We start from the raw sequence: 57,671 nt of genomic DNA, 5'->3' as shown, positions 1-57,671 counted from the left end.
CGCCGAACTACCCATAGGCGTCGTCACCAGCCTGGTCGGCGCGCCGTTCTTTTTGTGGCTACTAGCCCGGAAGGTGCGCTGATGCTGCGTGTAGACCAGGTTGAATGCGCACGCGAAGGCCGCACCGTGCTGCGCAATGTCAGCTTTGAAGTGATGCCGGGCCAGATCCTCGGCGTACTGGGCGCAAATGGCGCGGGCAAGTCCACTTTGCTGGCGACCCTGGCGGGTGAGCTGCGCGCAAGCTCCGGCCGCATCGAGTGGTGCGGACATGATCTGCAACAGCTGAAACCTGGCGCCCTGGCGCGGTGCCGCGCAGTGCTACCCCAGGCGTCGACGCTGGCCTTCGATCTGGAGGTGCGCGAAGTGGTGGCGGCAGGCGCTTACCCTTATGCCGAGATGACCCCGGCGGACGTGGCTGCGCTGGTTGAGCATGGCCTGGCGCTAGCCGATGCCAGCACTTATGCCGGACGCAGCTATTTGCAGCTTTCTGGCGGTGAACAGCAGCGGGTGCAGTTGGCGCGCGTATTGGCGCAAGTGCTGGCGCAGCGCCCCAGCACTGAACCACGTTTGTTATTACTGGACGAGCCCACCGCCAATCTTGATCCGCGCCACCAGCTCTTGCTGTTGCGCACGCTGCGACAAGTGGCAGCGGACCACAGCCTGGCCATCGTGATCGTATTACATGACGTCAACCTCGCCGCCAGCGCCTGCGACCAACTACTGCTGTTGGCGCAAGGCCGCGTCGCCGCTTATGGCGCGCCGCGCGCCACGCTAACACCCGACCACCTGCACGCCGTATACGACACGCCCGCCCGCGTCATGGAGCATCCAGACGGGGACGGGCGTTTATTGGTGCTGTTCAATCTGTAACTGCCGCAGTGCAGCCGCCTAACGCGGCTGAAAGCCTGCCTTGCCGGTACGCCAGAAGATAAAGGCGTATTGGTCGGCCAGCTCCTCATCGATCTGCATGCGGGTAGAGCCGATGCCATGACCCGCATCGATATTCACCTTGAGCAACACCGGATTATGCGAGGCCGTGGCGCGTTGCAAGGCCGCGGTCATTTTGGCCACTTCCCACGGCGACACGCGCGGGTCGTGCAGCCCCGTGGTCAGCAGCACCGACGGGTATTTGACGCCCATTTTGACGGCCTGAATGGAATCCATTTCCTTGAGCGCCAGAAATCCGTCATGGTCCTTGATGGTGCCGAATTCCGAAATATTTGGCGGGCCGTTGGGCGAGAACTCTGCACGCAAGGTATTGGAAGCCCCCACGTCCGACAGCACCACCGCAAACAGATCGGGCCGCTCGGTCAAGGCTCGCCCCACCGTAATCCCGCCTGCAGAGCCGCCCTCGATGGCCAGATGCTGGCGATCGGTCCAGCCATCCTTGATCAGCTTTTCGCAGCAATCGATCAGATCGCGCCAGGTGTTGTGCTTGGTCAGCCCTTTGCCCGCTTGCCACCAGCGCTTGCCGTATTCACCTCCACCGCGCACACCCGCGGTTGCCATCACGCCGCCCTGCTCCAGAAACGCAATAAACCGCGTCGAGAAATACGGCTGACTAACCACCTGATACGAGCCGTAGGCATCGACCAGGGTCGGGTTCTTGCCCTCTTTTTTCAGGCCTTTGCGCGCGATGATGGATAGCGGCACCTGAGTGCCATCACGCGCGGTGGCGAAGGTGTGGATTTCTTCGTACACACTCAGATCAATATTCGGCCGCGCGCAAATGCCGGTGTCGCTGGCCTTGTTGCTGGCCGGATCAAAATGGAACACGGCAAACGGCGTCAGCCAGCCCGACCCGAGCAACCACACGCCGTCCTCCGAGGTGGAAACGCCCAGAGAACTGATCGAGCCTTCAAACGGCAGCGGCACAGCGGCACGGCCCCCGCTGGCGTCGATTTTTTGCAAGCTGTTATAGCCGCCATCCATCAAGGTCACATACAAGCCATCACGCGCGGCGGCGATGCTCTGGATGATGCTGGCGCTGGCTGCCTGTACCACGCGGGCCTGCGCCAGATCCGGCGTGGCAGCAGAAACCTTCAGAATCTGGCCATTGTCCGCGCCATGCGTACTGAGCAAATACAAATCGTCGCCCGCCTGCGCGATATTGGTAACGTCATCGGCCACGTCACAAATCTTGCGCCATTGCGGCTTGCCCGCCAGTACATCAGCCAGCCGGGCGGAGAACCAGGGGTTATTCGGGCGCACGCCACCGAGCGGACTGGCGATCACATACTCCGAGGTCACATCGGCCGCGACCGCAGGAAAATCTGCCGCTTCAAACTGGATTTCGGCGTACTGACCCTGGCTGAGGATGAGCTGATCTTTATCCGGATCGGTGCCGAGCTTGTGCAACCACGCCGCGCTATTCAGAAAGAAATCCTGATCGCCAGGTTTGGGCCCTTTAGCGAGGCGGTTATAAAAAAAACCTGAGCTATCTGGCAGCCACGACGGACTGGCGTATTCGGTGCGATCGATTTTTTCCGGCAACAATTTGCCGGTGTCCACCTGCAGAATTTGTGCCACCGAGTTTTCCGAACCCGCAGGCGACATGCCATACACCACCAGCTTGCCGTCGGGCGATGGCACCCACCAATCCAGCGAGACGTGCGAGCCTTCCAGTTTGATGACGGTCGGATCAAGCAACAATTTTTCCGGTCCGCCAGCGGCATCGCGCACATACAGCTTGAAATTGTCGCCATTGCGCGGACGCTTGCTATAAAACACCCGGCCACCGCTGGGGTTGAGCGCCGAGATCGACTCTGCGCCCGACGACAAAGCATTCAAGCGCCGCCCGAGCGCCGCCCGACCGGGGATGGCATCGAGCACTTTGCGCGTGTACGCACCCTGCCCGCGCATAAACGGCTCCCACTCGGGATCGGCTGCGTTTTCCATCCAGCGGTAGTTGTCGGTGATCTGTTCGCCCCAGAGCGTTTCAGTCACTGGCTGCACGCGCGCGACCGGCGGCCGCCGTGGACCCGTAGCGGCCTCGGCCAGCCATGGATAAGCAGCGAGAACGGGGGCTGCGCCCAACATTTTAAGAACATCGCGCCGTTGCCAGCCTGATCGGGACATGCAGTGACTCCAGAGTAAATAAACGGATGCGGTCGGAATAAAGCAGCGCGCTATGGCTGCAAGGTGCAGCCGGTGCCAGTGACCAGATCTTTGGCAATTGCCAGCGGCGCCAGCAAACCCATGTCGCTATGCGCGCTTCCACACGAGGCGCGTTGCGCCTTGGCCATTTCTCTCGCCAGCGCACTGGGCTGCGCCGGTTTGGGCAAGGACAAATCGGGAAGCGTCGGCGCGCTGGCATCGGCACGGCGCAGGGTTTTACGCACACTGTCACGCAAGGCATCGATATTCAAAACCGGCGCTACTGGCTCGGCCGCGGGCACAGCGCCGACCACATCCGGCGCAGCGTCAGGTGCAACATGCGCGGCCGACTGCGGCGCAATGAGTGCGTGCAGCGCACGCCGGGCATGCGTGGTCGGATGAGGGGGCACCAGTGGCGCGGGCGCCAGCGCTTTCGACAAGGGTTGGGCGGGCGCAGGTCGGTCTGCGGGCAGCAAACGCACCAACACATCGTGTGCCGATTGCGCCAGCGGCGCGCGCTGCCGAATCGACAACAGCAAAGCAATCACCGCAGCATTAAATGCCAATGCCACCAGCGCGCCCACCCAACGTGAGCGTTGCAGCGGACGATAAAACACGTGACCTGCCCAGACCAAAGCCATCCACCCCTCCCGCCACGTGACCCACTGGCATCGGGCTGAATTTATGCTTTCAAATAGCAGAATTTGCAAGCGGCCGATTGTGCGAAGGCGGCCACAGACAAAGCCGATCATGGCGCTGGTTGATGCCGCGCCAGAATGCCCCTACAATGGCGCTCCTTTGCGGGTGTAGTTCAATGGTAGAACGGCAGCTTCCCAAGCTGCATACGAGGGTTCGATTCCCTTCACCCGCTCCAGAATCAATGCAAAAAGCCGATGCCCGCGCGCATCGGCTTTTTGCATTTGCGGCGTCCGCCCGGCGGAGACTGAGGATTTCCTCATAAAACTCAGGCGCTTAACTGAGCGCCGCGCGCATTTGCCATTTGCCGCAACGCAGTCCAGGCTTACCAGCGTGGAATGATCGTGATTGCAGGTGTAAGATGCCAAAGTTTTACATCGCCAGCGGCTCGTCCGCCCGCATGTATCGTATGTCGGGTTGGTGCGCTGGCCAGCATCGCGTCAGGGCATTTCAAATGACGACATTCGTGCAAAACATCCCGGAAAACATGAAAAAGCGGCCACTGCGTGCTTGTACAGGCGCAATCAGACCCTCATATCCGGTGCAACTGGACTCCAGTTGCGCATAGCAAGTTCAGCCCCAGAGGCTGGTTCCATAGTGAGTACAAGGCGCGTCGCAACGACTTCGCGCATCCGACAGGAGCAGAAGAAATGTCCAAGCAACAGATCGGTGTAATTGGTATGGCGGTAATGGGCCGCAACCTGGCACTGAACATTGAAAGCCGTGGCCATACGGTTTCGATCTACAACCGCTCGGCAGAAAAGACTGACGAAGTGATTGCAGAAAACCCGGGCAAGAAGCTGGTGCCGTACCACACACTGGAAGAGTTCGTTGCTTCGCTCGAAACCCCGCGTCGTATTCTGCTGATGGTGAAGGCCGGTACCGCTACCGACGCAACCATCGACCAACTGAAGCCCCTGCTGGCCAAGGGCGACATCATTATCGACGGCGGCAACACCCTGTATACCGACACCATCCGTCGTAACAAGGAATTGTCCGACCTGGGCTTCAACTTCATCGGTACCGGCGTGTCCGGCGGTGAAGAAGGCGCGCTGAAAGGCCCGTCCATCATGCCGGGCGGCCAGAAAGAAGCTTATGCCCTGGTTGCACCGATCCTGACCCAGATCGCCGCCAAAGCCCCGGCAGATGGCGAACCGTGCGTGGCCTACATCGGCCCGGATGGCGCTGGTCACTACGTCAAGATGGTGCACAACGGTATTGAATACGGCGACATGCAACTGATCGCCGAAGCCTACGCCATCCTCAAGGATGTGGTTGGCCTCAGCAACGCCGAACTGGCTGATGTGTTTGCCGACTGGAACAAGGGCGAACTGGACAGCTTCCTGATCGAGATCACTGCCAACATCTTCAAGAAGAAAGACGAAGAAACCGGCAAGGAACTGGTCGACGTGATTCTGGACAAGGCTGGCCAGAAAGGCACCGGCAAGTGGACTTCCAAGTCCGCGCTGGACCTGGGCGTGCCGCTGCCCCTGATCACCGAATCGGTGTTCGCACGCTTTATCTCCGCACTGAAGACCGAACGCGAAGAAGCTGCCAAGGTGCTGAATGGCCCGGCCAGCAAGCCTGCCATCGCTGACAAGGCTGCCTTTGTTGAATCGGTACGCCGCGCGTTGTACCTGTCGAAGATTGCTTCGTACGCGCAGGGCTTTGCCCAGATGCGTGCGCAATCTGAAGAAAGCAAATGGGATCTGCAATACGGCGAAATCGCCAAGATCTTCCGCGCCGGTTGCATCATCCGCTCGGGCTTCCTGCAGAACATCACCGACGCGTACACCAAGAACCCGCAGCTGAGCAACCTGCTGCTGGATCCGTACTTCGCCAAGATCGCCAATGAATACCAGGCTGCGCTGCGTGATGTGGTGGCTGCGGCTGTGCAAGCTGGCGTTGCTGTTCCGACCTTCGGTTCGGCCATCAGCTACTTCGACAGCTACCGCTCGGCTCGCCTGCCCGCTAACCTGATCCAGGCTCAGCGCGACTACTTCGGCGCTCATACGTTCGAGCGTACCGACAAGCCCGGCATCTTCCACGCCGAATGGTTCTAATTGTGGCGTGGGGCGCACGCTAGCGTGTGCCCGATGCGGCGTTAAAACCTCAAAAGCCGACCCAAAAGGTCGGCTTTTTTACGCCCATAGGGTGGGTCTAGACCCACCAGCCAAAGGCACGAAGAGATTCAGCGGTGCATGCTTCTCGATGGCCTTGAGTGGTGGGTCTCGACCCACCCTATGCACCAGAACACCCCACAAGCCAGATCATTCCGGACACAACGACCCAAAATTGTGCGTGCGGCCGCGTCGCGCGCGCATTCTTGTGCTATCAAACAGGCAGCCGTGCTGACGCCAAGACTTACACCTGTTGGATATGCGCATCACTTTGCCGGGTATGCTTACAGTGGCATGGATGTTGCTCTCTAACTGCTCTTTGAAATCGGCTTCGAACGCGATCCCCAAGCATTCATTGCGTTATATCAAGTTACCCGAGCATAAGCAGGTGTTCGGCGTGGCGCGATTGCCGGCCTGACGCATGCAAACAGTATTAACGCTTGCCGACGGCAGCCAACTCAACGATGTCGGATCGCGCGAATTGATCTAAGCTATGCCCCCAGCCGATCTCAGCCCACCCGCTGCGGCTGTATCCAGACCCGAAGCAGCGATAGCCACCTGGTTTACCCGCATACCAGGCGTTATCGCACCAGAACGCCAACACGATTGGCAGGAGTAGCCTTAATGACACGCAAGATCATCGCCGCCGCACTGGCCGCATCATTTGGCCTGGCCGCTCTGGTAGCCAGCGCCGCCAACGTTCCCGCTGGTGTGCAACTGGCCGCCAAACAGGAACTGGTGCGCCACAACGGCACCGAGCCGGATTCGCTGGACCCCAGCCTGGCCGAGACCAAGCAATCCAACTACATCCTGTGCGACCTGTTTGAAGGCCTGACCCGCAATGGCGCCGATGGTGCGATCCTGCCTGGCGTGGCCGAAAGCTGGAAGCAGACCGACGCCCACACCTGGGTGTTCAAGCTGCGCAAAGATGCCAAATGGTCGGATGGTTCGCCGGTGACGGCCGATGATTTTGTCTACTCGTGGCAACGTGCGGTCGACCCCAAGACGGGTTCGAAGTACACCATCCTGCTCGAGTTCATTACCAATGCCAAAGACATCGTCGACGGCAAAAAGCCGCCGAAAGAACTGGGCGTAAAAGCCACTGACAAGTACACGCTCGAAGTCAAAACCAACGACGTAGTGCCGTTCTTCCCTGGCCTGGCCACCATGAGCACCATGGTCCCGCTAAAGAAAGACAACGTTGAGAAAGGCGGCAAAGACTGGAACAAGCCGGGCAAGATGATTTCGAACGGCGCCTACACCATGGCCGAATGGGTGCCTAACAACCGCGTGGTGCTGGCCAAGAATCCGCAATACTGGAACGCCAAAAACGTCCAGATCACCAAAGTGACCTACAACCCGACCGAGAGCGATGACACCGCACTCAAGATGTACAAGTCGGGCGAAATTGACTGGACCGACCAACTTCCCACCGGCATCTACGGTTCGCTGCAAAAAGACTTTGGCAAAGAACTGCGTAACACCCCGTGGCTGGGTGTGTATTACCTCAACATGAACAACAAGCTGCCCGAGTTCAAAGACAAGCGCGTGCGCCAGGCGCTGACCATGGTCATCGACCGCGACATCCTTACCCAGAAGGTTACCGGCAACGGCGAAACGCCGGCCTACAGCCTGTTTGTCAAAGGCACCGATGGCGGCACGCCGACCGTTTACGCATGGCAGAAAGAGCCGATGGCACAGCGCGTGGCCGAGGCCAAAAAGCTGCTGTCTGATGCCGGCTATGGCCCGGGCAAAAAGCCGCTGAGCCTGAAGCTGAGCTACAACACCAACGAAATGCACAAAAAGGTGTTGTTGTTTGTGGGCTCGGAATGGAAGAACAAGCTGGGCGTACAAACCAGCATGGAAAACCAGGAATTCAAGGTGTTTGTGAAGACGCGTCACGACGGCAATTATCAGATTGCGCGTAACGCCTGGATCGCCGATTACAACGACGCCACCACCTTCCTCGACCTGGTACGTTGCGGCAGCGCGCAGAACGACACGTTCTATTGCAACCCCGCCGTCGACAACCTGATCAAGGAAGGCGGCCAGCAAACCGACGCTGGCAAGCGCAACGCGGCGTTCTCCAAAGCCATGGGCATTGCGATGGACGATTACGCGGTCATCCCGATGTTCCAGTACGCCAAAGCCCGTCTGGTGAAGTCCTATGTTGGGGGGTACACCACCACCAACTTTCTGGATGATTACCTGAGCCAGGATTTCTACATCATCAAACATTAAGCGTTTGAAATTCGGGGCTTTTTATAAGCGGAACACCGTACTCGTCCCGTCAGTAGAAGCCCCCAATTGCGCTTTATTTCTGGAATAATGGCGCGTCCCGAGAGGGCGCGCCTTTCTTCGTTCCGTCCAGGAAGATAAATACACATGTGGTCTTATATTTTTCGACGGCTGCTGTGGGCGATCCCCACTGCGCTGGCCGTCATTACGCTGTGCTATCTGATGTTGCACCTCACCCCGGGTGGACCTTTTGATAGTGAACGCCAGGTCTCTGCGGCCGTATTGGCCAATCTGCAAGCCAAGTACCATCTGGATCAGCCGCTGTGGCGCCAGTATTTGTACTATCTGAATGACCTTCTGCACGGCGATCTGGGCGCGTCCTTCCGCTACGCCGACTGGAGCGTCAACTCGCTGGTGGCACAAGCGTTGCCGGTATCGGCGACTGTGGGCGGCCTGTCGGTGTTGTTCTCGCTGGTGATCGGCGTGGTGCTGGGTATCGCGGCCGCCTTGCGCCAGAACAGCATCGTCGATTACGTGGTGATGTTCCTCGGCAACATCGGCAATACCGTGCCCTCGTTTGTAATGGGCCCGGTGCTGATCCTGATCTTTGCCATCTGGCTGAAGCACCCGGACGGCAATGGCTGGCTGCCCGCTGGCGGCTGGGATGGCCACACCATCTATATGATTCTGCCGGTTGCCCTGCTCACGCTGATCAACGTCGCCACCATCGGCCGCATCATGCGCGCTGGCCTGATCGAAACCATGTCGAGCAACTTCATCCGCACCGCACGCGCCAAAGGCTTGCCGATGCGCACCATCGTGTTTCGGCACGCGCTCAAGCCAGCGCTGATTCCGGTGGCTTCGGTGCTGGGCCCGGTGGCCATCAGCGCAATTACCTCGGCTGTGGTGACTGAGACCGTGTTCTCGCTGCCCGGTCTGGGCAAGCTGATCGTCAACGGCGCCTCCAACCGCGATTACACGCTGGTACTGGGTCTGGTAGTGCTGATTACGGTGATCGCCGTGGTGTTTAACCTGCTTGTCGATCTGGCGTACGCGCTGCTCGATCCGCGCATCCGTTACTGAGGGTAGCCATGTTCTCCAAACGCAAACAGCTTGCGCTGGCTGGCACCGTCGCGGACCTGCCACTCGAATCCGTCAAGGGCCGCAGCCCGTGGCGCGATGCCATGAACCGTTTTACCCGCAACAAAGCCGCTGTGTTCAGCGTGGTGTTGCTGGCACTGATTACCATCGCCTGTATCGTCGGGCCGTGGCTGGTGCCGCATACCTTTGATGACACAGATTGGGGCGCCATCAGCCTGCCGCCCACCTGGGCTGGCGCGCATTGGTTCGGCACTGACGAACTGGGCCGCGACATCCTGGTGCGTACCCTCATCGGCGGCCGCATTTCTTTGCTGGTGGGTCTGTTGGGCACCATCGCTTCGGTGGCGCTGGGCATTGCCTGGGGCGCTGTCGCGGGTTTTCTGGGCGGCAAAACCGACTCGGTGATGATGCGTATCGTCGACATGATGTACGCGGTGCCGTATCTGCTGATCGCCATCCTGATGATGACTTTGTTCGGGCGCGAGTTTTATCTGGTGATCATCACGATTGCCGTGTTCTCGTGGCTGGACACCGCCCGCGTGGTACGTGGCCAGACGCTGACGCTTAAATCGCGCGAATTTGTCGAAGCCGCGCACGCCATCGGTGTGCCAACGCATCGCATCATCTTTAGCCATATCGTGCCTAATCTGCTGGGCATCGTGGCCATCTACACCACCGTCACCGTACCTGGCGTCATCCTCACCGAATCAGTGCTGTCCTTCCTCGGCCTCGGCGTGCAAGAGCCGATGACCAGCTGGGGCGCGCTGATTGGTGATTCTGTGGGCAAGATGGACCAGCAACCGTGGATGCTGCTGTTTCCTTCCTTGTTCCTGTGCGCCACGCTGAGCTGTGCCAACTATATTGGCGACGGCCTGCGCGATGCATTTGACCCGAAAGACCGGTGAGGACGCCATGAGTCTGCTTGAAGTTAAAAATCTGGGCGTGAAGTTCAGTACGCCCGATGGCGTAATCAGTGCCGTCAATGGCGTCAATTTCAACCTGGAACGCGGCCAGACCATCGGCATCGTGGGCGAATCGGGTTCGGGCAAAAGCCAGACCGTACTGGCGATGATGGGTCTGCTGGCCAAGAACGGCATCGCCAGTGGCGAAGCGCTGTTCGAAGGCAAAAACCTGCTGACCATGCCCGCCAAAGACCTAAACCGTGTGCGCGGCGATCGTATCTCGATGATCTTTCAGGATCCGATGACGTCGCTGAACCCGTATCTGACGGTCGAACGTCAGATGACCGAGGTACTGGAACTGCACAAGGGCCTGAGCCGCAAGGCCGCCCGCGTGCGCGCCATCCAGTTGCTCGACGCCGTTAAAATCCCCGAAGCCGCCCGCCGCGTGGATATGTATCCGCATGAGTTCTCCGGCGGCATGCGTCAGCGCGTGATGATTGCGATGGCCCTGTTGTGCGAACCGGAAATCCTGATCGCCGATGAGCCCACCACCGCGCTGGACGTGACCGTACAAGCGCAGATCATCACGCTGCTGAAAGAACTGCAGCGCGACTTTGGCACCGCCATCATCATGATCACGCACGATCTGGGCGTGGTGGCTGGCATCTGCGACCAGGTGATGGTGATGTACGGCGGCCGCACCATGGAATACGGCGGCGCGCGCGATATTTTCTACGACGCCACCCACCCCTACACCATTGGTTTGCTGAACGCCCTGCCGCGTCTGGACCACGATGGCGCTGAGCTGATTTCTATTCCGGGTAACCCACCCAATATGGCGCATATGCCAGCTGGCTGTCCGTTCTGCGAACGCTGCAGCCTGGCTGACGAACACTGCCACCAGGTGCTGCCGGCGCTACTGCCGGCCGAAGGCAAGCCGCAAGTACTGCGCGCCTGCCACAAGACCGGTGAGCCTATCCTGCGCTTGAAAGAGGTGGCCCATGGCTGAGCAAAACAAAGAACTGATCCTGTCGGTGCGCGACGTTAAAGTGCACTTTCAGGTACGCCAGGGCAATACATGGCCGTGGCAACCGTCGCGCACGCTGAAGGCGGTGGACGGGGTGTCGTTTGACTTGTACGCCGGCGAGACGCTGGGCGTGGTGGGCGAATCGGGCTGCGGCAAATCCACGCTGTCACGCGCAATGCTGAATCTGATTCCGGCCACGGCGGGCAGCATCGTCTGGCTGGGTAAAGAAATGCGTGGTGCCAGCCATGGCGACTGGCAGAGCGCGCGCAAAGATATCCAGATGATCTTCCAGGATCCGCTGGCGTCGCTCAACCCGCGCATGACCGTGGCACAAATCATCGCCGAGCCGCTGCGCACGCATAAGCCCGAGCTGTCCAACGACGAAGTGATGCAACGCGTGCGTGCCATCATGGTGCGCGTGGGCTTGCGTGAGCAGCAGATCAACCGCTACCCGCACGAGTTTTCCGGCGGCCAGGCCCAGCGTATCGGCATCGCCCGCGCGCTGATCCTGGAACCCAAGCTGGTGATTTGCGATGAGCCGGTGTCGGCGCTGGACGTGTCGATTCAGGCGCAGATCATCAACTTGCTGAAGGAACTGCAGCGCGAGATGGGCCTGGCGCTGATCTTTATCGCGCACGATCTGGCGGTGGTGAAGCACATCAGTGATCGCGTGCTGGTGATGTATCTGGGCCACGTGATGGAGCTGGCCACCAAGGAAGCGCTGTACGCGCGACCGACGCATCCGTATACCCAGGCGCTGATGTCGGCCATTCCGCTGCCGGACCCGGAACTGGAAAAGGCCAAGGTCATCCAGATTCTGCAGGGCGATCTGCCCTCGCCGATCAATCCGCCGTCTGGCTGCGTGTTCCGCACGCGCTGCCCGCGCGCGATTGAGGATTGCGCCAAAACCGTCCCGCCGCTGCACGAATCGCAGCCCGGCACGCTGGTCGCCTGCATCCGCGCGTAAACACTGCGTCCGCAAAGGCGCCGTAGGGTGCGTTACCCCGCAGGGGCAACGCACAGTTCGGCTATGCCATAGACGGCGCACGACCCCGGTGGGGCCGAGGCTATCGCCTCAAAATGTGCGTTGCCCCTGCGGGGTAACGCACCCTACCACCGGCCTGTTTAGTCTGGATCGCGTCAAACCATGCGGCACGCTGGTCGCGTGCATCCGCGCGTAAACGCATAGGGTGGGTCTGGACCCACCATTCAAAGCCAGCGAGAGATTTGCTGTTGCATGCTTCTCTGCGGCATTGGGTGGTGGGTCTGGACCCACCCTATACAAGCTACCCGCCAGCCGGTTCGGTCTGGATCGCGTCAAACCATCCGGCACGCTGGTAGCGTGCATCCGCGCGTAAACGCATAGGGTGGGTCTGGACCCACCACTCAAAGCCAGCGAGAGATTTGCTGTTGCATGCTTCTCTACGGCATTGGGTGGTGGGTCTGGACCCACCCTATACAAGCTACCCGCCAGCTTGTTTGGTCCGGATCGCCAGAATGGCCTGGTTGCGCAGTGTCTTCAGCATATTCAGTTCGTTTGGCCCGAACTTGAGTGAACCTGCTTCCAGCTTGTCGCCGTAGAAAAACCCGATCATGCGGTCGCCGACCTTGAGCGGAAAGATGATGAAACTGGCGGCCGGAATGTTCTCGCGATACCAGGCGGGCACACGGTCCGCGATTGCGGGCGCGTCGATGTCGTCGATCAGGATATCCAGATTGCGTTCCAGCGCCACCTGAAACACATCCCCCGTCTGCGTGGTATCGAGCTTGAACTGCGGAATGATTTCGGCCGTATCGCTGCCAAAGCCAAAGCGCGCCAGCATCAGCGGCTTTTTGGCGTCACGCGTACAGAACAGCACGCGTTCAAAGCCCACGCCGCGATACATCGTTTCCAGAATCATGCGCAGCACGTCGTTCAGATTAAAGCTGCTGACCAGGGTATTGGTAATGTCCTGCACGCCCGCCGACAGCACGCTCGCAATATCTGCGCGTTGCTCGGTATCGTTATGCAGCACCGATTCTTCCAGCGAGTCGCCGTGGGCCGTTTCTTTACCGTCCGGTAAATCGCGCGCGTTCTGCTTGGCCAACTGGCGCAAGAACACCGAGCTGCGCGCATCCACACCAATCGCCGATAAATGCGAATACAAAATATCGGCTGCGCTGCGCAGCACGTCTTGCAACTCGCGGGCACCCAGTTTGGTGGCGCTGCCGTATTGGCGCAGCAGCGTGGTCATTTCTTTTTGCTGCTCGTTCGCCCCCATCCCTACCAGCGGCACCAGCCGTGCGCTGAGATTGGCAAACACCCGCAAACGCTCATTCTGACTATTTGGCTCGCGCGGCATGCCATCGGGCAGTGGCCGCATGGCGTTAACGATGCGATCCGGAAACAGCCAGTGTTTGGCAATGCCGATGCCCAACTCGTCATACGACAAGCCCAGCACCGCCACCACGGCCACGTCTTCTTTTGTGCCGCCTTCCACTTTGCGGCTGATTTCCTGCTGTTCTTCCGGAAAGTAATAGATGGTCAGCAGCTTGCCCAGATGATGGAACATGCCGCAAATCATCACTTCTTCCATATCGCGCGCACCGGCTTTGCGGCCTATCTCGCGCGCCAGCACGCCGCCAAAAAACGCGCGCAGTACGGATTCTTTTAACTTGTTGGCCTGCGCCTTGTTGTGCATGTGCTCAAACAGCAACAAGGTGATGGCCAGGTTGCGAATCGTGTCGAAACCCAGAATCACAATCGCGCGTGAAATCGTGCTGATGGTGCCGCCAAACTGGCCATAGCTGGCCGAATTGACGATGCGCAGCAGTTTGTTCACCAACGAGAAATCGTTAAGGATGACGCCCGACAGCACTTGCAGCCGCTCGGCATCCGATTCGTTGATCTTGTTGATGGCGCTGATGGCTTGCGACAAGGCCGGAAAGTCGCTGGTATGGCGCATGCGCCGCAGCAGAAAATCCAGCGTGCTTTGGCGATCGTCATGGCCTTCTTGCGCCGCATGTTCGCCACGCCAGGTTTTGAGCGCATCGCGCATGGCGGCGGCATCGCTAAAGCGTTCGCGCGGGTCTTTGAACAAGGCGACCATCACCAGATGATCGAGTTTTTCATCAATGGCGGATTCGATCGATGACGGCGGCGCAATCGGCTGCGTGGCAATGCGGTACATAATCGCCCACGCCGATTCGCCTGCCACGGCCTGTTGCCCGGTCAGCATCTGATACAGCGTCATGCCCACGGCAAAAATATCGGCCTGCGCATCCACGGGCAGATTGTTGATCACTTCCGGCGCCATATACGCGGCCGTGCCCTGGGCACTGGCCTGCGCCCCGCGCGCGGCAGCGATACCGAAATCCATAATGCGCGGGCGCAGTTCGCCATCGAGCATGATGTTTTGCGGTTTGATATCGCGATGGATCACGCCTTGCGCATGCGCCACGGCCAGGCCATCGAGCACGCCTATGGCCACGTCCACCGCCTGTGACGGCGTCATCCGGCCCGCGCTTTTCAGATACGCTGCCAGCGTCTGGCCTTGCACATATTCAAATACCAACCAGTGTTCACCGTCGGCGTCGAACGCATCGTGCAGGGCAACCACGTGCGCATGCTGCAAGCGGCTTGCAAGCTGGGTCTGCGTCGCATTGTAACTACCCGCACGCACTTGTTTGACGGCCACCTGGCGATCCAGGCGTTGGTCATGTGCCAGCCACACCTTGCCCTGAGCGCCTTCGCCCAGGAGTTTTTGCAACTGGAACCGATTTTGTAACAGCGTCGGCATAGAGGTCCCCTTATGCCGCCATCATAACGGTTTGCCTCGTCCCGGCGAGTAGCGCCGATACAGTTGCAACACTTTGAAAGCAGAAAACTTACAAGCGGCGCGAATGCCGGGGACAAGGGGTTTTTTGATTTCTACGCCGTTAATCCTGGCGTCAACCGCACCCATGCCCGGCGGCCTGCCCGGCTATTTTTTCAGGCGCGCCACCAGGGCATGCAAGGCGGTCTGCGTGCTCTCAGCAAACCACTGGGCGACAAACTCGCTCAGATCCGGCACCTGGCCATGGGGATAGGCCGCCTTGATATCCGCCCGCGCAATGGCTCGCGTGGCCAGCATGGCGGCGCGCGGCAACTTATTCATTGCCTGCAACCAGCGCAAGGCCGCTGCCACCACGGCATCGCCCGCCGCCAGTTCGTCCACCATGCCGTATTGATGCGCTTGCGCTGCGGTGATCATGCTGCCCGCCACCAGCAAGCGTTCGGCGCGATATGGCCCCACCAGACGGCGCAGACCGATCTGCACGCAATCCGGCGCCACCAGGCCAACCTGGACTTCATTAAGGCCGATGCGGAAATCGCCCTCGGCCATGACGCGGTAGTCACAGAAAATCGAGATCACCGCCCCACCCGCCGGGCTATGCCCGGTAATGGCGGAGACGACGGGGATGGGGCTATGCGCCAGTGCGGCAAAGATGCCGAAAAAATCATCAAAAGCAGCTGCCAGGCCATTCCGGTCCAACGCCAACAACGCGGGCACGTCCAGGCCGGCAGAAAACAAGCCGGGGGCGCCCGACAAAATCAGCGCACTAACACCCTGCGCCGGGGCCGCCAGAATCTGCTGGCGGATTTCGCGGATCAGCGCCGGGTTGAGCGCATTCACCGGGGGCCGCGCCATGCGCAATTCGCGGATCGCGCCTTCGTGTTCGATGATTTCAAGCATGGGGGTAGAGATCCGACAAGCGAAATGCCGGCGATTATGGCAGCTTCCGCCACGCCTGTTCGTTTAAAACGCCGGGCGCGGCGGCACTACTGCTCAGTGCGCAGTGGCCTAAGCGCGCCGCCAGGTGGTGCCTGCAGCGCTGTCTTCCAGCACCACACCGGCCGCGGTCAGGACGTCGCGGATGCGATCGGATTCGGCAAAGTTTTTGGCGGCCCGGGCCGCTTTCCGTTGCGCAATCAAATCATCAATCGCGGCGGCGGTTAATTCGCCCTCGCCAGCGTTGGTGCCCGCCTGCAAAAACTGTGTGGCATCCCGTTCCAGCAGACCCAATACCGCAGCCAGCGCTTTCAATTCGCCAGCCAATTGCGCCGATTGTTGTTTGTTGGCTTCATGCGCCAGTTCAAACAGAATTGCCACGGCTTCCACCGTATTGAAATCGTCATCCATGGCCGCCTTAAAGCGGGCCGGATACGCGCTACTCCAGTCGATGCTCACATCCGCCGGGGCCACGTTTTTCAGCGTGGTATACAAACGCGTCAAGGAATTGCGCGCGTCGTCCAGGTGCACGTCGGAGTAATTCAGCGGGCTGCGATAATGCGCGCGCAGGATAAAGAAGCGTGCTACTTCCGCATCGTATTTTTGCAGCACTTCGCGGATGGTAAAAAAGTTGCCCAGCGACTTGGACATCTTTTCGTCATCGACGCGAATAAAGCCGTTATGCATCCAGTAATTAACGTACTGGTGGCCGTGCGCGCCTTCGGACTGGGCAATTTCATTTTCATGGTGCGGAAACTGCAAATCTTCGCCGCCACCATGAATATCAAAGTGTTCGCCAAGGTGATGGCAGCTCATGGCCGAGCATTCGATATGCCAACCCGGACGGCCCGCGCCCCATGGCGATTCCCATGCCGGCTCGCCCGGCTTGGCGGCTTTCCACAGCACGAAATCGAGCGCGTCCTGTTTGTTGTGATCAATATCGACGCGTTCGCCGGCACGCAAGTCTTCCAGCGATTTTCCCGACAATTTGCCGTAGCCATCAAACTTGCGCACGGCGTAGTAAACGTCGCCATTCGGCGCCGGATAAGCCAGACCTTTGGCGACCAGTTGGCCGATCATGGCCAGCATTTCATCCACGTATTCGGTGGCTTTAGGCGCATGGGTGGGGCGTTGCACGCCGAGTGCATCGGCGTCTTCATTCATCGCATCAATAAAGCGCGTGGTCAGTTGGCCTATGGTTTCGCCATTCTGCGCCGCGCGTTGAATAATCTTGTCGTCGATATCGGTGATATTACGCACGTAATCAACGGCATAACCCGAGGTGCGCAACCAGCGCGCCACCATATCGAAAACCACCATGACCCGCGCATGCCCAAGGTGACAGTAGTCGTATACCGTCATGCCGCAGACATACATATTGACCTTGCCTGGGGTGATGGGAACGAACTGCTGTTTCTGGCGGGCCAGCGTGTTGTAGATATTAAGCATGGTGGAGTCAGGAATTATGCAAAAGCGGCATTCTAACAGGCCAGGACGACGCTGGCGCATCGCCCGGCCGCCTTGCGCTCAGGGTCGTTGATCGTGCGACGGCTTCTCCCACAGATTGATGCCGCTTTCGACCGCGTATTGGTCAATTTCGGCTAATTCTTCGGCGCTGAATTGCAGATTGGCCAACGCGCCGACGTTCTCCTGGATTTGCGCCGGGCTGCTGGCGCCGATCAAGGCCGTGGTCACTTTGGGGTCGCGCAATACCCATGCCAGCGCCATTTGCGCCAGGCTTTGTCCGCGCCGTTGCGCAATCTGGTTGAGTGCCTTGACGCGAGCGATATTGTCGTCATTGAGATGGCTTTTTTGCAGCGAATCACCACCGGGTTGATTGACCCGGGCTTGCGCCGGAATACCGTTCAAATATTTGTCGGTCAGTAAACCCTGCGCCAATGGGGTAAACGCAATGCAGCCTACGCCTTCGGTGTGCAGCGTATCGAGCAAGCCGTCTTCGACCCAGCGATTCAGCATGTTGTACGACGGTTGATGTATCAGTAATGGCACTTTCCATTCGCGCAGCAAAGCGGCCATTTCGCGGGTTTTATTTGGCGAATATGAAGAGATGCCGACATAAAGCGCCTTGCCTTGTTGCACGGCCGTGGCCAGCGCGCCTGCGGTTTCTTCCAGCGGGGTATCCGGGTCAAAGCGATGCGAATAAAAAATATCTACGTAATCCAGGCCCATGCGCTGCAGGCTTTGATCAAGACTGGCCAGCACATATTTGCGTGAACCGCCGCCCTGGCCATACGGCCCTGGCCACATATCCCAACCCGCTTTGCTACTGATGATCAATTCGTCGCGATAAGGCTTGAAATCCTCGCGCAACAAGCGACCAAAATTGATTTCGGCACTACCATAAGGCGGGCCGTAATTATTGGCCAGATCAAAATGAGTAATACCAAGATCAAATGCGCTGCGTAATAAAGCGCGCTGTTTATCCAATGGCACACTATCGCCAAAGTTATGCCACAACCCTAAAGACAAAGCCGGAAGTACCAGCCCGCTTTGGCCACAAGTCCGATAGACCATCTTGTCGTAACGCGCCGCATTGGCCAGATAAGCCATGACATTTCTCCATGTTGATCTACATTGCCAGACACATGACCGGATTAATCCGCTTATGGTTCCGCGTTGATATGAATCAAATCAAATATTTCAGTCGCAAACACAATGCGCAAGCATTTTATTCTTGAGGGTTCAATCATGTACATCATTAACACCGTGGGCGGACTGCTGCTGGCTGCAGCCAGTCTGGTCGCATTGGCGGAAGACCATCCGGCGTGGACTTACGAGGGCGAGCACGGGCCATCGCACTGGGCGCAGGTCGACCACAATTTTGCTGCCTGCGAAAGCGGCCGCCATGAATCACCGATTAATGTCGACAAGGCCATACCCGCACTCGCCGGATATCCCCACCTTGCAATCAGCTACAAGAAATTACCGCTGGATATTCTCAACACCGGGCACGCGGTACAATTTCAGGCGCAAGCGCATGGTGGCCAGATTGCTTTGGGCAAGACCGTTTATCAACTCATGCAATTTCATTTTCATTCGCCGGGCGAAGAGCGTTTTGCCGGTAAATCCAGTGATCTGGATGCGCATTTCGTGCATAAAAATGCCAAAGATCAATTAGCGGTGCTGGCTGTGCAATTCAATGTGGGTACGCATGCCAACGCGGAATTACAAAAATTGCTGGATCAAATTCCCGCCACGCCGGGCAAAGAGCAAAAGCTGGATAATACCCAGATTGATCCGCTGGCTTTATTGCCCAAAAAACGCGGCTATTACACTTATGATGGCTCGCTAACCACGCCGCCGTGCTCGGAAGGGGTTACCTGGATTGAATTCAAACAAGCCGTCGAGATTACCCAGGCGCAGCTGGAGGCATTGCAACACTATTACCGGGGCAATCAACGTCCGGTGCAGCCTTTGAATGGCCGCACCATTTACGAGGTTAAATAAGCCAGACGGCAAGACGTAAAAAAAGCGACCCCGCAGGATCGCTTTTTTTCGCCTTGCCGTAGCCGGTACTCAGGTTTTGGGCAGCGTAACGCCCACCTGGCCCTGATATTTGCCGCCACGATCGCGATAGCTGGTTTCGCAGATATCGTCGGCATCGGCTTCAAGGAACAACACCTGCGCCACGCCTTCGTTGGCGTAAATCTTGGCGGGCAATGGCGTGGTATTGGAAAATTCCAACGTCACATAACCTTCCCATTCCGGCTCGAACGGGGTGACGTTAACAATAATGCCGCAGCGCGCGTAGGTGGATTTGCCCAGGCAGATCGTCAGCACATTGCGTGGAATGCGGAAATACTCAACCGTGCGCGCCAGGGCAAACGAATTGGGCGGGATGATGCAATAGCCCTTGCCGGACACATCGACAAAGCTTTGTTCATCAAAATTTTTCGGGTCAACGATGGTGGAATTCAGATTGGTAAACACCTTGAACTCGTCCGCACAGCGGATATCGTAGCCGTAGCTCGACGTGCCATAAGACACGATGCGCTCGCCATTGGCCACCTTGACCTGGCCTGCCACATAAGGCTCGATCATGCCGTGGTCTTCGGCCATGTGTTTGATCCACCGATCCGACTTGATACTCATCGCTTGTCACACCATTTCCACAAAATGGCCGCTATTGTACCGGGTCAGCGCGGCGCTGTCTGGCACCCGGCGCCGCACCCGCCCGCATAACACGCGAGCCACGCAACAAGCCTGATTTTCCTTCTTGCTGCTGACGGCTGCTTTGGCCAGAATGCAAGCAGAGGGGCAAGCATTACGATAACAAGGAGAACCTGATGCTCGATCAATCCTGCCCGTCTTTGACCTTACCCATGACGGGTGGCAAAACCTTTGACCCCGCCGCGCTCAAGGGTCAGGCGTTTGTGCTGTATTTCTATCCCAAAGACAACACGCCGGGATGCACCGTGGAAGGCAGTGACTTTCGCGCCCGCGCCGCTGACTTTGCCGCGGCGCATACGCTGGTGTTTGGTATCAGCCGTGACAGCCTCAAATCACACGAAAATTTCAAAGCCAAAATGGAGTTCCCGTTTGATCTGGTGTCGGACCCCGACGAGATCGCCTGCGAAGCATTTGGCGTAATGAAAATGAAGAATATGTATGGCAAACAGGTTCGTGGTGTTGAACGCAGTACCTTTTTGATCGACAAGGAGGGCCGCATTGTTCAGGAATGGCGTGGCGTCAAGGTGCCGGGCCATGTTGAAGCCGTGCTCAGTGCCGTGCAACAGCTCACATAAACGGAAGGCGACCCGCAACGGTCGCCTTTTTTGTTGATGCGTTTAATCTCGTTATCCCGCCCACAGGAGAGCCCGATGGCCGCTCGCAAGCCGAAGAAAGCGCAGGACACCAAGCTGTTTGTCGTGGATACCAACGTTCTGATGCACGATCCCACCTCGATCTTCCGCTTTGAAGAGCACGATTTGTTTGTGCCGATGATGACGCTGGAAGAACTCGACGGTAACAAGAAAGGCATGTCGGAAGTGGCACGCAATGCGCGCCAGACCAGCCGCTTTATCGAAGAACTGATTGCCGGGCGCGAGACCGACCTATCGGATGGCGTGTCGCTGGAAGACGCCAGCAAAGGCCAGGCGTCGGGCAAGCTGTTTCTGCAGACCGAGGCCATCAGCAGCCTGCTGCCGGCGCAGTTGCCCATGGGCAAGGCCGACAACCAGATCCTGGGCGTGGTGCATCACCTGCAGCAAATGCAGCCCAAGCGCGAAGTCATCCTGGTCTCCAAAGACATCAACATGCGCATCAAGGCGCGCGCATTGGGTCTGGCGGCCGAGGATTACTTTAACGACAAGGTGCTGGAAGATACCGACTTGCTGTACACCGGCATGCGCGAAATCGATCAGTCCTTTTGGGAGAAAAACGGCAAGGATCTGGAGAGCTGGCAAGACGGCGGCCGCGGCTACTATCGCCTGAAAGGGCCAGACGTATTTGATCTGCACCCTAACCAACTGCTGTATCAGCAAGGCGATAAACCGTTTGCCGCACGCGTGACCGAGCTGGAAGGCAAAACCGCGTTAATTGAAAGCCTGAAGGATTATTCGCACCAGAAAAACGCGATCTGGGGCATCTGTGCGCGTAATCGTGAACAGAATTTTGCACTTAATTTGTTGATGAATCCGGATGTGGATTTCATCTCGCTGCTGGGCCAGGCCGGCACCGGTAAAACCCTGCTCACGCTGGCGGCGGGCCTGTCGCAAACACTGGAATCCAAGATTTATTCCGAGATCATCATGACGCGCGTCACCGTGCCGGTGGGCGAAGATATCGGCTTTCTGCCGGGTACAGAAGAAGAAAAGATGCAGCCGTGGATGGGCGCGCTGGAAGACAACCTGGACGTACTCAACCAGTCGGATGCCGAAGCGGGCGACTGGGGCCGCGCCGCCACGCGCGATTTGATCCGCAGCCGTATCAAGGTGAAATCGCTTAACTTCATGCGCGGCCGCACTTTCCTGAATAAATTTCTGATCATCGATGAAGCGCAAAACCTGACGCCCAAGCAAATGAAGACCTTGATTACGCGCGCCGGGCCAGGGACGAAGGTAGTTTGCCTCGGCAACGTCAGCCAGATCGACACGCCCTATCTGACCGAGGGCTCGTCCGGCCTCACCTATGTGGTTGACCGCTTCAAGGGCTGGTCGCACTCCGGCCATATCACCCTGACACGGGGCGAACGTTCGCGCCTGGCCGATTACGCGGCCGAAACCTTGTAAGAACCGTACCGCGCCGTCTCGATTGATGGCGCGGTTTTTTTGATTCACTTTCGTACACGCGGTTACAAGTTGATGGCACCGGTTACCCGACCGACGAACGGCAGGCCACCCCTCCCCGCCAGCCCAATAAAACCGTCACTTGTCAGCTTCCACCTCACCCGACCGGGGTAGTCGGTTGTCTGGCACTTGTGTAGTCTTGCCGCTTACAACAAGGCGGCCCGCTGCGGCGGCTGACGACACGGGGCAAGTGCAAGGCAATGACCATCATCGCAGTGTTCAATCAGAAAGGTGGCGTGGGCAAGACCACGGTTTCCGCCAATCTGGCTGCCGCTATGGCGCGCAACGGTGTGCAACCGCTGGTGATCGATCTTGATCCGCAGGCGCACCTGACCTCGCTGGTCGGCATGAATCCGGCTTCGGTCGATACCATTTTCAATTTCTATCGCGGCACAGGCCCACTGACGGAATTGATCACCTCATTGCCGAATGGCGTGCATTTCATCCCGTCGCATCTGGAACTGGGCAAAGTGGACGCGCAACTTACCCGCCATCGCGATAACGTCTGGCGCCTTAAATTGGGCCTGACCGCCGAAATGCTAAGCGGCGGCGAAATGCCCATCATCATTGATTGCAGTCCTAGCCTTGGGGTATTAGCGTTTTCGGCGCTATTTGCCGCCGATATGGTGCTGGTGCCGGTAGCGGCCGAATACCTGGCGCTGAATGGCGCCAATCTGCTGCAACGCACACTTGCCGGGCTGGAGAAATTTGGCCCGCGTATTCCACGGCGATATTTGATTAATCGCTATGTGCCGGATCAAGTCACCAGCGAAAAGATTGCCGGACAATTGGCCCGCGCTTTTCCGGGTGAAATGCTGCGCACACGTATTCGAGAACAAGAAGTCATCGCTGCGGCCGCCGGCAGCGGCGAGGATATTTTTGAATTCGCCCCTGAAAGCAAGGCGGCGACTGATTTTGCGTTTTTGCTCGACGAGTTGCTGGAATCAGGTTTGCTGGAAATGCAGTCCGATTAAACCAAACAGGTCAGTCAAAAAACAGCGGGAACGAGGAGGATATACTTCATGCCAAGCATCAAGATTCATCGTACGGGTAGTCTGGGCCGCCAACCTTGCATGTTGGTCGATGGTCGCCCGGTGGGTTTGACCACCCACGGCGCGTGTCTGTCGGCAGCGCTGCCCCCGGGCCGCCATGTCTTGCAAGCGCAACTGGACTGGGGCAAAACCCCGCCGGTGGAATTTGATATCGAAGGCGATGACGTGCATTTCACTGTCAAAAGCAGCATCCATGGCTGGAAACTGCTGTTTGCGCCGTTCTATCTGTTTGCCCCGCATAACGCACTGGTAGTAGAACGCCGCCACTAAGCGCGCGCCTTGCGCGGGATTGCAACCGGCGACCTTTACGGTCGCCGGTTGCGTTTCAGGCAGGCCGTTTTAGTTAAGCACTACAAAGTACTTTTTTACCGGCTCCAGCACTTCAAACTTGCCCACAAATCCTTCCGGAATGACCGCGGCATCGCCGGGCCCGAATTCTTCAAAGCTGCCATCCTCGGCATAAACCCGCGCACGCCCACTGATAATGCTGAAGAACTCGGCGCTGTCATCCGCAAAACGAATCTTCCAGCTGCCCTTCTCACACGCCCAGATCCCGGCGTTAAAACTGCCGGACGCATTGGAATAGTGCGTCCAGCTGGTACGTTCAGGCACGCCATCAACACGGCGGTCTTCGCGCGGGTAATCAATTTCGGCGGGTACGGTCTGTTTGCCCAGGTGGATAACGTGCATACAAGTCCTTTACAGATCAGTGAGTTAACCCCGACCAGCGGGGTGGCGGCGATGAAATGGTATTAACGCTTTCCCTGTTGGTAATTTCGGCAATAACCTCTGTTCAGGGCACGGTTCATGCTTTTCTACGGTTTCATTCACGAAACTAAAACCAGGAGATCAGCATGCTTTCCAGACTGTTTCAACGCAGCCTGTTTGTTGCCGTAACGTGTAGCGCCGTGTTTGCGCAAGCTGCCGACAAACTGCCCAATGTGGTTATTCTGGCCACCGGCGGCACCATTGCCGGCACGGGCGCCACCAGCACCACCACCGTCGGCTACACCGCCGCCAAAGTCGGCGTGGATCGCCTGATTGAAGCCGTGCCGGAGTTGAAGCAGATCGCCAATGTCAGCGGCGAGCAGACCTTCCAGATCGCCAGCGAAAACATGACCAATGAAAACTGGCTGACGCTGGCAAAGCGCGTCAACGTACTCCTCAAGCAAAGCAATGTCGATGGCATTGTCATTACTCATGGCACCGACACCATCGAAGAGACCGCCTACTTTCTCAACCTGACGGTAAAGAGTCGCAAACCGGTGGTGATCGTCGGCTCAATGCGTCCCTCCACCGCCATCAGCGCAGATGGTCCGATCAATCTGTACAACGCGGTGGCCGTGGCGGGCAGCCCGGACTCGGCTAACCGGGGCGTGCTGGTGGCCATGAACGACGAAATTCTCGGTGCGCGCGATGTCACCAAGACCAACACCATGCTGGCCAATACTTTCCGCTCACCGGAACTGGGCGACCTGGGTTATATCGTCTCGGGCAAACCAAAGTTTTATCGCGCCACCACGCGCAAGCACACCGCGGATACCGAGTTTGATATCAGCAAGCTGGACAAACTGCCGGCCGTGGACATTGCTTATGGTTCGGCCAATGCCAACACCATCGCGATTGACGCTTTTGCCGCTGCGGGCGATGAAGGGATCGTGTATGCCGGTACTGGTGACGGCAGCTTGTCGACGCCAGTGCGTGCGCGCCTGACTGAGCTGCGGCAGAAAGGCTTCTTCATTCTGCGTTCTTCCCGCGTCGGCAACGGCCCAACCGTGCGCGGTGGTGAGAATGATGATGACAAGACCGACTTTGTTGTGTCGGACACGCTAAGCCCGCAAAAAGCGCGCATCTTGCTGATGCTGGCGCTGACCAGAACGCACGACACCAAAAAGATTCAGGACATGTTCTACACGTACTGATGGCGGCAGCACGGCCCGGCGCGGGTGGGTGGGCGGTGCGCCATACCGCCTGCCCTCAGAGCCGGGAGATTTCAGTGTCGGGCGCGCCGCTGGCAACAGGATGGGGCGCGGCCTGCTGCTGATATTGCCGAAATGGCGTCTCGATGGCAGGCCGGTCGGCCTTCTGCCAAGGCACGCCCAGACTGGTGGCTATCAACCAGAGCGCCATCAGACTGGCAACCAGGCTCAGCATGCGCTTGCTGCTTTGAAACTGCTTTTCAAGGCTATCGAAGCGCGTACTGATCATTTCAAAACCGCTGGCCATCCGTTGGTCCAGGGTACTGACCCGGTTATGCACCGCACCGATTTCCGCGCGCAATGCCGCGCCCAGAACATCCACTTTGGCATCATGCCGACACCGCCCAGCGTGGATAGCGCCCTGAAGTAACGCCACACTCGCGCCGCATTCCTTTTTGCTCACGGATTCCATCGCCACGCGTCCCTGTCTTTTGATCAGCGGCCAATATCCGCCAGCGCCGATCAGCAAAACATAAGAAAAATCGCATAACTTTGGCGCGCACCCCACCCCTGGCTTTGCGCCGTGGCAAAGCTGGTTTTACTCCAGATCGCCCGACCAGCCTTCCGGTCGCACCAGCGCGTTATCAAAGCGCGAATGCATGCCCATAAACACCAGCGGCACTTTGCCGGTGGGGCCGTTCCGGTGCTTACCCACGATGCATTCCGCCAGGCCTTTGAATTGCGAGTCCGGGTTGTAGTACTCGTCGCGGTACATAAACATGATGATGTCCGCATCCTGCTCGATGGCGCCGGATTCACGCAAATCGGACATCATCGGGCGCTTGTCGGTACGTTGTTCCACCGAACGCGACAACTGCGACAACGCAATCACCGGGCATTTCAATTCTTTGGCCAGCGATTTGAGCGAGCGCGAAATCTCGCCCAGTTCGGTGGCACGGTTCTGGTCTTTAGCGCCGGCGCGGCCTGCCATCAACTGCAGGTAATCGATCACGATCAAGCCAAGTTGACCGTGCTGACGCGCCAGGCGGCGCGATTTGGTGCGGATATCCAGCGCGGTCAAGGCGCCGGTTTCTTCGATAAAAATCGGGGCTTCGGACAAGCGATTAATGGCATAGGTCAGCTTGGTCCAGTCCTCGTCTTCAAATTTACCGGTCTTGAGTTTGTGCAAGTCGATCTTGCCGATCGAGCCGACCATCCGCAAACCCAATTGCACCGCGCCCATTTCCATCGAATAAATGGCCACCGGCAAGCGCAATTCGGTGCCGACGTGCTCGGCAATGTTGACCGAGAAAGCCGTTTTACCCATCGAGGGGCGGCCCGCCACAATCACCAGATCGCCAGGCTGCAGGCCCGAGGTCATTTTGTCCAGATCAACAAAACCGGTCGCCACCCCCGTTACTTCGGATTGGGTATCCTGGTTGTAGAGATAATCGATTTTTTCGACGATCTCTTTCAGGATCGGCGGCATGCCGATAAAGCCCTGCTGCCCCTTGGCCGATTGTTCGGCAATCTGGAACACGCGCGATTCAGCCTCATCCAGCAATTGCGTCGCTTCGCGCCCATTGGGGTTGTAGGCGGCATCAGCAATATCGGTAGCCACGCTCGCCAATTGCCGCATCACCGATTTTTCGCGCACGATTTCGCCATAGCGGCGAATATTGGCGGCCGAAGGCGTGTTTTGCGCCAGTGCGCCCAGGTAAGCCAGGCCGCCGACGTAGGACAATTCGTTGGCATTATCGAGCGACTCGGCGACGGTAATCACGTCGGCCGGGCGGTTATGCTCAATCAGCTTGATAATGTGTTGCCAGATACGGCGATGATCATCGCGATAGAAATCCTGCTCGTTGACAATATCGGCGATGCGGTCAAAAGAGGGATTGTCCAGCAACAAGCCACCCAATACCGATTGCTCGGCCTCTACGGAATGCGGCGGCATGCGCAAACTATCAAGTTGCGCGTCATTCATGGGGGCGTTAGGATGCTCGGTCATTTTTCAGCGCCATCTCTTTAAATACTTTGCGTCGCGCCCCATGTGTTCCGGAGCGTGCCTTACGCAAAAAACTGCCAATTTTACGCCGCATACCGATGCAGTGCATACAAAAAAACCTGCTAGTTACCCATAGCGCCGAGCGCATGTTCAACCTGGTTGATCGTGTCGAGGACTACCCGCAATTTCTGCCCTGGTGTGGCGGCGTTGAGGTACATGAACGCACTGAAGACGTACTGGATGCCACCATCCGCGTTGAATTCATGCTGGTCAAAACCTTCTTTCGCACCCGCGACATCAAGACGCCCAATCAGATCGACATGCAATTCGTCGACGGTCCGTTCCGCACATTCCGCGGCAACTGGAAATTTACCCCGCTGGAAGTCGATGCCTGCCGCATCGAATTCGAGCTCAATTACGAATTTTCAAATCGCGCGCTCGAGGCGGTGATCGGCCCGGTGTTCAACAAGATTGCCACCACCTTTGTCGATGCCTTTGTTCAGCGCGCCGACAAACTTTATGGTTAAGCCCGTATGAGCCAGGATATTAACGTCGAAGTGGTATACGCCACGCGCGAAAAACAGAAATTGATCAGCCTTAAGGTGCCGGAAGGCACCACTGCCGAAGACGCCGTGCGGCGCTCCGGCATCATGACTGACTTTCCCGAAATAGATCTGGCCAAAAACAAGCTGGGCATTTTTGCCAAGGCAGTCAAAAACGATACCGTGCTGCGCGAAAAAGACCGCGTTGAAATCTATCGCCCCTTGATTGCAGACCCCAAAGAAGTGCGGCGCCAGCGCGCGCTGGAAGGCAAAGCCATGAAAAAAGGTGGCGGCAATCTCGAAGAGTAAAGTCCAAACCAGCCCGTCGCGATGACGGGCTTTTGTTTTGGTTGCCGCGCAACTTGTGCGGGTTGATCGCGTCACAGTCAGCGACGCGCGCACATGCGAAAATGCGCGCCCTCAGCACCTATAAAAATCCAACCGCAGTGTAGTCAGAAAGGAAATCTCCATGCGTACTCCCATTATTGGCGCCCTGATTGGCGCTCTTTTGCTGTCCGCTTGCGCCAACGATCTCGGCGACAAACGCAGCATGAACAATACCGAATCCGGCGCCGTCATCGGCACGCTGGGTGGCGCGGCCGTCGGTGCATTGGTCGACAAGAATCATCGTGGCAAGGGTGCCTTGATCGGCGCAATTGGCGGCGGTCTGGCTGGTGGCGCGATTGGCGCTTATATGGACAAGCAAGCCAAAGATCTGCAAAAGCAACTGGCGCCGGAAATCCAGGCTGGCAATATCACGCTGCAAAAAGTGGCGGATAACAAACTGGTGGTTACCATGACCTCTGCCACCGGTTTTGATACCAATTCAAGCACGGTCAAATCCGGCTTTACCCCAACGCTGAACAAGATTGCCGGCGTGGTTAACCAATATGGCAAAACCAGCATCGACGTGATTGGCTACACCGACAATGTGGGCAAGCCGGATTACAACATGGCGCTGTCGCAACGCCGTGCCCAGGCAGTGGTGGATTATTTCATTGGCAAATCGGTGAATCCGGTCCGTCTGGTGGCAGAAGGCCGTGGCATTAATGAACCGCGCGCCACCAATAGCACCGAAGCCGGTCGCGCCATGAATCGCCGCGTTGAACTGGTGATTACCGCTGTTAGCGCGTCCTGATTGACCAGCGCATAAAAAAAGCCCGCCCCATCAATCCAGATGGCGCGGGCTTTTTGCATTTGTCGACGGGCTCAGACTGCGAGATGGCGCCGCAAGAATTGATGAAAATGGCGCATGCCATCTTCCATAGGCGATTGATACGGCCCGACCTCATTGCGGCCTGCCGCAAACAAAGCCTCACGGCCTTGCTCCATACGCCGGATGATTTCGTTATCTTCCACCGCGGTTTCCAGATACGCCGCCTGTTCCGCCGCAACAAACTCAGGCTCGAAATACGCAATGTCTTCCGGATAATAAAACTCGACCACGTTCTTGTAGCTACGCGGGCCGGTGGGAATCAGCGTAGAGATCACCAGGGTGTGCGGATACCACTCCACCATCACGTTGGGATAGTAAGTGAGCCAGATCGCACCATACGGCGGTTGCTTGCCGGCGTTATAGCGCAATACCTGCTCGTGCCAGGCGTTATAAGTGCGTGAGCCGGGTTTGGCTAAAGCGTTATTCACACCCACGGTCTGCACCGAATACCAGTCGCCGAATTCCCATTTCAGATCATCACAGGTCACAAATTGACCCAGACCGGGATGGAACGGCTCGACGTGGTAATCCTCCAGATAAACCTCGATAAAGGTTTTCCAGTTGCCTTCATATTCGTCAACCGAGACGCTATGAAACACATAATTGGAAAAATCGAGATCTTTGGCCACGCCCAGATCCTTCAGGTCCGCTTCGATGTCATGGCCGTTTTTTTCAAACAGCATGCCATTCCAGTTAACCAGTTCGGTCTCGGGCAGATGCAGGCAGGGATTACCGTCAAAATGCGGCGCGCCCAGCAAATGGCCCTGGTCGTTATAGGTCCAGCGGTGCAACGGGCACACCGTGTGCGAGCCTTTACCGCGCCCTTCCAGCATCAGCGCCTGACGGTGGCGGCACACATTGGAAAGCACTTTGACATCACCCACGGCCGTGCGCTTGAGATAGCGCGCATTCGCGGTATTGGTCAGGACGTGATAATCGCCGGGCTCGGGCACCATTAATTGATGACCCAGGTAGCGCGGACCACGTTCAAACAGGATTTCCAGCTCGCGCTGGTAGAGGTCTTGATCGAAATAAGCCGACACCGGCAATTGGGTCGACATATCCAGCTGCAATTTTGCAGCCGTAGCCAGATTAGTCATGTTAATCCCACACCCCCTGGGCTAGAGGGTCTAAGACGTCTTGCCACTTTGCTGTCGCCGTGGCGCAGCGATGGGTGGGCAAGCCATCAAGTTGATAAACAGTTTTCGACGCCGCTTAAAACAAAAAAGTGACGTCGAGCCACTTTGAACGGCGGATTTTGACGCAAATCAATGACATCGGCAAGTTCGCTCGGTATACACCGCACGCCACCCCTGCCATCGAGGCAAGCAGTCAGCCATACAGGCAATCCGCCAGGCAGCATCAGAATGCACGTCTTGCCGCCACCGATGTTCTGCGTCAGGATGACGCGCACTTGGCAACACCCACCGCAAGGCACCCTATGCTCCGCTCGCTTTTCCGTTTGTCTTTTGTGTTGCTGACCGCACTCAGCCTACCCGCGCTGGCGGGTCAGACCTGCAGTGATAAACCGTTGGCGCCCACCACCGTCCGCACCGCGCTGCTGACCGGCTACAACCTGCAGCAGAAGCTGGACAAGCTGGCGCCGCGCGTGGCCTTGCTGGCGCGGGTCGGTCAGGATTTGCGCGAGTACAAACTGCATTACTCGCACTTTGCCTTTGTCTCGCGTGAGGCCGATGACCAACCGTGGCAGGTCAGCCATCTGCTCAACGATTGCGGCGCCGCCACCTCGGCCTTATGGCATGAGGGGCTGGGCAATTTCTTTCTCGACGATATGTTTGCCTACGACGCGCTGGTGGTCATCCCGGACGACGCCACACAGGCGCGACTGTGGGCGCTGCTGCACGACCCGGCCGCGCTGGAACGCCTGCACAGCGCCAGCTACAGCGTGGTGGCCTATCCGTTCAGCACCCTGCACCAGAACTCCAATCAATGGGTGCTGGAAGTGTTGGCCCAGGCATTAAGCCCGGATGCGCTGGGGCAACGCGGCAGCACCCAGGCGTGGCTCAAGGCGAACGGCTACAACCCGACCACCTTGCAAATCAACCCGCTCAAGCGCCTGGGCGGCCGCATGTTCAAAGCCAATGTGGCGTTTGATGACCATCCGTTTGATCGGCGCATGGGCGGGCAGATCGATACGGTGACGGTCGAATCGGTGGTTGCCTTTCTGCAGCGCATGGATCCGGGCGAGCAGGAACGCCGCATTCCGCCGCCAGAACTGGGCAAGCCGCAGATCAAAATGGCGAACCAACAATAAGAAGCATCCGGATATCAATCCGCAAGCATCGTTTTTCGATACTCCACGACCGAGCCGCACGCCGCAGCTTGTCTCTGGCTAAATGCGTTCACGGCAACGCACCCAGCGACGCCCTCTCACTAACAACAAGGAATAGCCCCATGCTGCGCACTCGCTCACTTGCCACCCTGATCACCGCCGCTGTATTTGCCAGCGCCACCCTCGCCGCCCACGCCGACACCTCGGACGGCTCCCAGACGGTCCAGAGCGGCGGCATGTCCATGGCGGCGGGCGTGCTGCTTTCAACCGAAGGCCATCCCTTTGAAGGCAGTGTCGCGGCCCCGGTCGGCAGCGCGATCGGCGCCGCGTTTGTGGTCACTGGCGTGCTGATGGTCGGCACCGATCTGGCCAAGGTGTCGATCACCAAAGCCGCCGATGGCAGCAAGGCAGTGATCGCCGTATCGGCTGATGTCATACACAAAACCGGCGTGGTGGCGGGTTCGGCGGTGCAGGCGGTTTCAGAAGTGACGGGCTATTCGCTGATCGCCTCGGGTCAGTTGCTGGCCTTTATTCCCAACCAGGCCGGCATGTCCCTGCTGCAGCACAGCCGTATTTCAAGCGCGGCATCGGCACCGGCCAGCAGCAAATAAGCGCCAGCGCCGCCGCAAAACAAAAACCCCGCGATCATGCATATCGCGGGGTTTTTTTGTGCAACAAACCGGCTTAAACGGTAACGGTATCCGCCTCGGCCTGGTAGCTATCAATCTGATTGAAGTTCAGATAGCGATACACCTCAGCGCCCTTTTCATTGATCACGCCAATATCCGCCATGTATTCGGCCACCGTTGGAATACGCCCCAGGCGTGAAGCAATTGCCGCCAGCTCAGCCGAGCTAAGGAACACATTGGTGTTCTTGCCCAAACGGTTGGGGAAGTTGCGGGTCGAGGTGGAAACCACCGTGGCGCCTTCGCGCACTTGCGCCTGGTTACCCATGCACAGCGAGCAGCCCGGCATTTCGGTACGCGCACCGGCCGTACCGAAGGTGCCGTAATAGCCTTCCTCGGTCAGCTGCTGCGCATCCATCTTGGTCGGCGGTGCAATCCACAACTTGACCGGAATATCACGCTTGCCTTCCAGCAATTTGCCGGCGGCGCGGAAGTGACCGATGTTGGTCATGCAAGAACCGATAAACACTTCATCGATATGCGTGCCCGCCACTTCGCTCAGCACCTTCACATCATCCGGATCATTCGGGCAAGCCAGGATCGGCTCTTTAACGTCGGCCAGATCAATCTCGATCACCGCAGCGTATTCGGCGTCGGCATCGGGTTCGATCAGGTTGGGGTTGGCCAGCCAGGCTTCCATGGCGTTCACGCGGCGTGCCAGTGTTTTGGCATCGCCGTAACCGTTGGCGATCATGGATTTGAGCAAGGTGATATTGGAATTCAGATACTCGATGATCGGTTCTTTATCCAGACGCACCGAACAACCGGCCGCCGAACGCTCGGCCGAGGCATCGGTCAGCTCAAACGCTTGTTCAACCTTCAGCTTGGGCAGGCCTTCGATTTCCAGGATGCGGCCAGAGAAGATGTTCTTCTTGCCCGCTTTGGCCACGGTCAACAAACCGGCTTTGATCGCATACAGCGGAATTGCATTCACCAGGTCGCGCAAAGTAATACCGGGTTGCAGTTCGCCTTTAAAGCGCACCAGCACCGACTCCGGCATATCCAGCGGCATCACGCCGGTGGCAGCACCAAACGCCACCAGGCCCGAACCGGCCGGGAACGAGATGCCAATCGGAAAGCGCGTGTGGCTATCGCCGCCGGTGCCGACGGTGTCGGGCAGCAGCATGCGGTTCAGCCACGAGTGAATCACGCCATCGCCCGGGCGCAGCGAAACGCCGCCACGATTGCGGATAAATTCCGGCAGCTCGTGATGGGTTTTAACGTCCACCGGCTTCGGGTAGGCCGCGGTGTGGCAGAACGATTGCATCACCAGATCAGCCGAGAAACCCAGGCAAGCCAGATCTTTCAGCTCGTCGCGCGTCATCGGGCCGGTGGTGTCTTGCGAGCCCACCGAAGTCATGCGCGGTTCGCAATAAGTGCCCGGACGCACGCCCTGGCCTTCCGGCAAGCCAACGGCGCGGCCGACCATTTTCTGTGCCTGGGTAAAGCCTTTGGTCGAAGTGACCGGCGCGGTCGGCAAACGGAACAGCGTGGAGACCGGCAGACCCAGCGCTTCACGCGCCTTGGCGGTCAGGCCGCGACCAATAATCAGATTGATACGGCCACCGGCACGCACTTCATCAAACAGCACGTCGGATTTGACCTTGAACTCAGAGACCACGGCGCCGTTTTTCTTGATCTGACCTGCGTAGGGCAGCAGTTCGATCACGTCACCCATATTCAGTTGCGACACATCCACTTCAATCGGCAATGCGCCCGAGTCTTCTTGCGTATTAAAGAAGATCGGCGCGATCTTGCCGCCCAGGCAGTAGCCGCCAAAGCGCTTGTTGGGCACGTAGGGAATGTCTTCACCGGTCCACCACAGCACGCTATTGGTGGCCGATTTACGGCTGGAGCCGGTGCCCACCACATCGCCGACATACGCCACGGCGTGGCCTTTGGCGGCCAGGTCTTGCAGAAACTTGATCGGACCGCGTTTGCCGTCTTCTTCCGGCGTGATGCCATCGCGCGTGTTCTTCAGCATGGCCAGCGCGTGCAGCGGAATATCCGGGCGCGACCAGGCATCAGGGGCCGGCGACAAATCATCGGTATTGGTTTCGCCAGTGACTTTAAACACGGTCAGCGTCACCGACTGCGGCACTTCCGGGCGGCTGGTAAACCACTCGGCATCGGCCCAGCTTTGCAGCACCGCTTTGGCGTTGGCATTGCCCGCATCGGCCAGCGCTTTGACGTCGTGGAAATAGTCAAACATCAACAGCGTTTTTTTCAGGCCTTCCGCCGCCACGGCGCCGACTTCAGCATCGCCCAGCAGATCGATCATCGGCTTGATGTTAAAGCCACCCAACATGGTGGCCAGCAATTCAACCGCATGGGCGCGGCTGATCAGCGCACAGGAATCCTTGCCTTGTGCCACGGCCGCCAGAAACGCGGCTTTGACCTTGGCGGCATCGTCCACGCCCGGCGGCACGCGGTGGGTGATCAGATCCAGCAGAAAACTTTCTTCGCCAGCGGGCGGGTTTTGCAGCAGCTCAACCAACGCTGCGGTTTGCTGCGCGGTGAGCGGCAGCGGCGGAATACCCAGCGCCGCGCGTTCGGCGACGTGTTGGCGATAACTTTCTAACATAGCGAATGCCTCTGGTTTTATGGGTTAAAGCCGCCCGCGGTGCAGGGTTCCAGCGCGATGCCATCGCGGCATCCGGCGCATCCCTGCTGTGTACAGAGCCAGCCCTTCGAGCGATGCCAGGCAGGATACCGCGTGCGCCATCCGCCTACAAACGAGTAATCGCCACAGACACTGTGAGATATACTCACAGCATGCCGCTTACCCTCCCCCCATTAAACGCGCTGCGCGCATTCGAGTCGGCCGCAAGGCTGGAAAGCTTTTCGGCCGCGGCCGATGAGATGTTCGTCACCCATGGTGCTGTGAGCAAGCAGATCAGACAACTGGAAGACTGGCTCGGCGCGCGCCTGTTTGAGCGTGCCGGTGGCCGCGTTCGTCTGACAGACGCGGGTTGGCGCTACCTGGTGCAGGTGCAGGATGGACTGGATATTATCTCCAACGCCACCGCCGAGCTGTTGCAGCCTGACCAGCAACGCCGCCTGGTGATCAACTCGACGCCGACGCTGGCCATGCATTGGTTGATGCCGCGACTCAAGGATTTTCGCGCGCGCCATCCGGATGTCGAATTGCGTTTAATGACTTCTGATCGGGATATCGGCCGCGTCGAAACGCCGTTTGATGTCGCCATTCGCCGTGGCCCGGCCGATTGGCCGGGTTACGTCGCCAAGCCGTTTCTACAAGAAACCGAACTGCCGCTGTGCAGCCCCCGCTTGCTGGCGCAATTGCCATTGGCGCGCCCCGCCGACCTGGCGGCGCATACCCTGCTCTACGCGGACACCCGTCCCACCGCCTGGCAGCGCTGGCTGACGCTGGCGGGCATGCCTGATCTGAAACCGGCCGCCACCCAGCAATTCGATCATTTTTATCTGACGCTGCAAGCCGCGATGGAAGGGCTCGGGGTGACGCTGGGCCCCCTGCCCATGATGCAGGCCGAAATCGATGCCGGGCGTCTGGTCGCGCCGCTACCCGGGCCGTTGGCCACCGTGCGCGGCTATTGCTGGGTGGTACCGCGCCTGCTGATGGATGAGCCTGCCATAGGCGCGTTTTGTCACTGGCTGGAACAACAGCGTTAGCGCAGATGTTCTTCTGGTGGCGGTAGTGCGCTATCGCTGGGCCGCGCGGGCAACATCAGCCAGCCCGGCCGATGAAAGCGCACGATGGCACGATACAGCCAGACATAAAACAGGCAGAACGCGGCAAACAAAACCCGTAGTACCTCATCAACATCCCAGAACAACATCGCCGGCAAACTGGCGCTGGCCGCCAAGCCCCATAGATAAATTGAAGTGCGCGCATTGCGCTGGGTTTTGATATCGACAGCGTGCGCATGCGCGTGCTGCCGCAGCAAACGCTTGTAGATCAGCATATGCATGTGCGCGCCATCGGGCTGCCCCGGCGACATGCCACGCACAAACTTTTTGCGATAAACCGAGAACAACGTTTCCACTACCGGATAAGCGCACAGCACCAGCGGATACCACACCGAGACGCGTGGATTGCGCGCCAGCAGCAGCACCGCCAGTTCGGCCAGCATAAAGCCGATAAAATAGGCGCCGCCGTCCCCCAGAAAAATCGCGCCGCGCGGAAAATTCCAGTACATAAATCCCAGCACTGCGGCCAGCAAGGCCACGCTGGCATACAACACCAGCGCGTCACCCACCCGCCAGCTGACATAAGCCAGCCCGGCGCAGATCAGGCAAGCCACGCCTGCAGCCAGGCCGTTGTAACCGTCGATGATATTGACCGCATTGGATACACCGGCCACCGCCACCACAGTAACCAGCGCGGCCAGCGCGTTGATCTCCATCAGCGTATCCAGCCGCGTGATGCCCAGCCGCGTTAGTTGCGCATCCAGCAACCAGATGGCCAGCGCCGCCGCCAGCATGATGCCGAGCATGCGCCAGGCCGGTCGCATACGCTTGCACAAGTCTTCGGCCACGCCCACGCCAAACGCAGGCACGCTGGCCAGCAGCAGCAAAGCCAGATCCCCCGCCACGTCCTGGCTGATCCCGCACGCCAGCAGCGTGGCCAGCACCATACCCAGCGCCACGCCCACGCCGCCAATGCGGGGGACCGCGCGCGCGTGGAATTTCTGTTTGCCGTGCATCTGGCAATCCGCACTGAAGGCCTGATGCCAACGTTGCGACGCAATCAATACCCCGGTTGCCAGCAAACTGCCCAGCAATCCAGCGGCTGCTACAAAAATTGCACTCATGAGTTTGCTCCCTTGCGTTTGCGCGCAGGCCACCAGGTCCGCACCAGCGCGGGCCAGCCGCTTTGTTGCATTACGGTGTGGCGCCAGACTGCGGCGATACAGCCGACAAACAAGGCCGCCAGCAAGCCGCCGACCAGCCCGACCAACACCACCAGAAGCCGCCGGGGCGCGGTGGGTGTATCCGGAGGCACCGCCACATCCAGTACCTGCAACGGCGCCACTGCCATCGCCTCATCGATGCGGGCCAGCTTGTATTGCTGCATCAGCGTCTGGTAGATGGTCTCTTGCTGGCTCAGCTCGCGTTGCTGGCCTTCAAAGGCCTGCGCCAGCGCGGGCACGCGGCGACGGGACAACACCACTTGTTCCGGATCGAATTGCGACATCTGCAGCAATTGCTGGCGCAAGCCATTCAGCTCGGCACGTGCGCGCTGCACCAGCGGGTTCTGCTCGGTGCCGGCGCGTTTAAGCCCGGCCAGTTCTACCGATTTGCTGGCCACCTGCGCCCGCAGACTGGCTATGGCCGACAAGGTGGCATCGGCTTGCACGGCGGGGCGTAACAGCCCGGTGCTTTCCTGCAGCTCTCGCATCGCGCTTTCCGCCCCACTCAATTCGGCCCGCGCCTGACGCAGCTGGCTGTCAAAGAACTCGCGCCGATGCGCCGCTTCTTCTTGCGCCAGCAACTGGCTGACCGAACTCAGTTCATCAACGAAGCCATTCGCCATTTGCGCGGCAAAGGTCGGATCTTTATCGGTAAACCAGACCTGGATCAGCCCGTCGTTGGTGGCCTTGATATCGGCCGCGGCCAGCATCAGGCGGATGGCCTGGCTTTCCAGCTTGACCTGATAGTGCTGGCGCAACGCAAAGCGCTGCACCAGCCGTCGCGCTACGGACTGGCTGGTCAGCATGCCCACGTACAGATCGTTCGGATTTTTCAGCCCCATCACCGCATCGGGCATCACCGGATCTTTGTTCATCTGGAATAACAAGGCGCCCGCGCCCGGCCGTGGCTGCGGCGGCATGATGGCGGCGCGGGCCTGATAGCGGTCAGCGGCAAAGATCGCATACACCAGCGCCAGCGCACTGATCAGGCCAAAGGTCAGCCCCATCAAGCGTTTGTGTTCGCCCATGCGCGTCAGCAGCTGCAGCAGGTCGATTTCGCCGTTTTCGTGGACCGCGCTCATTCGCCCAACACCTTGATCGCGACCGCGCCCAGCGCAAAATTGGACAAGATGCGCGTCCAGTCCAGCACCAGCCGTGTGGTGCCCGGCTGGACCAGTCGGGTGGGCACGATCAGGGTGTCGCCGGGCAGCGCCGCCAGGGCGCCCAGCTTGCCCGGCCAGCGCCGTTGCGCCGCGCTGACTACGCTGCCGTCGGCGCGCACTACATACATCTGGCCGTGGTCAGCCTGCTCGGTGGCACCGCCGGCCAGTGCCAGGTAATCGCCAATCTGCTTGCCCTGATCGAAGGCGAACGCGCCGTGGCGGTTATACACCTCGCCCACGACGGCCACCGTCGACGGCAGCGGCGGCACGTAAAAGCGATCGCCATCTTCCAGCGGCAGGGCCGGCAAGGCTTGCAAGGCGCTGGCATCGGCGGCAACGCCTAACACAATGCGGCCGGTGGCCTTTTGCGTTGCCAGGCGCCGCAACATTTGTTCGTTGGCTTGCTGTTGCACGCGGGCTTCGGCTGCCGTGTTGCTATCCGCACTGGCGGCGGCGGTTTGTTCGGCCGACTGGCGCTGGTTTTGCATATTCAGCTCATCCAGCATGCGATCAAGTTCGCGTTGTTGCTGTTGCTGGATGCTGGGACGGGTGAATTCGGCGGCATACAACCAGCCGCGCTGGCTCAGGCCGCCAATACGCGCGACCAGATCGCGTAGCGTTTCGCCCGGCCGCACTTCATAGATACCCGGCACGGCGACTTCGCCTTCCAGCCGCACATAGCGTGATTTGTCATCGCTGCGGGCCTCGATATCGGCGCGCGAAAACACATGCACGATATCGTCCGGCTGTAGCGCCAGATCGGCCGCGGGCACATGGTCGATGGCCTGTGCCAGATCAAAAGGCAGCAGCTTGCGGCTTAAGGTTTGCGGATCAAGCCGTTCGATGGTGGCGTAATGCCAGTTGATCTCATCCACTGCCGCCGTCAGATTGCGGCGCAAGGTGCTGGCCTCGGCGTTGGCCGTGCGGGCCGGTGGATCACGCCGCAGCCAGAAGGCGGGGTCGAGCAACATGTCGCGATTGGTGATCAGATCGCTCACGTGCATGCCCGGCACCCACGCCCGGCGCACCGGCTGCGCCACATTGCCGCGCAACGCCACGGATTGCCCCACCTGGCCGGACAAATGATAAAACCGCACGATATCGCCCGGCTTGAGCGGATAGCTCGCCAGTCCGGCCAGGGGCACGCTCTCGAGTACACGCTTTTGCTGCGCCTCGATGCGTTCCACCGACACCGGCCGGTCCAGCACTTCGGTGGCGGCGCCACCGGTCATGTCCAGCAACTGCTGCAGCGTTTCTTGCGGCAAGGCTTCGTAGATACCCGGCTGGCGTACCGCCCCCAGTAGCGCCACTTGCGCACCCGCGGCCGGCACATGAATCACATCGCCCGCTTGCAGCATCACATCGCCGCGCTTGTCGCCGCGCAACAGCAATTCATACAGATCAAGCGTGCGTACCACCACGCCGCCGCGCTTGAGTTGCACCTGGCGCAGACTGCCATTGGCGCTGGGGCCGCCGGCGGCATACAGGGCATTCACGATGGTGGACAGTGAACTGACGCTCACGCTGCCCGGATGGCGCACAAAACCCACCACAAACACCTGCTGTTGTTTCAGTTGGCCCATGCTGACGGCCAGATCGAAATCATGAAACACCTTGCCGATTGCCGCATCCAGATGGCGCTTGAGCGATCCAAACGGCACGCCCACCACATGGATGGCGCCCACGCGTGGGATAAACACGGCGCCGGTGCGATCGACGGTGAGCGCCAGGTCCGCTTCCAACTGGCCCCAGATACGCACATTAAAGGTGTCGTTCACGCCCAGCAGATAATCGGCGGGCACGGCCACGGCGTCTGCGGTAAAGCCGTTTTGTGCCCCGGCATTGAACAGATCGAGACCATAAACCGGCAGGTATTGATCCACGGTCTGGCACAGATAGCGCTGCAATGTCAGTTCGGGGTGATTGCAATCGCCGGGGGTGGCGGGCCTGGGCGCGACCGGCGCCACTGCGGGCGGCAAGCGCGCTGGGGGTGCGGCGGCGGTGGGGCTACTGGCGGCAACGGGCATCAGACAATCCACCTCGCCGGGCGCACACATGGCATGGGCAGGCGGTGGCGTGAGCAATACCCAGGCGCCAAGGACGAACAAAGCCGCCACCCGGATCAAGCAATAAATCATTAATTTTTTTAAATGCACAACGCGGGACCTTGCGAATTAATATCCAGCCGCCCGGAAATCCGGACAGCCATCAAAGCAGGCCGCCACTTTAAATTGGCCAGACTCAACGTCAAAAGCAACTATTGCCTGCAATGCCGCATTCTTTAAGAATTTTCGCATCCTAATTAACCGGGCAATCGGCAATAGAATGCATGCCCAATTGATATAAGCAAAACGTGTATCCCGCATGTCTGCCCCGCGCTTTGCGCAGGGCCGGCACCGCCCTGCACGCCTTAACGAGCCCTTATGCCCTACAGCAAGTCTCATCGCACCTTGTTTAAATTGCACCTCGCCGCCGTTACCGGCTTAGTGGCCGCGCTGATTCCCACGCATAGCCCGGATTTTTTCCGAATTATCTTGCCGCCTTTATGCCTGATTTTGTTATTGATTGCAGACGGCACTCGGCTATTTCTGAAAAGGCTGTTTAATCATACGGCCGCGCAATTCTGGCAAATTGCCGCGCGCATCAGTCTTTGCCTGGGTTTATGGTGGATATTCTGGCTGCTATTGCGCGCGCTTTATCAAACTGCAATTGCGCATACGCTGGAATTAAAATTAGCCAATACGCTTTATGTTTCCATCTGGGCCAGTTACGGCCTGACTTGTGCGGCGGCAACCCTGCTGGGTCTGAGTTATGCGCCGGGTGCCCGTGCCGCGTGGCAACGCTTGCAGCCATGGCGTAAACGCTAGCTCGCGCCGCGCACCACACCTGGCGGCCCGCATGCGCCCAGCCATCCGGCTACGGCGCATGTAGGCCAAAGCTGGCTTTCGGACTACGCAACGCAGTTCTATCCTTAGCGGCAACACGCCTCGCCCTCGCACGCGGGCGCCTGTATTGCATTCACGCACCGGATAACGCGAAGCACCCATAAGGAAGCCCGCCATGCCTCACGCTCTGCACGACACGCTCAAGACCCTGCCCGACCCCCACGCCCATTTGCAGTACTACAGCCTGCCTGCGCTGGAAACCGCGGGCATCGGCCCGATCAGCCGCTTGCCGGTGTCGATCCGCCTGGTGCTGGAATCGGTGCTGCGCAATTGCGACGGCAAAAAGGTCACCGAAGAACATGTGCGGCAGTTGGCAAACTGGAAGCCCACGGGCCATCGCGTTGATGAGATCCCGTTTGTGGTGGCGCGGGTGGTGCTGCAGGACTTTACCGGCGTGCCTTTGCTGGCTGATCTGGCCGCCATGCGCAATGTGGCGGACAAGCTGGGCAAGAACCCCAAACTGATCGAACCACTGGTGCCGGTGGACCTGGTGGTGGATCACTCGGTACAAGTGGATTACTACGGCACACCGGATGCGCTGCGCAAGAATATGGAAATGGAATTCCAGCGCAACAGCGAGCGCTACCAGTTCATGAAATGGGGCATGCAGGCCTTCGACACCTTCAAGGTGGTGCCGCCGGGCGTGGGCATCGTGCACCAGGTGAATCTGGAATATCTGTTCCGTGGCGTGCAAGTGCGCGACGGCATTGCCTTTCCCGATACGCTGGTTGGCACCGACAGCCATACCACCATGATCAACGCCGTGGGTGTCGTCGGCTGGGGCGTGGGTGGCATCGAAGCTGAGGCAGGCATGTTGGGCCAGCCGGTCTATTTTTTGACGCCTGATGTGATCGGGGTCGAGTTATCCGGCCACCTGCGTGAGGGCGTCACCGCAACGGATCTGGTGCTGGCCGTCACCGAATTGCTGCGCCATGAAAAAGTCGTCGGCAAGTTCGTCGAATTTTTTGGCCCGGGCACGGCCAGTCTGACTGTCACCGACCGCGCCACCATCGCCAATATGGCCCCCGAATACGGCGCGACCATGGGTTTCTTTCCGGTCGACGACAAGACAATCGCCTATCTGCAGGGCACGGGTCGCACCGAAGTCGAGATCGCGCAATTTGAGGCCTATTTCAAAGCCCAAAATCTGTTTGGCATTCCCCAGCCGGGGGAGATCGATTACACCCGCGTGGTCAAGCTGGACCTGGATGGCATCGTTCCCAGTCTGGCGGGCCCGAAGCGACCGCAAGACCGCATCGCGCTGACCGCCATGAAGACCAGCTTTAACAGCTTGTTTGCCGCCCCGGTCACCGCCAACGGTTTCAACAAGAAATCCGCACAACTGGCCGAGCGCTATCCCACCGCCAAGCCCGGCATTGATATTGGCAACGGCGACGTATTGATCGCGGCCATTACCAGTTGCACCAATACCTCCAACCCCGGCGTAATGCTGGCGGCAGGTCTATTGGCAAAGAAGGCGGTCGAGAAAGGCCTGAGCGTTAAACCGCATATCAAAACCAGTCTGGCGCCCGGATCACGCGTGGTGACGGAGTATCTGACCCGTACCGGGCTGCTGGAACCGCTGGCGCAACTGGGCTTCGCGCTAGCTGGCTATGGCTGTACCACCTGTATCGGCAATGCGGGCGATCTGGCGCCCGAGTTCAACGAGACCATCCAGTTGCATGATGTGGTGGCCGCCGCCGTGTTGTCGGGCAACCGCAACTTTGAAGCACGCATCCACCCGAACATCCGCGCCAATTTTCTGGCCAGCCCGCCGCTGGTGGTGGCGTTTGCTATTGCCGGGCGCGCCAATGTCGATTTGACCACCGAGCCGCTGGGCATCGGCACCGATGGCCAGCCCGTGTATTTACGCGATGTGTGGCCGAGCAGTGACGAAGTGGCCGAATTGCTCAGGTTTGCGCTCGACCCCGAGGTATTCCGCACGCTCTACAGCGATCTGACCAAAGACCTGGATTTGTGGAACAACATCCCCGCACCGCAAGGTCAGGTGTACAGCTGGCCGGAATCAACCTATATCGCCCGCCCGCCGTTCTTTGACCAGTTCAGCCCCACGCCGGGCAGCATCGGCGATATCAAAGGCGCCCGCGCGCTGCTGGTGCTGGGTGACTCGGTCACCACCGACCACATCAGCCCGGCTGGATCGTTCGGCGAGAAAACGCCCGCTGGCCAGTATCTGATCGCCCATGGGGTGGCGCGGCCCGACTTTAATAGCTACGGCTCGCGCCGTGGCAATCACGATGTGATGATCCGCGGCACCTTTGCCAATGTGCGGGTCAAGAATCTGATGCTGCCGGCCAAGGCTGACGGCGGGCGCGTTGAAGGTGGCTTTACCTTGCTGGATAACACGCTCTCCACCGTCTACGACGCCGCGCAGGCGTATATGGAACGCGGCACGCCCACCATCGTGTTTGCGGGCGAGGAATACGGCACCGGCTCCAGCCGCGACTGGGCGGCCAAAGGCACCTTGTTGCTGGGCATCAAAGCCGTGGTGGCCAAGAGCTTTGAGCGCATCCACCGCAGCAATCTGGTCGGCATGGGCGTATTGCCGTTGCAGTTCAAAGGCAATGACAGCGTGCAATCGCTGGGCATTACCGGCAATGAGCTGTTTGCCGTGCTGGGCGTGGATGAACATCTTAAGCCGCAGCAAGACCTGACCTTGGTGATCTGCCATCCCGACGGGCAAAAGCAGCATATTCCGGTGCTGTGCCGCATTGATACGCCGATCGAGGTGGATTACTACAAGCACGGCGGCATCCTGCCGTATGTATTGCGCGACCTGCTGCACTAAGGCGGCAAATGCCTGGGGACAACGCGTGGCGCGGCGGTCACACGCCCGCCCGCGTTTACGCGTACAATTACGCGTTTTTTTCCAGCCGGATCGATCATGCCCGACCTTATCCGCGAAGTGGGCCGCCGCCGCACGTTCGCCATCATTTCGCACCCTGATGCGGGTAAAACCACGCTGACTGAAAAGCTGCTGCTGTTTTCGGGCGCGATTCAGCTCGCCGGTACCGTCAAAGGCAAAAAGGGCGGCAAGTTTGCCACTTCCGACTGGATGGATATCGAAAAGCAACGCGGCATTTCGGTGGCTTCATCCGTGATGCAGTTTGATTACCGCGATCACGTGGTCAATCTGCTCGACACCCCGGGCCACCAGGACTTCTCGGAAGATACCTACCGCGTGCTGACCGCCGTCGATTCGGCACTGATGGTGATTGACGCCGCCAAGGGTGTGGAAGAACAAACCATCAAGCTGCTGAATGTCTGCCGCTTGCGCCACACCCCCATCGTCACGTTCATGAACAAATACGACCGGGAAGTGCGCGACAACCTTGAACTGCTGGACGAAGTCGAGTCGGTACTCAAGATCAATTGCGCGCCGGTGACCTGGCCTATCGGCATGGGCAAGACGTTCCGCGGGGTGTACCACATCCTGAACGACCAGATTTTGCTGTTCAAATCGGGCGAAGGCCGCAACGACGTCACCGAGATCATCGAAGGCCTGAACAATCCACGGCTGGATGAGTTGTTTCCGCTGGAAATTGAACAAACCCGGATGGAACTGGAGCTGGTGCGCGGCGCCTCGCATCCGTTTGATCTGGAGCAGTTTCTTGCTGGCTCGCTGACGCCGGTGTTCTTTGGCTCGGCCATTAACAACTTTGGCGTGCGTGAAATTCTGAACGCCCTGGTCGATTGGGCGCCGGCCCCGGCCGAGCGCGACGCAACGGCACGCGCAGTGGCACCAACCGAAGAGAAATTCTCGGCCTTTGTCTTCAAGATCCAGGCCAATATGGACCCGAAACACCGCGACCGCATTGCCTTCTTGCGCGTCTGTTCCGGCCAGTTTGAGCGCGGCATGAAGTTCAAGCATCTGCGCCTGGGCCGCGATATTGCAGCCAACTCGGTGGTCACGTTTATGGCGCAAGGGCGGGAGCAGGTTGAAGAAGCTTACGCCGGCGACATCATCGGCTTGCCTAACCACGGCAATATCCAGATTGGCGATTCGTTCTCGGAAGGCGAAGTACTGGCCTTTACCGGCATTCCTTACTTTGCCCCGGAAATGTTCCGCATCGTGCGCATTCGCAATCCGCTCAAGATCAAGCAATTGCAAAAAGGCTTGCAGCAGCTGGGTGAAGAAGGTGCGGTGCAGGTATTCAAACCGTTGAACGGTTCCGATCTGATCCTGGGCGCGGTTGGCGTGCTGCAGTTTGAAGTGGTGGCCAGCCGCCTGGCTAATGAGTATGGCGTTGATGCTATGTTTGAGCCGATCACCATCTACACCGCACGCTGGGTGACTTGCCCGGACAGCAAAAAGCTGCAGGAATTTGAACGGGCGCTTGAAAACAACCTGGCGCGCGACGCGGCCAACAGCCTGGCTTATCTGGCAACCAGCCGGGTTAATCTGGACCTAACGCGCGAGCGTTGGCCCGACATCGTGTTCCACGCCACGCGTGAACATGCGGTGACACTGTAAAAAAGATGAAAATCGGGCGTAATCGCCTGCAAGCGCGCTACAAAAAGCACCGGTTATCCGGTGCTTTTTTTATTTACCCCCGCCCTGCAAGAGGTTTTCTATGCTGAGGCAGTCTGGCCGCCAGGCCGCGCTGCCGTTGATTGCGCGCGTAACCGTGGTGGGAAACCCGTTGGGGTGTCGGAAAACGGCCCAAATACGCCAATGTCATACCTTGATTCATATCAAGTAATTACCGCAAACCTTCTCACAAAATGGCGTAGATATTAGCGAGAAATTGCAGCCGGGCCGGTGCTATTCTGCCCGCAGACAAGAATCGCGCAAGCCCTTGTAAGCAGCATGATCCAAGGGCCCCGCACCCACGGTTTGTCCATAAGACAGTCACCCAGGAGCACGAAACATGAACGCACCGGAACTCAATCTGCAACAGGACGCCTGGCGAGGCTTTACCGCCGGCGACTGGCAAAAGCAGGTCGCCACCCGCGACTTTATCCAGTTGAACTACACACCGTATGCCGGTGACGATCAGTTTCTGGCTGGCCCGACCGCCCGCACCACGCAACTGTGGGAAGAACTGTCTGTACTGCTGAAAGAAGAACGCAAACGCGGCGTGCTCGAAGTCTCGGCCCAGGTCGGCTCATCGATCACCGCCCACGCTCCGGGCTATATCAATAAAGACCTGGAAACCATCGTCGGCCTGCAAACCGACGCCCCGCTGCGTCGCGCCATCATGCCTAACGGTGGTTTGCGCATGGTGCAGAACTCGCTGGCGGCCTATCACTTTGAAGAATCGCCGCTGATTGCCGAAATCTTCACCAAGTATCGCAAAGATCACAACATGGGCGTGTTCGACGCCTATACCCCGGAAATCATGGCCTGCCGTCGCTCGGGCGTGATTACCGGCCTGCCGGATGCCTACGGCCGCGGTCGTATCATTGGCGACTACCGTCGCGTCGCGCTGTATGGCGTGGATTTCCTGATCCAGGACAAAAAACGCGAGAAGGCCGAGCTCGACGACGTACCGTTCACCGAAGACGTGATCCGTCTGCGCGAAGAGCTGTCCGAACAAATCAAGGCGCTGGCTGAACTCAAGACCATGGGCCAGTCTTACGGCTTTGACCTGGCCCGCCCGGCGGTCAATGCGCAAGAAGCCATCCAGTGGCTGTACTTCGGCTATCTGGCTGCCGTTAAAGAACAAAACGGCGCGGCCATGTCGATCGGCCGGATCTCTACCTTCCTCGACATCTATATCGAACGTGATATTCAGGAAGGCCGCCTGAACGAAGAACAAGCGCAAGAAATGATCGACCATATGGTCATGAAATTGCGCATCGTGCGTTTCCTGCGCACGCCGGAATATGACGAGCTGTTCTCCGGCGATCCGACCTGGGTGACTGAATCGATTGGTGGCGTTGGCATGGACGGCCGTCCGCTGGTTACGCGCACCAGTTTCCGCGTATTGCATACCCTGTATAACCTGGGCCCGGCGCCGGAACCCAACCTGACCGTGTTGTGGTCGACCAGCTTTCCGCAAGGCTTCAAGGAATTCTGCTCCAAGGTCTCGATCGACACTTCGGCCATCCAGTACGAAAACGATGACCTGATGCGGCCAAAATGGGGCGATGACTACGCCATTGCCTGCTGCGTCTCGGCCATGGCCGTCGGCAAGCAAATGCAGTTTTTCGGTGCCCGGGTAAACGTCGCCAAGGCGCTGCTGTACGCAATCAACGGCGGCGTGGATGAAAAGACCGGTAAGGTGGTGGCCAAAGGCTTTGAGCCGATCAAGGCCGACGTACTCGACTATGCCGAAGTCACAGCCAAATACGACAAGATGCTGGACTGGCTGGCCAAAACCTACGTGACCGCGCTGAACTGCATCCATTACATGCACGACAAATACGCCTACGAAAGGATCGAGATGGCGCTGCATGATCGCGACATCCTGCGCACCATGGCTTGCGGCATTGCCGGTTTGTCGGTGGCAGCGGATTCCCTGTCGGCCATCAAGCACGCCAAAGTGCATGTGATCCGTAACGAAGCCGGTCTGGCTGTCGATTACAAGATCGAAGGCAGCTATCCCGCTTATGGCAATAACGATGATCGCGTCGATACCATTGCCGTCGCCATCACCGAACAGATGATGGGCAAGATCAAGGCGCAACCGGCCTTCTATCGCAATGCCACACCTACTCAGTCGGTGCTGACGATTACGTCTAACGTGGTGTACGGCAAGAAGACCGGCAATACGCCGGACGGCCGCCGCGCTGGCGCTCCGTTCTCGCCGGGTGCCAACCCCATGAACGGTCGCGACGAAAACGGCTTTATCGCTGCCGGCTTCTCGGTTTCGAAGATTCCGTACGATGCGGCACTGGACGGGATTTCGTGGACCGCTTCGATGACGCCGGACGCGCTCGGCCACAACGAGCAAGACCGGGTGCGTACCCTGGCGGCTTCGATCGATGGCCTGTTCGGGCCGCATGGTGAAGGTGGCGGCTCTGCCTGCGATGCCACTTCCGCAGTCAAAGCGCAGATTGATCAGTTGTTCCATCTGAACATGAACGTGCTGAACCGCGACACGCTGCAAGACGCCATGGAACATCCGGAAAACTATCCGCAATTGACGGTGCGGGTCTCGGGTTATGCGGTCAACTTTGTCAAACTGACCCGCGAGCAGCAACTCGATGTAATCAGCCGGACATTCCACGAACGCTGCTAAATCGTTAGTCTGATCCGTAGTGCCGGCCGGGGTGGCGTGCAAGCGTCACCCCGGTCTTTGCTTGTAACCCGGACCGCATTGCGGTCGCTGCCTTGCCGGAGCCCACATGAATGTCATTGAACTGAAAAAGGTTGGAGAAATTGCGCCGCCGCTGTTCAACGAGCAAGGCCTGCCCTGTGGTTACGTGCATTCGATTGAAACCGGCGCCGCAGTCGACGGCCCCGGCATGCGCTTTGCGCTGTTTGTGAGTGGCTGCCAGTTCCGCTGTCTGTACTGCCACAATCCGGACACCTGGAAACTGCACAACGGCAAGCTGTACACCGTCGATGACATCGTGGCCGAGATCGGCAAATACGCCAGCTTTTTGCGCGTCGCCGGCGGACTGACCATTTCCGGCGGCGAGCCGATGATGCAAGCGCATTTCACCGGCGAAATCTTCCGCCGTGCCAAACATGATTTGCGCCTGCATACCGCGCTGGATACTCAGGGTTTTTTGTCGGGCAATCTGGATGATGCCTGGTTTGAGCCCATCGATCTGGTGCTACTCGATATCAAGGAATTCAACTCGGCACGCCACGAACGCCTGACCGGCAAACCTGTGGAGCCCACGCTGGCGTTTGCCGAACGCCTGGTGCGGCTAAAGAAAAAAGTGTGGCTGCGGTATGTGTTGCTGCCGGGTTTCAGTGATTTCGCCGAGGACGTGGACGACCTCGCGCGCTTTGCCGCCAGCCTCGGCAATGTGGAACGGGTAGAAGTGCTGCCTTTTCACAAGCTGGGCGAACACAAATGGGCTGACCTCGGCCTGACCTACGAACTTACTGATGTTCAGCCCCCGTCCCGCGACTTGATCAAGCGCGTGCAAGCGCAATTCCGCGCGCATGGGCTGACCACATACTGATCCGACGCCCCTGCCCGCAGCACGCGCGAATGGCCGTGCTGCAGCGGCCCGCGCGCATTTGCGATACACTCGGGCGGCTTATTTATTGATGAAGCCCATGTACGAATTCCTGATCGGCTTGCGCTACACCCGCGCCAAGCGCCGCAATAGTTTTATCTCGTTTATCTCCCTCGTTTCCATCCTCGGCATTGCCTTGGGTGTGGCCGCATTAATCATCGTGCTGTCGGTCATGAATGGCTTTCAGAGCGAGGTGCGCGACCGCATTCTGGCGATGGCGGCGCATGTGCAGATCAGCGGCCCGGAAAACCATCTGGCCAACTGGCAAGCCACCGCCACCCAGGCCAAATCGGCGCCGCACGTGGTCGCCACCGCGCCCTACGTTGTCGGTCAGGGTTTGATGACCAGCGGTGGCCAGGTCAAAGGCGCGCTAGTGCGTGGTATTGATCCGGCGCAGGAGCCTGGCGTTAGCCCCACCCTTGGCAATGTGTTTGGCGGCAAGCTAACCAATCTGGTGCCGGGCGGCTTTGGCATCGTGCTGGGCTGGCAACTGGCGGCGGATCTGGGCGTACACCCAGGCGACAAGGTCACACTGATCACGCCGGATGGCCAGGTTACCCCGGCCGGGCTGATCCCGCGCTTTCGCCAGTTCACCGTGGTCGGTTTGTTCCGCGCTGATTACTACCCCTATGACGCGGGCGTGGCGCTGATTCATATTGGCGATGCGCAAAAGCTGTTCCGCATGGGAGACGATATTTCGGGCGTGCGTTTGCGGCTGGATGATCCGCTGCTGGCCCGCGATGTAGCGATGGGATTGAGCAACGCCATGCCGAACAATCTGGTCAGCGACTGGAGCATGGAAAACCCGACGTATTTCCGCGCGGTCGAGATCGAAAAACGCATGATGTTTTTGATTCTGACCTTGATCGTGGCCGTCGCCGCCTTTAACCTGGTCTCCACGCTGGTGATGGTGGTGACCGACAAGCAAGCCGATATCGCCATCCTGCGCACGCTGGGCGCCTCGCCTGGCTCGATCATGAAGATCTTTATGGTGCAAGGCGCGGTATCCGGCTTTGTTGGAACAGCCACCGGCGTCATCGGCGGCGTGCTGGTTGCGCTCAATATAGGCACCATCCTGCCGTTCTTTGAGCGCCTGTTTAATACCCGCATTCTGTCCGCCGACGTGTATCTGATTACCGAACTGCCGTCGCGGGTGGAATGGACCGACGTCAGCAGCATTGCGCTGATCTCCTTGCTGCTGGCCCTGCTGGCGACGATTTATCCGAGCTGGCGTGCCTCGCGCGTCAACCCCGCTCAGGCTTTGCGCTATGAATAACCCTCAAAATCCACTGGTCATCGAAGCCGTTGGCGTCGGCAAAACCTATCAAAGCGGCAAGCTGGAAACCCCGGTGTTGCAGGCGGTTGATTTCCGCCTGGCCAAAGGCGAAACCGTCGCCATTGTGGGCGCGTCCGGCTCGGGCAAGTCCACTTTGCTGCATTTACTGGGCGCGCTGGACAGCCTGGATAACGGCAGCTTGCGCATCCTCGGGCAAGACCCGCAGAAATTGTCGGAGGCGGAGCGCGGCACGCTGCGCAATCAGCATCTAGGCTTTGTTTATCAGTTTCATCATTTGCTGCCCGAATTTACCGCCGCTGAAAACGTCGCCATGCCCTTGTTGATCCGTCGCATGCCCAAAGAGCAAGCGCTGGCACAAGCCCGGGCGATGCTGGCGCGCGTGGGTCTAGGCCATCGCGACCATCACAAGCCGGGCGAGTTGTCCGGCGGTGAGCGCCAACGCGCCGCCATTGCACGGGCGCTGGTAACCAATCCGGCCTGCGTATTGGCCGACGAGCCCACCGGCAACCTCGACCGCACCACGGCCGGTAATGTGTTTGGCTTGATGCTGGAACTGAACCGCGAGCTGGGCACCAGCTTTGTCATCGTGACGCACGATACCGATCTGGCGCAGCGTTGCCAGCGGCAGTTGCAACTGGCGGATGGGCAATTGACTCCGCTGGCGGCAATCCCCGCCTTGTAGGCCACGCTGTCACGCAAGGTCGGTCCAGGTGGAGGCAGGCATGAAGATCTACCGCACCGATCAATACCCCTTGTGGTTGCCGCCGGGACATCGCTTTCCGGCGCGCAAGTACAAGCTGCTGCATGACGCCGTCAGTGCCTTTGCCGCGCATTTGTTTGAAGACGCGCCGCTGGCCAGCGATGCCGAGCTGGCGCACGCGCATACGGCCGCCTACATCAATGCGGTTAGCCAGGGCACGCTCAGCAAAGCCGAGCAGCAGCAAATCGGTCTGCCCTGGTCACCCGAGTTGCCACAACGGTCGCGCGGCTCGGTGGGGGCGACGCTGGCAGCCTGTCGCAGCGCCCTGGTCAGCGGCTGCGGCGCCAGCCTGGCGGGCGGCACCCACCACGCTTATGCCGATCATGGCAGCGGCTTCTGTGTATTCAATGACAGCGCGGTCGCGCTCAAGGTCTTGCTGGCTGAAGGTGTGGTGCGGCGCGCCATGGTAATCGACCTTGACGTCCACCAAGGCAACGGCACCGCCCACCTGCTGGCCGACCAGCCCTGCCTGTTTACGCTATCGATCCACGGCGCACATAACTTTCCGTTCAGCAAAGAACACAGCGATCTGGATATCGAACTGGAAGACGGCTGCCAGGACGAGCATTACCTCGACATCCTCGAGAGCACGTTGCCGGGCTTGCTCGGCGCGCACCATCCCGATCTGGTGATTTATCTGGCGGGTGCCGATGCTTATGCTGGTGACCGGCTGGGCCGCCTGGGGCTGACCAAGGCGGGGATGGCGCAACGCGATCATCTGGTGATGGACTGGTGCGATCGTTTTGGTGTGCCGATGGCCATCACTATGGGCGGCGGCTACGCCACCCCCATCGAAGATACGGTCGACATCCACACCGCTACGCTGGCCGAAGCGGTGCGCCGTTATGGCCACGCGCACCGGCTTGGCGACTGATCCGCCCCGGTCAGCCGGCAAACCAGACGTAAATGCGCTGCGACCAGCTCAGACTGCGCCACCACGCTTCGCCGCGTTGCAGCACTTCATGGCCTTTGTCGGACAAATGCCAGGCCCGCATGCCATTGGGCCAATCGCGCGGGCTGACCCAGCCGTAATGCTTGAAGAAACGCAGCCAGAGCGCGGCTTCGGCGCCGTAGCCATCGAGATAAGTCATCATCGACAAAGGCCCGGCCTCCAGCAGCGGGTGGCCCGCTTGCATGCGGCGCATGACGCCCAGCGCACGGCGCGGACGGGGAATATCGAGAACTACGTTGCTCATACCGAGCCTTTCCAGACAGTCTATGTTGCAGAGCAACAAAGCATAGCGCATGCCTGACTGGCCCGGCCATCACCGATAACCCCAAGTACTTGATCACAGAGCGTTTTTAAACGACAAACGGCAGCCCGCAGGCTGCCGTTGTTTTACGCTGCCGTGGCGATCAGGCGATGGTTACGCGGGCAAACTTGCGTTTGCCCACCTGCAAGACCACGGTTTCACCTTTGGCCAGCGTTACATCGCGGCTGGCGACTTTTTCGCCGTTAAGCTTGACCGCGCCGCCCTGGATATCGCGGAACGCTTGCGAAGTCGACGGCACCAGTTGCGCCTCTTTCAACACCTGAGCAATCGCCAGGCCATCGCCTTCGGCAGTCAGCGTGAATTCGGGCATCTCATCCGGAATGCCGCCTTTCTGGAACCGCGCTTCAAAGTCAGCCAGCGCCGCTTCGGCGGCCTGCTGGTTGTGGAAACGCGCCACCAGTTCTTGCGCCAGCATCACCTTGATGTCACGCGGATTACGGCCATCGGCAATTTCCTGCTTGAAGCGCTCGATTTCGTCCAGCGCGCGGAAAGACAGCAGCTCGTAATAGCGCCACATCAGCGTGTCGGACACGCTCATCACCTTGCCGAAAATCTCGTTGGCGGGCTCATCGATGCCGATATAGTTACCCAGCGATTTCGACATCTTGTTAACGCCGTCCAGGCCTTCCAGCAACGGCATCATCAGCACCACTTGTGGCGCCTTGCCCGCTTGCTGTTGCAGCATGCGGCCCATCAGCAAATTGAATTTCTGGTCGGTGCCACCCAGCTCGATATCGCTGTTCATCGCCACCGAGTCATAACCCTGCAGCAGCGGGTACATGAATTCGTGCACGGCAATCGGCTGGTTGTTGGCAAAGCGCTTGCTGAAATCATCACGTTCCAGCATGCGCGCCACCGTAATGCTGGATGCCAGCTTCAGCATGCCGGCCGCGCCCAACTCGTTGTGCCAGGTGGAGTTGAACATCACCTCGGTTTTTTCACGGTCAAGAATCTTGAAAACCTGGCGCTCATAGGTCTCGGCATTGCGCTTGACGTCTTCTTCCGTCAGCGGCGGGCGCGTGGTGTTCTTGCCGGTCGGGTCGCCGATGCGGCCGGTAAAGTCGCCAATCAGGAATTGCGCGTCATGGCCCAGGTCTTGCAACTGGCGCATCTTGTTGATCAGCACCGTGTGGCCCAGATGCAGATCCGGCGCGGTCGGATCAAAGCCGGCCTTGACCTTGAGCGGCTTGCCGCTGGTACGGCTGTATTCGAGCTTCTTGATCAGATCTTCAACGGGCAGGATTTCATCCGCGCCACGCTGGAACACCTCCAGGGCGGCTTGGGTAGCGGGATGAAGAGGCGCTTTTTCTTGTTCAGACATGGATGTGAGGCAACCTGGCAGAGCGGCGACATGGGCCGGGAATGATGGCAGAAGGCGGGCAGCTTTGTTACGCTTCGGCGGCAGGGCTGCACCGGCTGGTGCACGATTCTAACTCAATCAGGCGCCTGGCCAGAAGCGCCGCAGCAGGAAGCCGTATGCGCACCGCCTCCCCCCCTTTGTCGCGTGATCTGTTTGTCGGTTTGATGACAGGCACCAGCCTGGACGGTATTGATGCCGTGCTGGTCGATTTCAGCGACGCCATGCCGCAACTGCTGGGCGCGCAAGCCCTGCCCTTGCCCGATGCACTCCGCCAGTCCCTGCTGCAATTGCAGGCGGCAGCGCCAGACGAACTGCATCATGCTTATCTGGCGAGTAACGGGCTGGCACGGGCGTATGCCGTGGCGGTAGAACAATTGCTGGCACAAAGCAGCGTGGCGCCCGCAGCAATCCGCGCCATCGGCAATCACGGCCAGACCGTGCGCCATCGCCCTGAACTGGGCTACACCGTGCAACTGGGTAACCATGCCTTGCTGGCGGAGCTGACCGGCATCAGCGTCATCGGCGACTTCCGCAGCCGCGATGTGGCCGCGGGCGGCCAGGGCGCGCCGCTGGTGCCAGCGTTTCACCAGGCGGTGTTTGGCCAGACCGGCGAGCCTTGCGTCATCGCCAATGTCGGCGGCATCGCCAATATCAGCGTGCTCGACGGCGCCGGCGGCATCAGCGGCTTTGATACCGGGCCGGGCAATGTGCTGATGGATAGCTGGATCAATCAGCATCAAGGCCATGCCTACGATGCGGACGGCGCCTGGGCCGCCAGCGGCAATGTCATTCCCGATCTGTTGGCGCAATGGTTGCAACTGCCGTACTTTGCCCAGCTTCCGCCCAAAAGCACGGGCCGCGATCTGTTCCACGCCGATTGGCTGCGGCATCAGGCCTGGGCCAACGCCTATGCGCCCGCCGATGTGCAGGCCACCCTCTGTGCGCTGACCGCGCAAACCCTCGCCGACGCGGTGCTGCGCCACGGCCATAACACCCGCGCCGTCTATCTGTGCGGCGGCGGTGCCCACAACCACACCCTGCGCCAGATGCTGGCCGCGCGGCTGCCGGGCGTGCGCATAGGCACAACCGCTTTGCTGGGCGTGGATCCGGACTGGGTGGAAGCCTATGCATTTGCATGGCTGGCGTGGTGCTGTCTGAATGGCCAGCCCGGCAACTTGCCGAACGTCACGGGCGCCAGCGGCTATCGCATCCTCGGTGCCATCTACCCGGCGTAAACCGGATGCCGCCGCCACCCCATGCGGCCGGATTCTTTGCCTATGGCCGGGCGAAAATCCGCCTGCGCAAACAAGGCCGATTTCCCCGCCCGCGGTGAACTATGCTGAATCCACATAACAAGCTGTGGAGGCCACATGCTGGCGCTGGCTCGTCGTCCTATCGTGTCGCAGTTCATCCTTCTGGGCACTCTGGTGTGCGTCGCGGTCTTTGGCTCGCTGGTGATCTTTACCAGTCTCAGCGTGCGCGATACCGCCCAGGACATCGCCGAACACTCGCTGCAGACCCAGCTGCAATTGCTGGGCGACGCGTTCACCCTGGCCTACACCGATGCCAGCACCCGCACCGCCAGTGTCGAACGCGCCTTCACCCAGCTGGTCACCGAGCCCCCGGCGCTGAGCGAAGAACGCGACAGTGCCGGTCTGCCGCAGATCAAAGCGGGCACGCGCACGCTTAACAACGACAACGCCTTGCTCGAAACCTTCAAGCAGCAAACGGGTGCCGAAGTCGCGGTAATTGCACAGGACCCCAAGGGCAAGTTGATCCGCGTCAGCACGCTATTAAAAGACCCCAGTGGCAAATCCATGGTCGGTAGCGTGATCAAAGCGGATGATCCGGTGGCGCAGCGGGTCATGACGGGCCAGGTTTATACCGGGGTGGTGCTGCGCAATGACAAGTACTACATGACGCGCGCCGTGCCGCTGAAAAACGCGCAAGGCCAGGTCGGCGGGTGGTACCAGGTGCGGGTTGATCTGACGCCCGAGCTGACTTCGCTGCGCGCCATGATGCACAAGCTCACCATCGGCGAGACCGGCTATGTGTTTGCCGTGGCCCCCACCAAAGACGAACACGTGGCGCGCTTTGTGGTGCACCCCACGCTGGAAGGCAAAACCGTGGATGGCGCGGGCGGCACTGACCAGACCGCCATGTTCCGCAGCATGTTCAGCCAGCAACAAGGCATCCAGCATTACCAGCTGCCCAACCCGGCCAAAGACGGCAAGGCGGAAGACAAAATGGTGGCGTATAGCCATGTTGACGGCTGGAACTGGACGGTGGCTGCGGGCAGTTTTACCAGCGAATTTATTGGCCATAGCATCACCTTGCGCAATCGTCTGCTGCTGTTCAGCGTGGCGCTGGCAGTGGTGACGCTGGCGCTGCTGTATATCGGTTTGCGCACCCGGCTGGCGCCGCTGGGCCAGGTGGTGCGCGCAGTGGATCGCTTTGGCCAGGGCGATTTGACCGCGCGGATTCCGGTCAGCGCCACGCGCGGCAGCCAGAATGAAATCGACCAGCTATCGCTGCAGTTCAATCAAGCCGCACAAGGCCTGCAGCACTTGATCGGCGACGTGCGCCAGACTGCGGGCCACGTGGACCAGGCCAGCGACCGCTTTGACGCCGCCATCGGCCGCATCGCCAGTGACACCCGCCAGCAAAGCGAATCCGCCTCGGCCATGGCCGCCACCGTGCAACAGATTACGGTGAGCATTTCGCACATTGCCGACCATGCCGGCGATGCATCGGGCGCGGCGCAGCAGGCCGAGGGCGCTTCGGTCTCCGGCAACCAGGTGGTCTCGCGCATGGAAACGCAAATGCGCGAACTCGGCGGCGCCGCCGAGCACGCCGCCAGCCGCATCAAAATCCTGGGCCAGCGTTCCACCGAAATCTCCGGCATCGTCAAAGTGATCAAGGACATCGCCGATCAGACCAATCTGCTGGCCTTGAATGCCGCCATCGAAGCGGCCCGCGCCGGCGAGCAAGGGCGCGGCTTTGCCGTGGTGGCGGATGAAGTGCGTCAGCTGGCCGAGCGCACCACGCGCGCCACCCAGGAAATCGGCCATTTGATCGAAGCCATCGTTAACGAAACCGGTCATGTTGCCGCCGAGATTGTCGATGTCTCCAGCCGCATGCAAAGCGGCGTTGTGCTGGCCAGCGACACTGGCAGCGCGCTCACTGCCATAGCTGGCCACACCGGCCGCACCGCTGCCATCATCGCCGACATCGCCCACGCCACCCGCGAGCAATCGTCGGCCAGCGCCGTACTGGCGCAGAATGTCGAGGCCGTGGCGCAGACCGCACAAAGCAATGCCAGCGTCGTGGAAACCAATCGCGACGAGGCGCGCCAGCTACGCCAACATGCGCAGAACCTGCAAGGCAAACTCGCACGGTTTCAGGTGTAAGCGGCAGAATTGCCACACTGACGGCAGTGCAATTCCCTGACGATGGCAATCAGGTAGACTACGGCCGAATCCGCTCGGGAGCCTGGTCGTTCATGCAATCACAAAATCAGTTTTCGTTATTTGGCACGCGCCGCTTTTTGCCGCTGTTCATCACGCAGTTTTTTGGCGCCTTCAACGACAACCTGTTCAAGAACGCGTTTCTGGTCATGATTGTTTATGCGGGTCTGAGCGCAGGCGGTATGGACTCGCAAACGCTGATCGGCGCCTCAGCCGGCATCTTTATCCTGCCCTTCTTTTTGTTCTCGGCCGTGTCGGGCCAACTGGCCGAAAAGTATGACAAAGCCAGGATGGCGCGGGCCGTCAAAATGCTGGAAGTGTTGATCATGCTGGCGGCGGGCTATGGCTTCTGGCAACACAACGCTTATGTCTTGCTGGGCTGTTTGTTCATG

The 57,671-nt window shown here is 59.2% G+C and carries 48 protein-coding genes and 1 tRNA gene (2 of these 49 cut by a window edge); 32 read left to right on the top strand and 17 right to left on the bottom strand.

Annotated elements, in window-relative coordinates; translation table 11 throughout:
• Both ACYQ1A_RS07065 and ACYQ1A_RS07060 read left to right on the top strand, forming a co-directional pair.
• A protein-coding gene (locus tag ACYQ1A_RS07065) for a FecCD family ABC transporter permease (protein ID WP_499361292.1) crosses the window boundary here: on the top strand, positions 1-82 show its 3' portion. The gene continues 881 nt to the left of window position 1, outside the view; 82 of the gene's 963 nt are visible here — the last part of the coding sequence; its start codon lies off the left edge, out of view; the stop codon is at positions 80-82.
• Entirely contained in the window at positions 82-870 is a 789-nt protein-coding gene (locus tag ACYQ1A_RS07060) for a heme ABC transporter ATP-binding protein (protein ID WP_499361291.1), read from the top strand. Before ACYQ1A_RS07065 ends, ACYQ1A_RS07060 begins: the two co-directional genes overlap by 1 nt.
• An 18-nt stretch (positions 871-888) precedes the next feature.
• Here the strand turns inward: ACYQ1A_RS07060 and ACYQ1A_RS07055 are convergent, their stop codons facing one another.
• A complete protein-coding gene (locus tag ACYQ1A_RS07055; RefSeq protein WP_499361290.1) occupies positions 889-3,078 on the bottom strand; it encodes a prolyl oligopeptidase family serine peptidase in 2,190 nt (729 codons plus the stop codon).
• Between the two features lie 50 nt (positions 3,079-3,128).
• The gene (locus ACYQ1A_RS07050) at positions 3,129-3,737 is read right to left on the bottom strand and encodes a hypothetical protein (protein ID WP_499361289.1); all 609 of its coding nucleotides are present in this window, start codon (positions 3,735-3,737) and stop codon (positions 3,129-3,131) included.
• Positions 3,738-3,896: 159 nt separating this feature from the next.
• Here ACYQ1A_RS07050 and ACYQ1A_RS07045 point away from each other — a divergent pair.
• The 7 genes from ACYQ1A_RS07045 (at position 3,897) to oppF (ending at position 12,147) form a co-directional block, all read left to right on the top strand.
• Positions 3,897-3,970 (top strand) — tRNA-Gly (locus ACYQ1A_RS07045).
• Positions 3,971-4,442: 472 nt separating this feature from the next.
• Positions 4,443-5,855: an NADP-dependent phosphogluconate dehydrogenase gene (gene gnd, locus ACYQ1A_RS07040; protein WP_499361288.1), complete on the top strand. Its 1,413-nt coding sequence runs from the start codon at positions 4,443-4,445 to the stop codon at positions 5,853-5,855.
• 681 nt (positions 5,856-6,536) lie between these two features.
• Complete coding sequence (locus ACYQ1A_RS07035; protein ID WP_499361287.1) at positions 6,537-8,153, top strand: peptide ABC transporter substrate-binding protein; 1,617 nt, start codon at positions 6,537-6,539, stop codon at positions 8,151-8,153.
• Positions 8,154-8,297: 144 nt separating this feature from the next.
• Entirely contained in the window at positions 8,298-9,233 is a 936-nt protein-coding gene (locus tag ACYQ1A_RS07030) for an ABC transporter permease subunit (protein WP_499361285.1), read from the top strand.
• An 8-nt stretch (positions 9,234-9,241) separates the two neighbouring features.
• A complete protein-coding gene (locus tag ACYQ1A_RS07025; RefSeq protein ID WP_499361283.1) occupies positions 9,242-10,156 on the top strand; it encodes an ABC transporter permease in 915 nt (304 codons plus the stop codon).
• A gap of 7 nt (positions 10,157-10,163) precedes the next feature.
• Entirely contained in the window at positions 10,164-11,162 is a 999-nt protein-coding gene (locus ACYQ1A_RS07020) for an oligopeptide/dipeptide ABC transporter ATP-binding protein (RefSeq protein ID WP_499361281.1), read from the top strand.
• Complete coding sequence (gene oppF, locus ACYQ1A_RS07015) at positions 11,155-12,147, top strand: murein tripeptide/oligopeptide ABC transporter ATP binding protein OppF (RefSeq protein ID WP_062224426.1); 993 nt, start codon at positions 11,155-11,157, stop codon at positions 12,145-12,147. Before ACYQ1A_RS07020 ends, oppF begins: the two co-directional genes overlap by 8 nt.
• Before the next feature lie 496 nt (positions 12,148-12,643).
• Here the strand turns inward: oppF and ACYQ1A_RS07010 are convergent, their stop codons facing one another.
• The 4 genes from ACYQ1A_RS07010 to mgrA form a co-directional block, all read right to left on the bottom strand.
• Positions 12,644-14,959, bottom strand: a complete 2,316-nt coding sequence (locus tag ACYQ1A_RS07010) for a protein kinase domain-containing protein (protein ID WP_499361277.1) — start codon at positions 14,957-14,959, stop codon at positions 12,644-12,646.
• Between the two features lie 183 nt (positions 14,960-15,142).
• Positions 15,143-15,895 (bottom strand): enoyl-CoA hydratase/isomerase family protein, encoded by a 753-nt coding sequence (locus ACYQ1A_RS07005; protein WP_499361276.1) that lies wholly within the window; start codon positions 15,893-15,895, stop codon positions 15,143-15,145.
• A 108-nt stretch (positions 15,896-16,003) separates the two neighbouring features.
• Entirely contained in the window at positions 16,004-17,380 is a 1,377-nt protein-coding gene (cysS, locus tag ACYQ1A_RS07000; protein WP_499361275.1) for a cysteine--tRNA ligase, read from the bottom strand.
• Positions 17,381-17,458: 78 nt separating this feature from the next.
• Positions 17,459-18,502: an L-glyceraldehyde 3-phosphate reductase gene (mgrA, locus tag ACYQ1A_RS06995; RefSeq protein ID WP_499361274.1), complete on the bottom strand. Its 1,044-nt coding sequence runs from the start codon at positions 18,500-18,502 to the stop codon at positions 17,459-17,461.
• A gap of 138 nt (positions 18,503-18,640) precedes the next feature.
• Here mgrA and ACYQ1A_RS06990 point away from each other — a divergent pair, with 138 nt between their 5' ends.
• A complete protein-coding gene (locus tag ACYQ1A_RS06990; RefSeq protein WP_499361272.1) occupies positions 18,641-19,399 on the top strand; it encodes a carbonic anhydrase in 759 nt (252 codons plus the stop codon).
• Positions 19,400-19,468: 69 nt separating this feature from the next.
• On the opposite strand, the gene dcd is transcribed toward ACYQ1A_RS06990, so the two are convergent.
• Positions 19,469-20,044: a dCTP deaminase gene (dcd, locus tag ACYQ1A_RS06985; RefSeq protein WP_499361271.1), complete on the bottom strand. Its 576-nt coding sequence runs from the start codon at positions 20,042-20,044 to the stop codon at positions 19,469-19,471.
• A gap of 194 nt (positions 20,045-20,238) precedes the next feature.
• On the opposite strand from dcd, the gene ACYQ1A_RS06980 reads away from it, so the two are divergent.
• From ACYQ1A_RS06980 to ACYQ1A_RS06965, 4 genes are all read left to right on the top strand, one after another.
• A complete protein-coding gene (locus tag ACYQ1A_RS06980) occupies positions 20,239-20,697 on the top strand; it encodes a peroxiredoxin (RefSeq protein ID WP_062223512.1) in 459 nt (152 codons plus the stop codon).
• A 75-nt stretch (positions 20,698-20,772) separates the two neighbouring features.
• Positions 20,773-22,182 (top strand): PhoH family protein, encoded by a 1,410-nt coding sequence (locus ACYQ1A_RS06975; protein WP_499361268.1) that lies wholly within the window; start codon positions 20,773-20,775, stop codon positions 22,180-22,182.
• Between the two features lie 257 nt (positions 22,183-22,439).
• A complete protein-coding gene (locus ACYQ1A_RS06970; protein ID WP_499361267.1) occupies positions 22,440-23,213 on the top strand; it encodes a ParA family protein in 774 nt (257 codons plus the stop codon).
• Positions 23,214-23,261: 48 nt separating this feature from the next.
• Positions 23,262-23,561 (top strand): hypothetical protein, encoded by a 300-nt coding sequence (locus ACYQ1A_RS06965; protein WP_499361265.1) that lies wholly within the window; start codon positions 23,262-23,264, stop codon positions 23,559-23,561.
• A gap of 69 nt (positions 23,562-23,630) precedes the next feature.
• Here the strand turns inward: ACYQ1A_RS06965 and ACYQ1A_RS06960 are convergent, their stop codons facing one another.
• Entirely contained in the window at positions 23,631-23,981 is a 351-nt protein-coding gene (locus ACYQ1A_RS06960; protein WP_499361263.1) for a cupin domain-containing protein, read from the bottom strand.
• A gap of 164 nt (positions 23,982-24,145) precedes the next feature.
• On the opposite strand from ACYQ1A_RS06960, the gene ACYQ1A_RS06955 reads away from it, so the two are divergent.
• The gene (locus ACYQ1A_RS06955) at positions 24,146-25,213 is read left to right on the top strand and encodes a type II asparaginase (RefSeq protein ID WP_499361261.1); all 1,068 of its coding nucleotides are present in this window, start codon (positions 24,146-24,148) and stop codon (positions 25,211-25,213) included.
• A 55-nt stretch (positions 25,214-25,268) separates the two neighbouring features.
• Here ACYQ1A_RS06955 and ACYQ1A_RS06950 read toward each other — a convergent pair whose 3' ends face one another.
• Complete coding sequence (locus ACYQ1A_RS06950) at positions 25,269-25,739, bottom strand: hypothetical protein (RefSeq protein ID WP_499361260.1); 471 nt, start codon at positions 25,737-25,739, stop codon at positions 25,269-25,271.
• 69 nt (positions 25,740-25,808) lie between these two features.
• Positions 25,809-27,221: a replicative DNA helicase gene (dnaB, locus tag ACYQ1A_RS06945; protein WP_499361258.1), complete on the bottom strand. Its 1,413-nt coding sequence runs from the start codon at positions 27,219-27,221 to the stop codon at positions 25,809-25,811.
• Between the two features lie 143 nt (positions 27,222-27,364).
• On the opposite strand from dnaB, the gene ACYQ1A_RS06940 reads away from it, so the two are divergent.
• From ACYQ1A_RS06940 to ACYQ1A_RS06930, 3 genes are all read left to right on the top strand, one after another.
• A complete protein-coding gene (locus ACYQ1A_RS06940) occupies positions 27,365-27,745 on the top strand; it encodes a type II toxin-antitoxin system RatA family toxin (protein WP_062223927.1) in 381 nt (126 codons plus the stop codon).
• Between the two features lie 6 nt (positions 27,746-27,751).
• The gene (locus tag ACYQ1A_RS06935) at positions 27,752-28,069 is read left to right on the top strand and encodes an RnfH family protein (RefSeq protein WP_499361256.1); all 318 of its coding nucleotides are present in this window, start codon (positions 27,752-27,754) and stop codon (positions 28,067-28,069) included.
• 160 nt (positions 28,070-28,229) lie between these two features.
• A complete protein-coding gene (locus tag ACYQ1A_RS06930) occupies positions 28,230-28,898 on the top strand; it encodes a YiaD family glycine zipper/OmpA-like lipoprotein (RefSeq protein ID WP_499361255.1) in 669 nt (222 codons plus the stop codon).
• 71 nt (positions 28,899-28,969) lie between these two features.
• Here the strand turns inward: ACYQ1A_RS06930 and ACYQ1A_RS06925 are convergent, their stop codons facing one another.
• A complete protein-coding gene (locus tag ACYQ1A_RS06925) occupies positions 28,970-30,076 on the bottom strand; it encodes an aromatic ring-hydroxylating oxygenase subunit alpha (protein WP_499361254.1) in 1,107 nt (368 codons plus the stop codon).
• 341 nt (positions 30,077-30,417) lie between these two features.
• On the opposite strand from ACYQ1A_RS06925, the gene ACYQ1A_RS06920 reads away from it, so the two are divergent.
• Complete coding sequence (locus ACYQ1A_RS06920; RefSeq protein ID WP_499361253.1) at positions 30,418-31,251, top strand: DUF2145 domain-containing protein; 834 nt, start codon at positions 30,418-30,420, stop codon at positions 31,249-31,251.
• Positions 31,252-31,391: 140 nt separating this feature from the next.
• Entirely contained in the window at positions 31,392-31,880 is a 489-nt protein-coding gene (locus ACYQ1A_RS06915; RefSeq protein WP_499361251.1) for a hypothetical protein, read from the top strand.
• Positions 31,881-31,953: 73 nt separating this feature from the next.
• Here ACYQ1A_RS06915 and acnB read toward each other — a convergent pair whose 3' ends face one another.
• Positions 31,954-34,539: a bifunctional aconitate hydratase 2/2-methylisocitrate dehydratase gene (acnB, locus tag ACYQ1A_RS06910; RefSeq protein ID WP_499361250.1), complete on the bottom strand. Its 2,586-nt coding sequence runs from the start codon at positions 34,537-34,539 to the stop codon at positions 31,954-31,956.
• A 191-nt stretch (positions 34,540-34,730) separates the two neighbouring features.
• Between acnB and gcvA the strand changes: the two genes are divergently transcribed.
• Positions 34,731-35,609 carry a transcriptional regulator GcvA gene (gcvA, locus tag ACYQ1A_RS06905; protein ID WP_499361248.1) on the top strand — a complete coding sequence of 293 codons (879 nt, stop codon included), beginning with the start codon at positions 34,731-34,733 and terminating at the stop codon, positions 35,607-35,609.
• Here gcvA and ACYQ1A_RS06900 read toward each other — a convergent pair.
• Genes ACYQ1A_RS06900 through ACYQ1A_RS06890 form a run of 3 tightly spaced genes read right to left on the bottom strand, consistent with a single transcriptional unit; the run spans position 35,606 to position 40,040 of the window.
• Complete coding sequence (locus ACYQ1A_RS06900; protein WP_499361247.1) at positions 35,606-36,751, bottom strand: MraY family glycosyltransferase; 1,146 nt, start codon at positions 36,749-36,751, stop codon at positions 35,606-35,608. The genes gcvA and ACYQ1A_RS06900 overlap by 4 nt on opposite strands.
• The gene (locus tag ACYQ1A_RS06895; protein WP_499361245.1) at positions 36,748-37,932 is read right to left on the bottom strand and encodes a GumC family protein; all 1,185 of its coding nucleotides are present in this window, start codon (positions 37,930-37,932) and stop codon (positions 36,748-36,750) included. The genes ACYQ1A_RS06900 and ACYQ1A_RS06895 overlap by 4 nt, the downstream gene beginning before the upstream one ends.
• Positions 37,929-40,040, bottom strand: a complete 2,112-nt coding sequence (locus ACYQ1A_RS06890) for an SLBB domain-containing protein (RefSeq protein WP_499361243.1) — start codon at positions 40,038-40,040, stop codon at positions 37,929-37,931. Before ACYQ1A_RS06890 ends, ACYQ1A_RS06895 begins: the two co-directional genes overlap by 4 nt.
• A gap of 432 nt (positions 40,041-40,472) precedes the next feature.
• Here ACYQ1A_RS06890 and ACYQ1A_RS06885 point away from each other — a divergent pair, with 432 nt between their 5' ends.
• From ACYQ1A_RS06885 to ACYQ1A_RS06850, 8 genes are all read left to right on the top strand, one after another.
• Entirely contained in the window at positions 40,473-40,880 is a 408-nt protein-coding gene (locus tag ACYQ1A_RS06885; RefSeq protein ID WP_499361242.1) for a hypothetical protein, read from the top strand.
• Between the two features lie 193 nt (positions 40,881-41,073).
• Positions 41,074-43,767, top strand: coding sequence for an aconitate hydratase AcnA (gene acnA, locus ACYQ1A_RS06880; RefSeq protein WP_499361240.1), 2,694 nt, complete (start codon positions 41,074-41,076; stop codon positions 43,765-43,767).
• A gap of 96 nt (positions 43,768-43,863) precedes the next feature.
• On the top strand, positions 43,864-45,453 hold the full coding sequence (locus ACYQ1A_RS06875) for a peptide chain release factor 3 (protein WP_499361238.1): 1,590 nt from the start codon (positions 43,864-43,866) through the stop codon (positions 45,451-45,453).
• Positions 45,454-45,850: 397 nt separating this feature from the next.
• Positions 45,851-48,166 carry a formate C-acetyltransferase gene (pflB, locus tag ACYQ1A_RS06870; RefSeq protein WP_499361236.1) on the top strand — a complete coding sequence of 772 codons (2,316 nt, stop codon included), beginning with the start codon at positions 45,851-45,853 and terminating at the stop codon, positions 48,164-48,166.
• 106 nt (positions 48,167-48,272) lie between these two features.
• Entirely contained in the window at positions 48,273-49,064 is a 792-nt protein-coding gene (gene pflA / locus ACYQ1A_RS06865; RefSeq protein ID WP_499361234.1) for a pyruvate formate-lyase-activating protein, read from the top strand.
• 97 nt (positions 49,065-49,161) lie between these two features.
• Positions 49,162-50,397: a lipoprotein-releasing ABC transporter permease subunit gene (locus ACYQ1A_RS06860; RefSeq protein ID WP_499361232.1), complete on the top strand. Its 1,236-nt coding sequence runs from the start codon at positions 49,162-49,164 to the stop codon at positions 50,395-50,397.
• Positions 50,390-51,100 (top strand): lipoprotein-releasing ABC transporter ATP-binding protein LolD, encoded by a 711-nt coding sequence (gene lolD / locus ACYQ1A_RS06855; RefSeq protein WP_062223878.1) that lies wholly within the window; start codon positions 50,390-50,392, stop codon positions 51,098-51,100. Before ACYQ1A_RS06860 ends, lolD begins: the two co-directional genes overlap by 8 nt.
• A 40-nt stretch (positions 51,101-51,140) precedes the next feature.
• Entirely contained in the window at positions 51,141-52,052 is a 912-nt protein-coding gene (locus ACYQ1A_RS06850; protein ID WP_499361230.1) for a histone deacetylase family protein, read from the top strand.
• Between the two features lie 10 nt (positions 52,053-52,062).
• Here the strand turns inward: ACYQ1A_RS06850 and ACYQ1A_RS06845 are convergent, their stop codons facing one another.
• On the bottom strand, positions 52,063-52,374 hold the full coding sequence (locus ACYQ1A_RS06845) for a hypothetical protein (protein WP_062225471.1): 312 nt from the start codon (positions 52,372-52,374) through the stop codon (positions 52,063-52,065).
• Between the two features lie 160 nt (positions 52,375-52,534).
• A complete protein-coding gene (gene tyrS, locus ACYQ1A_RS06840; protein ID WP_499361228.1) occupies positions 52,535-53,773 on the bottom strand; it encodes a tyrosine--tRNA ligase in 1,239 nt (412 codons plus the stop codon).
• 155 nt (positions 53,774-53,928) lie between these two features.
• Here tyrS and ACYQ1A_RS06835 point away from each other — a divergent pair, with 155 nt between their 5' ends.
• From ACYQ1A_RS06835 to ACYQ1A_RS06825, 3 genes are all read left to right on the top strand, one after another.
• On the top strand, positions 53,929-55,047 hold the full coding sequence (locus tag ACYQ1A_RS06835; protein WP_499361226.1) for an anhydro-N-acetylmuramic acid kinase: 1,119 nt from the start codon (positions 53,929-53,931) through the stop codon (positions 55,045-55,047).
• Positions 55,048-55,182: 135 nt separating this feature from the next.
• Positions 55,183-57,222, top strand: coding sequence for a methyl-accepting chemotaxis protein (locus tag ACYQ1A_RS06830; protein ID WP_499361223.1), 2,040 nt, complete (start codon positions 55,183-55,185; stop codon positions 57,220-57,222).
• A gap of 92 nt (positions 57,223-57,314) precedes the next feature.
• A protein-coding gene (locus tag ACYQ1A_RS06825) for an MFS transporter (RefSeq protein ID WP_499361222.1) crosses the window boundary here: on the top strand, positions 57,315-57,671 show its beginning. It continues 1,524 nt past the right edge of the window; only the first 357 of its 1,881 coding nucleotides appear in the window; its start codon is at positions 57,315-57,317; its stop codon lies off the right edge, out of view.

Source organism: Silvimonas sp. JCM 19000 (assembly GCF_054652575.1).
This window is presented reverse-complemented; position numbering and strand designations above follow the sequence as displayed.

Coding starts and splice junctions, on each gene's coding strand:
- ACYQ1A_RS07060 (WP_499361291.1), top strand. CDS start 82: ATGCTGCGTGTAGACCAGGTTGAATGCGCACGCGAAGGCCGCACCGTG.
- ACYQ1A_RS07055 (WP_499361290.1), bottom strand. CDS start 3,078: ATGTCCCGATCAGGCTGGCAACGGCGCGATGTTCTTAAAATGTTGGGC.
- ACYQ1A_RS07050 (WP_499361289.1), bottom strand. CDS start 3,737: ATGGCTTTGGTCTGGGCAGGTCACGTGTTTTATCGTCCGCTGCAACGC.
- gnd (WP_499361288.1), top strand. CDS start 4,443: ATGTCCAAGCAACAGATCGGTGTAATTGGTATGGCGGTAATGGGCCGC.
- ACYQ1A_RS07035 (WP_499361287.1), top strand. CDS start 6,537: ATGACACGCAAGATCATCGCCGCCGCACTGGCCGCATCATTTGGCCTG.
- ACYQ1A_RS07030 (WP_499361285.1), top strand. CDS start 8,298: ATGTGGTCTTATATTTTTCGACGGCTGCTGTGGGCGATCCCCACTGCG.
- ACYQ1A_RS07025 (WP_499361283.1), top strand. CDS start 9,242: ATGTTCTCCAAACGCAAACAGCTTGCGCTGGCTGGCACCGTCGCGGAC.
- ACYQ1A_RS07020 (WP_499361281.1), top strand. CDS start 10,164: ATGAGTCTGCTTGAAGTTAAAAATCTGGGCGTGAAGTTCAGTACGCCC.
- oppF (WP_062224426.1), top strand. CDS start 11,155: ATGGCTGAGCAAAACAAAGAACTGATCCTGTCGGTGCGCGACGTTAAA.
- ACYQ1A_RS07010 (WP_499361277.1), bottom strand. CDS start 14,959: ATGCCGACGCTGTTACAAAATCGGTTCCAGTTGCAAAAACTCCTGGGC.
- ACYQ1A_RS07005 (WP_499361276.1), bottom strand. CDS start 15,895: ATGCTTGAAATCATCGAACACGAAGGCGCGATCCGCGAATTGCGCATG.
- cysS (WP_499361275.1), bottom strand. CDS start 17,380: ATGCTTAATATCTACAACACGCTGGCCCGCCAGAAACAGCAGTTCGTT.
- mgrA (WP_499361274.1), bottom strand. CDS start 18,502: ATGGCTTATCTGGCCAATGCGGCGCGTTACGACAAGATGGTCTATCGG.
- ACYQ1A_RS06990 (WP_499361272.1), top strand. CDS start 18,641: ATGTACATCATTAACACCGTGGGCGGACTGCTGCTGGCTGCAGCCAGT.
- dcd (WP_499361271.1), bottom strand. CDS start 20,044: ATGAGTATCAAGTCGGATCGGTGGATCAAACACATGGCCGAAGACCAC.
- ACYQ1A_RS06980 (WP_062223512.1), top strand. CDS start 20,239: ATGCTCGATCAATCCTGCCCGTCTTTGACCTTACCCATGACGGGTGGC.
- ACYQ1A_RS06975 (WP_499361268.1), top strand. CDS start 20,773: ATGGCCGCTCGCAAGCCGAAGAAAGCGCAGGACACCAAGCTGTTTGTC.
- ACYQ1A_RS06970 (WP_499361267.1), top strand. CDS start 22,440: ATGACCATCATCGCAGTGTTCAATCAGAAAGGTGGCGTGGGCAAGACC.
- ACYQ1A_RS06965 (WP_499361265.1), top strand. CDS start 23,262: ATGCCAAGCATCAAGATTCATCGTACGGGTAGTCTGGGCCGCCAACCT.
- ACYQ1A_RS06960 (WP_499361263.1), bottom strand. CDS start 23,981: ATGCACGTTATCCACCTGGGCAAACAGACCGTACCCGCCGAAATTGAT.
- ACYQ1A_RS06955 (WP_499361261.1), top strand. CDS start 24,146: ATGCTTTCCAGACTGTTTCAACGCAGCCTGTTTGTTGCCGTAACGTGT.
- dnaB (WP_499361258.1), bottom strand. CDS start 27,221: ATGACCGAGCATCCTAACGCCCCCATGAATGACGCGCAACTTGATAGT.
- ACYQ1A_RS06940 (WP_062223927.1), top strand. CDS start 27,365: ATGTTCAACCTGGTTGATCGTGTCGAGGACTACCCGCAATTTCTGCCC.
- ACYQ1A_RS06935 (WP_499361256.1), top strand. CDS start 27,752: ATGAGCCAGGATATTAACGTCGAAGTGGTATACGCCACGCGCGAAAAA.
- ACYQ1A_RS06930 (WP_499361255.1), top strand. CDS start 28,230: ATGCGTACTCCCATTATTGGCGCCCTGATTGGCGCTCTTTTGCTGTCC.
- ACYQ1A_RS06925 (WP_499361254.1), bottom strand. CDS start 30,076: ATGACTAATCTGGCTACGGCTGCAAAATTGCAGCTGGATATGTCGACC.
- ACYQ1A_RS06920 (WP_499361253.1), top strand. CDS start 30,418: ATGCTCCGCTCGCTTTTCCGTTTGTCTTTTGTGTTGCTGACCGCACTC.
- ACYQ1A_RS06915 (WP_499361251.1), top strand. CDS start 31,392: ATGCTGCGCACTCGCTCACTTGCCACCCTGATCACCGCCGCTGTATTT.
- acnB (WP_499361250.1), bottom strand. CDS start 34,539: ATGTTAGAAAGTTATCGCCAACACGTCGCCGAACGCGCGGCGCTGGGT.
- gcvA (WP_499361248.1), top strand. CDS start 34,731: ATGCCGCTTACCCTCCCCCCATTAAACGCGCTGCGCGCATTCGAGTCG.
- ACYQ1A_RS06900 (WP_499361247.1), bottom strand. CDS start 36,751: ATGAGTGCAATTTTTGTAGCAGCCGCTGGATTGCTGGGCAGTTTGCTG.
- ACYQ1A_RS06895 (WP_499361245.1), bottom strand. CDS start 37,932: ATGAGCGCGGTCCACGAAAACGGCGAAATCGACCTGCTGCAGCTGCTG.
- ACYQ1A_RS06890 (WP_499361243.1), bottom strand. CDS start 40,040: ATGCCCGTTGCCGCCAGTAGCCCCACCGCCGCCGCACCCCCAGCGCGC.
- acnA (WP_499361240.1), top strand. CDS start 41,074: ATGCCTCACGCTCTGCACGACACGCTCAAGACCCTGCCCGACCCCCAC.
- ACYQ1A_RS06875 (WP_499361238.1), top strand. CDS start 43,864: ATGCCCGACCTTATCCGCGAAGTGGGCCGCCGCCGCACGTTCGCCATC.
- pflB (WP_499361236.1), top strand. CDS start 45,851: ATGAACGCACCGGAACTCAATCTGCAACAGGACGCCTGGCGAGGCTTT.
- pflA (WP_499361234.1), top strand. CDS start 48,273: ATGAATGTCATTGAACTGAAAAAGGTTGGAGAAATTGCGCCGCCGCTG.
- ACYQ1A_RS06860 (WP_499361232.1), top strand. CDS start 49,162: ATGTACGAATTCCTGATCGGCTTGCGCTACACCCGCGCCAAGCGCCGC.
- lolD (WP_062223878.1), top strand. CDS start 50,390: ATGAATAACCCTCAAAATCCACTGGTCATCGAAGCCGTTGGCGTCGGC.
- ACYQ1A_RS06850 (WP_499361230.1), top strand. CDS start 51,141: ATGAAGATCTACCGCACCGATCAATACCCCTTGTGGTTGCCGCCGGGA.
- ACYQ1A_RS06845 (WP_062225471.1), bottom strand. CDS start 52,374: ATGAGCAACGTAGTTCTCGATATTCCCCGTCCGCGCCGTGCGCTGGGC.
- tyrS (WP_499361228.1), bottom strand. CDS start 53,773: ATGTCTGAACAAGAAAAAGCGCCTCTTCATCCCGCTACCCAAGCCGCC.
- ACYQ1A_RS06835 (WP_499361226.1), top strand. CDS start 53,929: ATGCGCACCGCCTCCCCCCCTTTGTCGCGTGATCTGTTTGTCGGTTTG.
- ACYQ1A_RS06830 (WP_499361223.1), top strand. CDS start 55,183: ATGCTGGCGCTGGCTCGTCGTCCTATCGTGTCGCAGTTCATCCTTCTG.